Origin of the sequence: Streptomyces sp. NPDC006450 (genome assembly GCF_040612195.1) — a bacterium.
GTDB lineage: Bacteria > Actinomycetota > Actinomycetes > Streptomycetales > Streptomycetaceae > Streptomyces.
Genome location: NZ_JBEXPT010000047.1, coordinates 1 through 45,850, shown reverse-complemented (window position 1 = coordinate 45,850; position 45,850 = coordinate 1). Strand labels below are relative to the sequence as shown.

The 45,850-nt window shown below is 71.7% G+C and carries 42 protein-coding genes, 2 pseudogenes and 1 riboswitch; of the genes and pseudogenes, 18 read left to right on the top strand and 26 right to left on the bottom strand.

Annotation, left to right across the window (positions count from 1 at the left end; genetic code table 11):
• Nucleotides 1–87: 87 nt before the first annotated feature.
• The 8 genes from ABZY57_RS16800 to ABZY57_RS16765 all read right to left on the bottom strand — a co-directional run bounded on the left by ABZY57_RS16800 (nt 88) and on the right by ABZY57_RS16765 (nt 9,959).
• Nucleotides 88–1,314 carry a thymidine phosphorylase gene (locus ABZY57_RS16800; RefSeq protein ID WP_356512507.1) on the bottom strand — a complete coding sequence of 409 codons (1,227 nt, stop codon included), beginning with the start codon at nt 1,312–1,314 and terminating at the stop codon, nt 88–90.
• Between the two features lie 100 nt (nt 1,315–1,414).
• A complete protein-coding gene (locus ABZY57_RS16795; RefSeq protein ID WP_356512505.1) occupies nt 1,415–1,807 on the bottom strand; it encodes a cytidine deaminase in 393 nt (130 codons plus the stop codon).
• Nucleotides 1,804–3,069, bottom strand: coding sequence for an ABC transporter permease (locus ABZY57_RS16790; RefSeq protein ID WP_356512503.1), 1,266 nt, complete (start codon nt 3,067–3,069; stop codon nt 1,804–1,806). The genes ABZY57_RS16795 and ABZY57_RS16790 overlap by 4 nt, the downstream gene beginning before the upstream one ends.
• Nucleotides 3,066–4,181, bottom strand: a complete 1,116-nt coding sequence (locus ABZY57_RS16785; RefSeq protein ID WP_356512501.1) for an ABC transporter permease — start codon at nt 4,179–4,181, stop codon at nt 3,066–3,068. Before ABZY57_RS16785 ends, ABZY57_RS16790 begins: the two co-directional genes overlap by 4 nt.
• Nucleotides 4,178–5,857 (bottom strand): ABC transporter ATP-binding protein, encoded by a 1,680-nt coding sequence (locus ABZY57_RS16780; RefSeq protein WP_356512521.1) that lies wholly within the window; start codon nt 5,855–5,857, stop codon nt 4,178–4,180. The genes ABZY57_RS16785 and ABZY57_RS16780 overlap by 4 nt, the downstream gene beginning before the upstream one ends.
• Nucleotides 5,858–6,088: 231 nt before the next feature.
• Complete coding sequence (locus ABZY57_RS16775; RefSeq protein WP_356512499.1) at nt 6,089–7,147, bottom strand: BMP family ABC transporter substrate-binding protein; 1,059 nt, start codon at nt 7,145–7,147, stop codon at nt 6,089–6,091.
• Nucleotides 7,148–7,365: 218 nt separating this feature from the next.
• Nucleotides 7,366–8,643: an amidohydrolase gene (locus tag ABZY57_RS16770; RefSeq protein ID WP_356512519.1), complete on the bottom strand. Its 1,278-nt coding sequence runs from the start codon at nt 8,641–8,643 to the stop codon at nt 7,366–7,368.
• 149 nt (nt 8,644–8,792) lie between these two features.
• On the bottom strand, nt 8,793–9,959 hold the full coding sequence (locus tag ABZY57_RS16765) for a hypothetical protein (protein ID WP_356512497.1): 1,167 nt from the start codon (nt 9,957–9,959) through the stop codon (nt 8,793–8,795).
• 332 nt (nt 9,960–10,291) lie between these two features.
• On the opposite strand from ABZY57_RS16765, the pseudogene ABZY57_RS16760 reads away from it, so the two are divergent.
• Nucleotides 10,292–10,426, top strand: a pseudogene (locus ABZY57_RS16760) (RNA-guided endonuclease TnpB family protein); the annotation flags it as partial.
• A gap of 46 nt (nt 10,427–10,472) precedes the next feature.
• Here ABZY57_RS16760 and ABZY57_RS16755 read toward each other — a convergent pair.
• The 3 genes and pseudogenes from ABZY57_RS16755 to ABZY57_RS16745 form a co-directional block, all read right to left on the bottom strand.
• Nucleotides 10,473–11,381, bottom strand: a complete 909-nt coding sequence (locus tag ABZY57_RS16755; RefSeq protein WP_356512517.1) for an N-acetylneuraminate synthase family protein — start codon at nt 11,379–11,381, stop codon at nt 10,473–10,475.
• Between the two features lie 438 nt (nt 11,382–11,819).
• Nucleotides 11,820–12,173, bottom strand: a pseudogene (locus ABZY57_RS16750) (transferase); the annotation flags it as partial.
• Between the two features lie 266 nt (nt 12,174–12,439).
• A complete protein-coding gene (locus ABZY57_RS16745; RefSeq protein ID WP_356512495.1) occupies nt 12,440–13,816 on the bottom strand; it encodes a DUF6716 putative glycosyltransferase in 1,377 nt (458 codons plus the stop codon).
• A 176-nt stretch (nt 13,817–13,992) separates the two neighbouring features.
• Here ABZY57_RS16745 and ABZY57_RS16740 point away from each other — a divergent pair, with 176 nt between their 5' ends.
• Nucleotides 13,993–14,991 carry a glycosyltransferase family 2 protein gene (locus tag ABZY57_RS16740; protein ID WP_356512493.1) on the top strand — a complete coding sequence of 333 codons (999 nt, stop codon included), beginning with the start codon at nt 13,993–13,995 and terminating at the stop codon, nt 14,989–14,991.
• Nucleotides 14,988–16,349 (top strand): polysialyltransferase family glycosyltransferase, encoded by a 1,362-nt coding sequence (locus ABZY57_RS16735; protein WP_356512491.1) that lies wholly within the window; start codon nt 14,988–14,990, stop codon nt 16,347–16,349. The genes ABZY57_RS16740 and ABZY57_RS16735 overlap by 4 nt, the downstream gene beginning before the upstream one ends.
• Before the next feature lie 48 nt (nt 16,350–16,397).
• On the opposite strand, the gene leuE is transcribed toward ABZY57_RS16735, so the two are convergent.
• Complete coding sequence (gene leuE / locus ABZY57_RS16730) at nt 16,398–17,072, bottom strand: leucine efflux protein LeuE (protein WP_356512489.1); 675 nt, start codon at nt 17,070–17,072, stop codon at nt 16,398–16,400.
• Nucleotides 17,073–17,151: 79 nt separating this feature from the next.
• Nucleotides 17,152–18,735, bottom strand: a complete 1,584-nt coding sequence (locus tag ABZY57_RS16725; protein ID WP_356512487.1) for a methylmalonyl-CoA mutase family protein — start codon at nt 18,733–18,735, stop codon at nt 17,152–17,154.
• 167 nt (nt 18,736–18,902) lie between these two features.
• On the opposite strand from ABZY57_RS16725, the gene ABZY57_RS16720 reads away from it, so the two are divergent.
• Complete coding sequence (locus ABZY57_RS16720; RefSeq protein WP_356512485.1) at nt 18,903–19,787, top strand: L,D-transpeptidase family protein; 885 nt, start codon at nt 18,903–18,905, stop codon at nt 19,785–19,787.
• 255 nt (nt 19,788–20,042) lie between these two features.
• Here ABZY57_RS16720 and ABZY57_RS16715 read toward each other — a convergent pair whose 3' ends face one another.
• Entirely contained in the window at nt 20,043–21,101 is a 1,059-nt protein-coding gene (locus tag ABZY57_RS16715) for a hypothetical protein (RefSeq protein ID WP_356512483.1), read from the bottom strand.
• The gene (locus tag ABZY57_RS16710; protein ID WP_356512515.1) at nt 21,101–21,874 is read right to left on the bottom strand and encodes an RNA polymerase sigma factor; all 774 of its coding nucleotides are present in this window, start codon (nt 21,872–21,874) and stop codon (nt 21,101–21,103) included. The genes ABZY57_RS16715 and ABZY57_RS16710 overlap by 1 nt, the downstream gene beginning before the upstream one ends.
• Before the next feature lie 385 nt (nt 21,875–22,259).
• Here ABZY57_RS16710 and ABZY57_RS16705 point away from each other — a divergent pair, with 385 nt between their 5' ends.
• From ABZY57_RS16705 to ABZY57_RS16660, 10 genes are all read left to right on the top strand, one after another.
• Entirely contained in the window at nt 22,260–22,910 is a 651-nt protein-coding gene (locus ABZY57_RS16705) for a 2-oxo-4-hydroxy-4-carboxy-5-ureidoimidazoline decarboxylase (protein ID WP_356512481.1), read from the top strand.
• A 152-nt stretch (nt 22,911–23,062) separates the two neighbouring features.
• Nucleotides 23,063–23,443, top strand: coding sequence for a succinate dehydrogenase, cytochrome b556 subunit (sdhC, locus tag ABZY57_RS16700; RefSeq protein ID WP_266880720.1), 381 nt, complete (start codon nt 23,063–23,065; stop codon nt 23,441–23,443).
• 5 nt (nt 23,444–23,448) lie between these two features.
• Nucleotides 23,449–23,931, top strand: a complete 483-nt coding sequence (locus ABZY57_RS16695) for a succinate dehydrogenase hydrophobic membrane anchor subunit (protein ID WP_250744034.1) — start codon at nt 23,449–23,451, stop codon at nt 23,929–23,931.
• A gap of 23 nt (nt 23,932–23,954) precedes the next feature.
• Nucleotides 23,955–25,709 carry a succinate dehydrogenase flavoprotein subunit gene (sdhA, locus tag ABZY57_RS16690; protein ID WP_254382516.1) on the top strand — a complete coding sequence of 585 codons (1,755 nt, stop codon included), beginning with the start codon at nt 23,955–23,957 and terminating at the stop codon, nt 25,707–25,709.
• Nucleotides 25,709–26,476 (top strand): succinate dehydrogenase iron-sulfur subunit, encoded by a 768-nt coding sequence (locus tag ABZY57_RS16685; RefSeq protein WP_250744036.1) that lies wholly within the window; start codon nt 25,709–25,711, stop codon nt 26,474–26,476. The genes sdhA and ABZY57_RS16685 overlap by 1 nt, the downstream gene beginning before the upstream one ends.
• A 173-nt stretch (nt 26,477–26,649) precedes the next feature.
• The gene (locus tag ABZY57_RS16680) at nt 26,650–27,183 is read left to right on the top strand and encodes a hypothetical protein (RefSeq protein ID WP_356512478.1); all 534 of its coding nucleotides are present in this window, start codon (nt 26,650–26,652) and stop codon (nt 27,181–27,183) included.
• Between the two features lie 57 nt (nt 27,184–27,240).
• Nucleotides 27,241–28,014, top strand: a complete 774-nt coding sequence (locus ABZY57_RS16675; RefSeq protein ID WP_356512476.1) for an alpha/beta fold hydrolase — start codon at nt 27,241–27,243, stop codon at nt 28,012–28,014.
• A gap of 95 nt (nt 28,015–28,109) precedes the next feature.
• Complete coding sequence (locus ABZY57_RS16670; RefSeq protein WP_356512474.1) at nt 28,110–28,514, top strand: hypothetical protein; 405 nt, start codon at nt 28,110–28,112, stop codon at nt 28,512–28,514.
• Nucleotides 28,511–28,939 carry a DCC1-like thiol-disulfide oxidoreductase family protein gene (locus ABZY57_RS16665; RefSeq protein ID WP_356512513.1) on the top strand — a complete coding sequence of 143 codons (429 nt, stop codon included), beginning with the start codon at nt 28,511–28,513 and terminating at the stop codon, nt 28,937–28,939. Before ABZY57_RS16670 ends, ABZY57_RS16665 begins: the two co-directional genes overlap by 4 nt.
• A gap of 9 nt (nt 28,940–28,948) precedes the next feature.
• Complete coding sequence (locus ABZY57_RS16660) at nt 28,949–29,707, top strand: TetR family transcriptional regulator (RefSeq protein WP_356512472.1); 759 nt, start codon at nt 28,949–28,951, stop codon at nt 29,705–29,707.
• A gap of 37 nt (nt 29,708–29,744) precedes the next feature.
• On the opposite strand, the gene ABZY57_RS16655 is transcribed toward ABZY57_RS16660, so the two are convergent.
• The 3 genes from ABZY57_RS16655 to ABZY57_RS16645 all read right to left on the bottom strand — a co-directional run bounded on the left by ABZY57_RS16655 (nt 29,745) and on the right by ABZY57_RS16645 (nt 33,071).
• Nucleotides 29,745–31,301, bottom strand: coding sequence for an ABC transporter substrate-binding protein (locus ABZY57_RS16655; protein ID WP_356512511.1), 1,557 nt, complete (start codon nt 31,299–31,301; stop codon nt 29,745–29,747).
• Between the two features lie 133 nt (nt 31,302–31,434).
• Nucleotides 31,435–32,814 carry a metallophosphoesterase gene (locus ABZY57_RS16650; RefSeq protein WP_356512470.1) on the bottom strand — a complete coding sequence of 460 codons (1,380 nt, stop codon included), beginning with the start codon at nt 32,812–32,814 and terminating at the stop codon, nt 31,435–31,437.
• Nucleotides 32,811–33,071, bottom strand: coding sequence for a hypothetical protein (locus ABZY57_RS16645; RefSeq protein ID WP_356512468.1), 261 nt, complete (start codon nt 33,069–33,071; stop codon nt 32,811–32,813). The genes ABZY57_RS16650 and ABZY57_RS16645 overlap by 4 nt, the downstream gene beginning before the upstream one ends.
• Before the next feature lie 121 nt (nt 33,072–33,192).
• On the opposite strand from ABZY57_RS16645, the gene ABZY57_RS16640 reads away from it, so the two are divergent.
• A complete protein-coding gene (locus ABZY57_RS16640; protein WP_356512466.1) occupies nt 33,193–34,443 on the top strand; it encodes a D-alanyl-D-alanine carboxypeptidase in 1,251 nt (416 codons plus the stop codon).
• Here ABZY57_RS16640 and ABZY57_RS16635 read toward each other — a convergent pair.
• The 4 genes from ABZY57_RS16635 to glyA form a co-directional block, all read right to left on the bottom strand.
• Nucleotides 34,391–35,434: a YhjD/YihY/BrkB family envelope integrity protein gene (locus ABZY57_RS16635; RefSeq protein ID WP_356512464.1), complete on the bottom strand. Its 1,044-nt coding sequence runs from the start codon at nt 35,432–35,434 to the stop codon at nt 34,391–34,393. The genes ABZY57_RS16640 and ABZY57_RS16635 overlap by 53 nt on opposite strands.
• A 145-nt stretch (nt 35,435–35,579) precedes the next feature.
• Nucleotides 35,580–36,203 carry a 2'-5' RNA ligase family protein gene (locus ABZY57_RS16630; RefSeq protein WP_356512462.1) on the bottom strand — a complete coding sequence of 208 codons (624 nt, stop codon included), beginning with the start codon at nt 36,201–36,203 and terminating at the stop codon, nt 35,580–35,582.
• A gap of 128 nt (nt 36,204–36,331) precedes the next feature.
• Complete coding sequence (gene trpS / locus ABZY57_RS16625) at nt 36,332–37,345, bottom strand: tryptophan--tRNA ligase (protein WP_356512460.1); 1,014 nt, start codon at nt 37,343–37,345, stop codon at nt 36,332–36,334.
• Nucleotides 37,346–37,600: 255 nt separating this feature from the next.
• Nucleotides 37,601–38,884 carry a serine hydroxymethyltransferase gene (gene glyA / locus ABZY57_RS16620; RefSeq protein WP_356512458.1) on the bottom strand — a complete coding sequence of 428 codons (1,284 nt, stop codon included), beginning with the start codon at nt 38,882–38,884 and terminating at the stop codon, nt 37,601–37,603.
• 35 nt (nt 38,885–38,919) lie between these two features.
• A riboswitch (ZMP/ZTP riboswitch) is annotated at nt 38,920–39,010 on the bottom strand.
• Between the two features lie 109 nt (nt 39,011–39,119).
• Between glyA and rocD the strand changes: the two genes are divergently transcribed.
• Nucleotides 39,120–40,325, top strand: coding sequence for an ornithine--oxo-acid transaminase (rocD, locus tag ABZY57_RS16615; protein ID WP_356512456.1), 1,206 nt, complete (start codon nt 39,120–39,122; stop codon nt 40,323–40,325).
• Between the two features lie 9 nt (nt 40,326–40,334).
• On the opposite strand, the gene ABZY57_RS16610 is transcribed toward rocD, so the two are convergent.
• Together ABZY57_RS16610 and ABZY57_RS16605 are read right to left on the bottom strand one after the other, a co-directional pair.
• Nucleotides 40,335–41,528, bottom strand: a complete 1,194-nt coding sequence (locus tag ABZY57_RS16610; RefSeq protein ID WP_356512454.1) for a glutathionylspermidine synthase family protein — start codon at nt 41,526–41,528, stop codon at nt 40,335–40,337.
• A gap of 6 nt (nt 41,529–41,534) precedes the next feature.
• Nucleotides 41,535–41,846, bottom strand: coding sequence for a hypothetical protein (locus tag ABZY57_RS16605; protein ID WP_356512452.1), 312 nt, complete (start codon nt 41,844–41,846; stop codon nt 41,535–41,537).
• Between the two features lie 115 nt (nt 41,847–41,961).
• Here ABZY57_RS16605 and ABZY57_RS16600 point away from each other — a divergent pair, with 115 nt between their 5' ends.
• Nucleotides 41,962–42,816, top strand: a complete 855-nt coding sequence (locus ABZY57_RS16600) for a hypothetical protein (protein WP_356512509.1) — start codon at nt 41,962–41,964, stop codon at nt 42,814–42,816.
• Between the two features lie 144 nt (nt 42,817–42,960).
• Here the strand turns inward: ABZY57_RS16600 and ABZY57_RS16595 are convergent, their stop codons facing one another.
• On the bottom strand, nt 42,961–44,388 hold the full coding sequence (locus ABZY57_RS16595; protein WP_356512450.1) for a PLP-dependent aminotransferase family protein: 1,428 nt from the start codon (nt 44,386–44,388) through the stop codon (nt 42,961–42,963).
• Nucleotides 44,389–44,434: 46 nt separating this feature from the next.
• Between ABZY57_RS16595 and ABZY57_RS16590 the strand changes: the two genes are divergently transcribed.
• On the top strand, nt 44,435–44,968 hold the full coding sequence (locus ABZY57_RS16590; RefSeq protein WP_356512448.1) for a carboxymuconolactone decarboxylase family protein: 534 nt from the start codon (nt 44,435–44,437) through the stop codon (nt 44,966–44,968).
• Between the two features lie 14 nt (nt 44,969–44,982).
• Here the strand turns inward: ABZY57_RS16590 and ABZY57_RS16585 are convergent.
• On the bottom strand, nt 44,983–45,850 hold an 868-nt coding region (locus tag ABZY57_RS16585), incomplete at its 5' end, for a serine/arginine repetitive matrix protein 2 (protein WP_356512446.1).

The following is a 45,850-nucleotide window of genomic DNA, read 5'->3' as shown; positions in this document are numbered from 1 at the left end:
TCGTTGTTGATCCGGCCCCCGGTGGGCCTCCGGCTCAGACGCCCTCGACCTGCGTGGGCGCCTGGAGCTCGTCCGCGTGCTCACCCGTCACCAGGCGTCGAAGGTTCCGTCCAGCGCCGCCAGGGCGTAGTCGAACTTCTCCGGGGTGTCGGTGTGCAGGGTCATCAGCGGCTGGCCCGCCGTGACCGTGTCGCCCGGCTTCGCGTGCAGCTCGATGCCGGCGCCCGCCTGGACCGGGTCCTCCTTGCGCGCGCGGCCGGCGCCCAGGCGCCAGGCGCCCACGCCCACCCCGTACGCGTCCAGCCGCGTCAGCACGCCCGAGGACGGGGCCGTGACCACGTGCTGTTCCCGCGCGACGGGCAGCGCCGCGTCCGGGTCGCCGCCCTGGGCCGCGATCATCCGGCGCCACACGTCCATCGCGGAGCCGTCGGCCAGTGCCTTCGCCGGGTCGGCGTCCTTGATGCCCGCGGCGTCCAGCATCTCGCGGGCCAGGGCCAGGGTCAGCTCGACCACGTCCGAGGGGCCGCCGCCGGCCAGGACCTCGACCGACTCGCGGATCTCCAGGGCGTTGCCCGCGGTGAGGCCGAGCGGAGTGGACATGTCCGTCAGCAGGGCGACGGTCTTGACGCCCGAGTCGGTGCCCAGGCCCACCATGGTGCGCGCCAGCTCGCGCGCGTCCTCGATGTTCTTCATGAAGGCGCCGGTGCCGACCTTCACGTCCAGGACGAGGGAGCCCGTACCCTCGGCGATCTTCTTGGACATGATCGAGGAGGCGATCAGCGGGATCGCCTCGACGGTGCCCGTCACGTCGCGCAGCGCGTAGAGCTTCTTGTCGGCCGGGGCCAGGCCGTCGCCGGCCGCGCAGATGACGGCGCCGGTGGTGTCCAGGACGTGCAGCATCTCCTCGTTGGAGAGCAGGGCGCGCCAGCCGGGGATGGACTCCAGCTTGTCCAGGGTGCCGCCGGTGTGGCCGAGGCCGCGGCCCGAGAGCTGCGGTACCGCGGCGCCGCAGGCGGCGACGAGCGGGGCCAGCGGCAGGGTGATCTTGTCGCCGACGCCGCCCGTGGAGTGCTTGTCCGCGGTCGGGCGGGAGAGGGAGTCGAAGTTCATCCGCTCGCCGCTGGCGATCATCGCGGCGGTCCAGCGGGCGATCTCGGTGCGGTTCATGCCGTTGAGCAGGATGGCCATCGCCAGCGCCGACATCTGCTCGTCGGCGACCACGCCGCGCGTGTACGCGTCGATGACCCAGTCGATCTGCTCGGGGCTCAGTTCACCGCGGTCGCGCTTGGTGCGGATGACGGAGATGACGTCCATGGAAGTGCTTCCTTCTACGCGCATAGAGAGAGGAGAGGGGTGAGCGGCGGGGAAGGACGGCGGCCCCCCGCCCGGCAGGGGCGGAGGGCCGTCGCCTCGGCTATCTCAGATGGTCCGGCCCGAAGGCCTGCGGCAGCATCGCGGAGAGCGGCAGGACGCCTTCCGGCGTCTCGACCTGGAGCTCCGCGCCGCCGAACTCGAAGAGGAGCTGGCGGCAGCGGCCGCAGGGGACGAGGATCTCGCCCTTGCCGTCGACGCACGTGAAGTGCGTCAGGCGGCCGCCGCCCGTGGCCTGGAGGGAGGAGACCAGCCCGCATTCGGCGCACAGGCCGAGCCCGTAGCTGGCGTTCTCGACGTTGCAGCCGACGACGGTGCGGCCGTCGTCGACCAGCGCCGCGACGCCGACCGGAAAGCCCGAGTACGGGGCGTACGCCCGGGACATGGCCTTCCGGGCGGCCTCGCGCAGGGCCTCCCAGTCGGGAGCGGCCGTCACTTGCCCTGGCCCTTGCGGTACGGCATGCCGTCCGCCTTGGGCATCCGCAGGCGTTGCGCGGACAGCGCGAGCACCAGCAGCGTGGTCAGGTACGGGGCGGCGTCCACGAACTGGCTGGGCACCTGGTCCGTCAGCGCGTACCAGAGGAACAGCAGCACGGCGAAGACCGCCGAGATGCCGGCCGGGACGTAGCGCTTCTTGTAGAGCTGCCAGGCCACGACCAGGACGAGCAGGATCGCGATGAGCAGCAGCATGGCGTGGACGTTCTCGGCGCCGCCACGCAGCTTGAGGCTGTCGGTGAAGCCGAACAGGCCGGCGCCCAGCGCCATGCCGCCCGGCATCCAGTTGCCGAAGATCATCGCGGCGAGGCCGATGTAGCCGCGGCCGCCGGTCTGGCCCTCCTGGTAGATCGGGCTGGCCACGATCGACAGGAACGCGCCGCCCAGGCCCGCGAGGGCGCCCGAGACGATCACGGCGATGTACTTGTACTTGTAGACGTTGACGCCGAGCGATTCGGCGGCGATGGGGTTCTCGCCGCAGGAGCGCAGTCGCAGGCCGAAGGTGGTGCGCCACAGCACCCACCAGGTGCCGGGGATCAGCAGCAGGGCGACGACGGTCAGCAGCGACAGGCCGGTGACCAGGCCGCCGATGACGCCCGCGACGTCGGAGACGAAGAACCAGTGCTTGCCCTGGAGGGTGGCCATCCAGTCCGACAACCCCGGCACGGTGATCTCGTAGATCGGCTCGACGCGCGGGGACTGCTTGGAGGAGCCGCCGGGCGCCTCGGCGAACGTGAAGTTCGACAGGTACTGGGTGAAGCCCAGCGCCAGGATGTTGACGGCCACACCGGAGACGATGTGGTTCACGTTGAAGGTGACCGTGATGATCGCGTGCAGGAGGCCGCCGATGGCGCCGCCGATCAGGCCGGCGACGACGCCGGTCCAGGGGCCCCACTGGTAGCCGGCCCAGGCACCGAACCAGGTGCCGAGGATCATCATGCCTTCGAGGCCGATGTTGACGACGCCCGCGCGCTCGGCCCACAGGCCGCCGAGTCCGGCGAGGCCGATCGGCACGGCGAGGGAGAGCGCTCCGGAGACCTGGCCGATGGAGGTCAGGTCGTCCGCGCCGCTGATCACGCGGACCAGCGAGACGAGCGCGAGGCCGCCCGCGATGATCAGCATGATCCACGGGAGGGTGAGCTTGGTGCGGCCGCCCTGCTTCTTGGGCGCGGCGCTGGGCGCGGAAACGGTGCTGGTGCTCACGCCGAGACCTCCTTCTCGGTCGTGATGGCGTGGCCTGCGGCCAGCTCCTCGCCGACCTTCTGCTGCTGGCGTCGGATCCCGTAACGGCGGACGAGCTCGTAGGAGACGACGACCGCGATCACGATCAGGCCCTTCATGATCGTGCCGATCTCCTTCGCGTACCCGGCCGTGTCGAGCGAGGCCGAGGCCTTGTCGATGAAGGCCATCAGGAACGCGGCGAAGAAGATGCCGACCGGGTGGTTGCGGCCCAGCAGCGCGATGGTGATGCCGGTGAAGCCGATACCGACCGGGAAGGACAGGCTGTACGTGTGGCTCTCGCCCAGCAGCACCGGCATGCCGGCGAGACCGGCGACGGCCCCGGAGATGAGCATCGAGGTGATGATCATCTTCTTGGCGTCCACACCGGAGGCCTGCGCGGCGGACTCGCTGGCGCCGGTGGCGCGCAGGTCGAAGCCGAAGCGGGTGCGGCCCAGCACGAACCAGTAGACGATGCCCAGCGCGAAGGCGAGGAAGGTGAAGCCGTAGATCTCCAGGCCGTCACCGAGGGAGATCGCCGGGAACCAGCCCGAATTCGCGATCTCGCCGGTGGTCAGGTCGTTGGAGCCCTGCGGCTGGACGCCGAGGTTCTTCGGCAGGATCAGCCAGGCGATCAGGCTGGTGGCGATCGCGTTCAGCATGATCGTGGAGACGACCTCGCTGACTCCGCGCTTGGCCTTCAGGACGCCCGCGATACCGGCCCAGAAGGCGCCGACCAGCATGGCGACGATCACGATCAGCAGGATGTGCAGCGGTCCGGGCAGCGAGATCGCCGCGCCGACGACCGCCGACACCATCGCCGCGAGGCGGTACTGGCCGTCGACGCCGATGTTGAAGAGGTTCATCCGGAAGCCGATGGCCACGGCCAGGGCCGCCAGGTAGTACGTACCGGCCTGGTTGACGATGAGGACCTGGACGTCCTCGTAGCCCGCGTTCTCCACCATGAGCCGCAGCGGTTCGATCGGGTCCACACCCGTCGCCGCCAGGACGACCATGGTCAGCAGGAAGGCGGTGACCAGCGCGAGCGCGGGCCCGGCGAAGCCGAGGAGCAGCCGGTCCTTGTCGAGTTTCTTCATCGGGCCTCGTCCTCCGGGGAGTCGGTACGGGCATCCGTACCGGCGTCGGAGCGGTTGTCGGTGGCTTCGGTGGGCACTTCGATGTGCCCGGTCGCGGCGCCCGTCATGGCGGTGCCGAGTTCCTCGGGGGTCACGGTCGCGGGGTCGGCGTCGGCGACCAGGCGGCCGCGGTAGATGACGCGCAGGGTGTCGGACAGGCCGATGAGCTCGTCCAGGTCGGCCGAGATCAGCAGGACCGCCAGGCCTTCGCGGCGGGCCTCGCGGATCGCGTCCCAGATCTGCGCCTGCGCGCCGACGTCCACACCGCGGGTGGGGTGGGCGGCGATGAGGAACTTCGGGTTGTGGCTCATCTCGCGGCCGACGATCAGCTTCTGCTGGTTGCCGCCGGAGAGCGAGGCCGCGGTGACCTCGATGCCGGGCGTGCGGACGTCGTACTCGCGCACGATCCGCTCGGTGTCCTTGCGGGCGGCCTTCGGGTCGAGGATGCCGCGCTTGGAGTTGGGGGCTTCGGTGACGTGGCCGAGGATGCGGTTCTCCCAGAGGGAGGACTCGAGCAGCAGACCGTGCCGGTGGCGGTCCTCGGGGATGTAGCCGATGCCGCCCTCGCGGCGCTTGCGGACCGGGGACTTGGTGATGTCCCTGCCGTCGAGGGTGATGACGCCCGCGTCGGGGGTCATCATGCCCATGAGGGCCTCGATCAGCTCGGTCTGGCCGTTGCCCTCGACGCCCGCGATGCCGAGGATCTCGCCCTTGTGGATCGTGAAGCTGATCCCGTCGAGCAGCAGGCGTCCGGCGACCGGGTGCTCGCGCAGGTTGGCGTCCGACAGGCCCGGCGTGCGCGCGGTGTCCTCCATGAGGACGGGGACTCCGCCCTCGGCGACGGTCAGGTCCTGGACCTGGAGCATCGGGGTGGTGGTCACCGTGGACTCGCGGGTCTCCGGGGACGGCAGCTCGGAGCCGACCATCAGCTCGGCGAGCTGCTTGGTCGTGGTGGTGCGCGGGTCGGCGGTGCCGACCGTGGTGCCGCGCCGGATGACGGTGATGTCGTCGGCGACCTTCAGGACCTCGCCCAGCTTGTGCGAGATGAAGATGACGGTCAGGCCCTCGGACTTGAGCTCGCGCAGGTTGTCGAAGAGCGCGTCGACCTCCTGCGGCACGAGAACGGCCGTCGGCTCGTCGAGGATGAGGATCTTCGCGCCGCGGTAGAGGACCTTGAGGATCTCCACGCGCTGGCGGTCGGCGACCCCGAGGTCCTCGACCAGGGCGTCGGGACGTACGCCGAGGCCGTACGCGTCGGAGATCTCCCTGATCTTCTTACGGGCCTTCGCGCCGATGCCGTAGAGCTTCTCGCCGCCGAGGACAACGTTCTCCAGGACGGTGAGGTTGTCGGCGAGCATGAAGTGCTGGTGCACCATGCCGATGCCGCGGGCGATGGCATCGCCGGGGCTGCTGAAGGAGACCTGCTCCCCGTCGATGGCGATCGTGCCCTCGTCCGGCTTCTGCATGCCGTAGAGGATCTTCATCAGCGTCGACTTGCCGGCGCCGTTCTCGCCGACGAGGGCGTGGACCGTGCCCTTGCGGACGGTGATCGCGATGTCCTTGTTGGCGACGACGCCAGGGAAGCGCTTGGTGATGCCGTGCAGTTCTACGGCGGGGGGCGGGCTGGACGCGTTGATGACGCACTCTCCTTGGCGCGGAAGGAGCTGAAGGCAGGGCGGGGGACAGGGCGGGGGGAGAAAGTATCGCGTCCACGATGCTTCTACGCGCGTAGCACTGTCGAAAGTGAAAACTTGCGGCCAACCGGCCACAAGATCACATGAAACCACGTGACACGGGCCGGGGCCCGGGAGCGATGAGACCGCTTCCCGGACCCCGGGTATCACGTGTGCAGCGAGTCGGACGGCGCCTTACGGCGCGGTCTTGACCTCGATCTTCTTGGCGATGATGTCGGCCTTGGCCTTCTCGACCGCGGCGACGACGTCAGTCATCTCCTTGTACTTCGGGTTGGAGTCGGCCAGGCCGACGCCGTCCTTGTCCAGGCCGTAGCGGACCTCGCCGGACTCGGGCTTGCCGTCCTTGACCGACTTGATCAGGTTGTAGACGGAGTCGGCGACATCCTTGGTGACCGAGGTCAGGATGAAGTCCTTGTACTTCGCCAGACCGGCCTGGTTGTACTGGTCCGAGTCGACGCCGATGGACCACTTGCCCTTGGCGGAGGCAGCCTCGATGGCACCGGAACCGGCCAGACCGGCGGCCGAGTAGATCACGTCGGCGCCCTTGTCGAGCTGGCCCTCGGCCGCGGCCTTGCCCAGGTCGGGCTTGGCGAAGCCGTCGAAGTTCGGCGGCTGCGTCAGGTACTGGGTGAGCACCTTGGCGTTGGGGTTGGTGTCCTTGACGCCCTGGGTGAAGCCCGCCTCGAACTTCTTGATCAGCGGAACCTCGACACCGCCGATGAAGCCGACCGTGCCGGTCTTGGACGCCTTGGCGGCGGCGACGCCGGCCAGGTAGGAGCCCTGCTCCTCGTTGAAGACGAGGTTGGCGATGTTCTTGCCGGTCACCGAGGTGTCGTCGATGATGCCGAACGTGGTGTTCGGGAACTTCTCGGCGACCTTCTTGATGGCCGGCGCGTAGGCGAAGCCGACGCCGATGACCGGGTTGTTGCCCTTGCGGGCAAGCTCGGTGAGGCGCTGGACCTTGTCGGCCTCGCCCTCGCCATCGGTGGGCTCCGCCTCGGCGCCCTTGACCTTGAGGTCCGTCTCGGCCTTCGAGAGGCCCGCGTAGGCGGCGTCGTTGAACGACTGGTCGCCGCGGCCACCGATGTCGTACGCGATGGCGGCGGACCCCTCCGAGGAGGAGGAGGCGGACGAAGACGAGTCCGAGGACTTCTTACCGCCACAGGCGGTGGCCGAGAGGGCCAGCGCCGCGGACGCGATGCCCACGGTGGCGATCCTGGTGATCCGGCGCAAGGGGAGGCTCCTTCAAAACCTGACCGAAGCGCCACGACCGGCGCTGGTTTCGCCGCGATCGTAACGCGCGTAGATGTCAGTTAAAGGCCCGTTCATGAGTCGTTATCGGATCGTCGTGAACCAGACAGTGACCGATCGGTAACGCGCGACACGCCCAGCCCTTGCGTACCAAGGGCTGGACGCTCCCGCCGGATCATCCACCGATGTTGTAAGGATTCCTAGCCCACCGGCTCCACGGCCCCCGCGAGCCTGGCGCGTCGCGCTTCGCGGGGACGGCCGTCGAGCAGCGCCGCGGCCGTGAAGAACTCCACCCCGACCCCGATCGCGGCCTCGTCCACGTCGAAGTCGCCCCGGTGCAGATCCCGCTTCGCCGTCTCCCCGGGCGCACGGACACCCAGGCGCGCCATGGCTCCGGGGACGTGCTCCAGGTACCAGGAGAAGTCCTCGCCGCCCAGGCTCTGCTCGGTGTCCTCGACCGAGGCGGACCCGCACCGGGCGCTCATCGCCTCGCGCAGCAGTTCGGTGACCACCGGGTCGTTGACGACCGGGGGCACCCCGCGCACGTAGGTGATCTCCGACTTGGCCCGGTGCATCGAGGCGATCTCGTCGATGACCGCGTGGATCTGGTCGGGGGCCTCGTGCCAGGAGGCCAGGTCCAGGCAGCGAACGGTTCCGGACAGTTCCGCGTGCATCGGGATGACGTTGCACGCGTGCCCGGCCTCGATCCGGCCCCAGGTGATCGACATCCCCGAGCGGGCGTCCATCCGCTTGGTCAGCAGGGCGGGCAGGTCGAGGGCGAGCCGGGCGGCCGCCGTCACCAGGTCGGTGGTCAGGTGGGGACGGGCGGTGTGCCCGCCGGGACCCTCCAGGGTGACCTCCAGCCGGTCGCAGGCCGAGGTGATGGGCCCGGCGCGCAGGCCGATCCGGCCGGCGTCGACCCGGGGGTCGCAGTGCAGGGCGATGATCTTGCCCACGCCGTCCAGCACCCCGGAGTCGATGGCCTCGGTGGCACCGCCGGGCAGCACCTCCTCGGCGGGCTGGAAGAGCAGCCGCACCGGCCGGGGCAGCTCGCCGCGGCGGTCGAGCTCGGCGAGGACGAGGCCGGCGCCGAGCACCACGGCGGTGTGCACGTCGTGGCCGCAGGCGTGGGCGCGGTCCGGGACGGTCGAGCGGTACGAGACGTGCGTCTTGGCGTCCGGGATGGGCAGGGCGTCGATGTCCGCGCGCAGGGCCAGCATGGGGCGCACCCCGTCCCAGGTGCCCACGTCACAGATGAGCCCGGTGCCCGACTTGAGCACCCGCGGGCGCAGGCCCGCTTTCTCCAGCCGGGCCTTGATCGCCGCCGTGGTGCGGAACTCCTGGTGTCCTAGCTCGGGATGCATGTGCAAGTCCCGGCGGAAGGCGATCAGTTCGGCACGCAGGTGGTCCGGAAGCTTGCCGGGCAGCTCGGGCCGGTCGGGCGTGCCGGGCAGGGCGGTCTGGGACTCGCGGGACATCAACTGGTTCACCCGTTGAAGGGTAGGCCCACCCATGGGTCAACTGGCCGGAGATCACAAAAAGTTCATGCCGTTAGGGGAAAGAAACCCGGCCTCTGGACGCATGACCGGATGAAGGCGCGGGTAAACTCGCGCGCTCACTCAGGCCCTCATCCGGCCGCCGGAGCCGTCTGAGCAGGAAGTCTGTGCACATCACGGGCGGTTTCGGTGACTCCGGCGAGGAAACCGCGGGCCCGCTCCGAGGCCGACGCGGTGAGCCAGCTCGGATCGACATCGCATACCGCCACGGTCACGCCGGTGCCGATCAGGGCGTAGGGCAGGGTGTGGACCACCGTGGAAGGAAAACTGACGATGGTTCGGCCGACCGGTCCCCGCCGCGCGACCAGCTCCAGCGGCAGGTCCGGGCGTACGATCTCCAGCCCCGTGGCCTCGCTCAGGGTGCGCAGCTTCTCCGGGGACTCCCGGCGGTGGGCGAAGTAGCGGGTGGCCCCGTGCTCCAGGGTCAGGGCGCGCACCGCGTCCAGGTAGCGGTCCGGGTCGACCACGCCGGTCTCCACCAGCGAGGTCCCGACCAGGTCGGTGCCCTTGGTCAGGCGGGGCGGGCCGAAGCGGGCCCGGGTCCACGCGAAGTCGTTGAGCCGTACGGTCATCCCTCCGTGCGCGGTGACGGGCATCGAGCTGAACACCTCGACGCGACGGCGGCCGTCCGGGCCCGGGGTGAACCGCCGCCGGGCCGTGGCCGAGACCGGCGCGTACGCCAGCTCGCGCAGCCGGCCCGGGAGGCCTCCGCCGCCGACCCGGTGCCAGCGCACGAGGCGCTCGCCGCGGGCCGTCTGGGCGACGAACTCCATGGTCGCGGTGCCGTCGTCGACCACGACGAGTTCCTCGGCGCGGACGAGGGTGAGCAGGAGCTGTACGTAGCGGGAGAACGGGTCCCCTATGACCACCCGCTGGGCCGTCCGCAGGTCCCGCGCGAGCGCGGCGAAGGCCTTGAGCGGCGCGAACCGGCCGCCACGGGCCTCCTGCCACCACACCTCGTGCCCCTCGTCCCGGGCCAGCCCCGCCATCCGGCGCAGCTGCCCCCGGGACATGGGGTCGGTGGGCGGGAGCACCACGATCCGCAGACCCGGGACGGCAGCCGGCCCGGCCTCCCTGTCGTCCGCCCCGGGACCGGTACCGCCGCCGCGGGCCGGCTGGCGCGGGACGACTCCGAGGAGCCGCCCGCCGCCGTGGGCGTGCGCCCACTCCAGGACGTTGAGGAGCTGGACCGGGCTTTCGACGAAGGCCAGGGTCGGGGCGGGGGCTGAGGGGGTCACCGGATCTCTCCCAGGATGGACCGGGCTTCAGCCCGGAGAGGAATGGGTCCCGCCAGCGGGCGCGCGGAGCGTCGGAGTTCTCTTCGCATCTCTCGCGACCTGCGCCTTCTGGCGTTGTCAGTGGGCCGGTCCAGGTTGACCGCATGACGGCATCTCAGGAGGCGGAAGGGACCGGGCATGCCCGGTTCACCTACCGGCTTCGTGCGTCGTCGACCGCGGCACGTAGTCGCCATACCTGGTGGGGTGAGGGCAGCAGCGTTCCGCAGCAGCAGCTGATCAGGGACGGCCGTGTGCACCTTGCGGGCGGCATCGGCCCGACCGTGGTCTGGTCCCGAGACACCGGCCGCACGTGGGCCGCGACCGTGGTCCGCGACCACGACGCCCTCGCGGTGGAGGACTTCCCCCCGCGCTTCCTCGCCACGTCGACCACGGCCCGCAAGGCCGCTGACGCGGCGATCGGAGCGACCAGCGAAGGGAAACCGTGCGCGGCGCGGGGGCCCCGGTCCGGTGACGTCAGACGGCCGCGAGCTCCCCCTGGACGCGGCGCAGCTTCTTCATGGGGCCGAGCTCGGACGCGTAGACCCGCTTGATGCCGTCGCCCAGCGCGGTCTCGATGGTGCGGATGTCGCGGACCAGGCGGGTCAGGCCGCCCGGTTCCACGGAGGCGGCCTGGTCGGAGCCCCACATCGCGCGGTCGAGGGTGATGTGGCGCTCGACGAAGGTGGCGCCGAGGGCGACGGCGGCCAGGGTGGTCTGCAGGCCCGTCTCGTGGCCGGAGTAGCCGATGGGGACGTTCGGGTACTCCTCCTGGAGGGTGTTGATCACCCGCAGGTTGAGCTCCTCGGCCTTGGCCGGGTACGTCGAGGTGGCGTGGCAGAGCAGGATGGTGTCGCTGCCGAGCACCTCCACCGCGTGCCGGATCTGCTTCGGCGTGGACATGCCGGTGGAGAGGACGACCGTGCGGCCGGTGGAGCGCAGGGCGCGCAGCAGTTCGTCGTCGGTCAGCGAGGCGGAGGCGACCTTGTGGGCGGGGACGTCGAACTTCTCCAGGAAGGCGACGGCCTCGGTGTCCCACGGGGAGGCGAACCAGTCGATGCCGCGCTTGGCGCAGTGCTCGTCGATGGCGCGGTACTCGCTCTCGCCGAACTCCACGCGGTGGCGGTAGTCGATGTAGGTCATGCGGCCCCAGGGGGTGTCGCGCTCGATGTCCCACTGGTCGCGGGGGGTGCAGATCTCGGGAGTGCGCTTCTGGAACTTCACGGCGTCGCAGCCGGCTTCGGCGGCGGCGTCGATGAGGGCGAGGGCGTTGCCGAGGTCGCCGTTGTGGTTGATGCCGATCTCGCCGACGACGTAGACGGGATGGCCGGGGCCGGCGATGCGGGAGCCGAAGGTCCGGAGGCGGGGGGCGGGGGTGACCGTCATGGCAGGGCTGTCCTTCGGAGCGTGGGGTGTACGAGGAGGTACGGGTGCGGGCACTGGGGTGGGGAACGGGGTGTGGAGTGAGGGGCGGACCGAGGAGGAGACGGGCGCGGGGGCCGGTGCGGCGGCGGGAGTGAGTACGGGTACGAGGGCGCGGGCGCGGGCCAGGTCGTGGGGATCGTCGATCTCCAGCACCCGGGCCGGGTCGGTGGCGACCGGGACGGTCCGCCCGAAGAAGCGGTGGCGGGCGGTCCGGAAGCCGGCGGCGTCCATGGCGTAGGCGGCGCCGGTCTCCAGGAGGTCCTGGGGGCGGTCCTGACGGCGGGGGCGGTACGAGGTGTCGTGGTTGACCCCGGTGCCGGAGCCGTCGGGGGACGCCCGCCAGAGGAAGCCGTGGAAGGGGGCCGCGGTGAGCGCGGAGTCGGCGGCGCCGGACGCGACGGCGGCGGCGACGGACTCCACGTCGCAGGCGGTGACGAAGGGGCTGGTGCACTGCACGAGGAGGACGACGTCGACGGTGACGGAGTGCAGCTCCTCGAAGGAGTCGAGCGCGTGCAGCAGGGCGGCCTCGCTGGTGGCGGTGTCCCCGGAGATCCCGGCGGGCCGCCGCAGCACCACGGCCCCGGCCCCGCGGGCGGCGTCGCCGATGGCCTCGGAGTCGGTGGACACGAGGACGTCGGTGACGGTCGCGGCCCCCAGGCAGGCCCGGACGGCCCGGACCACGAGCGGCATCCCGCCGACGTCGGCCAGGTTCTTCCCGGGCACTCCCTTGGACCCCCCGCGTGCGGGGATCACGGCGAGCACCCTGGGCACGGCGCGGGCCTCGCGGAGGGATCCCGCGGTGGCCGCGGCGGGGACGGCGGCGGTCACGGCGGCAGCGGGGACGGCGGCGGTCACGGCGGCAGCGAGGACGGCGGCGGTCACGGCGGCAGCCGTGTCGGCGGCGGCAGCAGCAGCGGTGTCGAGCGCGGCGGCCGTCCCGCCTGCCGGCTTACGGGCGGCGCGCGCTCGGGCGGCGCGTGTACCGGCGGCGCGCGTAGCGGCTCCGGCCGCGCGGGGGCTCACAGCTCCCCCAGGCGGCGGATCACCGGCGCGACGCGCTGGACGCCGTGGCGGTAGGCCCCGCGGGCCGCTTCGCGCAGGTGGGCGCGGAGCCGGCGGCGCAGCCGGGACCCCCCGGCGGCGGTCCGGGCCGCACCGGGCAACGGGTGCCCGTCGGGGCCGAGATGGTGCCTGGCCAGGATCCCGGGCAGGTATCCCGGCGCGGAGTCCTGCGTGTAGTAGGGCGCCACGGGCGGGAGCGGGCCCCCGCCCAGCAGCTCCGTGAGGCGTGCCCGTGCGGCGGCGTAGGGGTCGTGCGCGCCGGCCGGTCCGGGCAGGGCCCCGGACGGGCTGCCCACGCCCTGGGCCGCCAGCCAGTCCGGATCGGCCTTCGGGAGCAGGCCCGCGTCGAGCTGGGTCCAGGAGGCCATGCAGCCGGAGCCCAGGAAGTGGTGGTTGCCGAGGGTCTCGCGGACGCCGAGGTCGGTCAGGACGGCCGTCGGGATGCCCCGGTGGAGGGATTCCAGGGCCGCCGTGGAGGAGACGGTGACCAGCAGGTCCGTGGTGTCCAGGACCTCGCCCATGTTCCCGTACACCAGACGGCAGTTGGAGGGGAGTCCGCCCGGGAGCTGCTCCGCGAGGCGCTGGTACGGGAGTTCCTCCAGGTGCGTGGTGTGCTCCCCGGGCCGGCTGCGCAGTTTGATCAGTACCTCGCGCCCGGGGTGCCGCCGGGCGTGTTCCGCGGCGCGGCGCAGCAGGTACGCGCGGTCCGCCCGGGTGTCCGGCACGGACGGCTGGACCGCGAAGACCACCCGGTGGGCGGTGTCACCCACGACCTCGTAGGACTGCCCGTCGGCCGGCGCGAGGAAGGGCAGGGCGCTCTCCACGACGGCCCCGGCTTCGGCGCCGACTCCCTCGTAGACCGCGCGGAACCGCCCTGCGTCGTGGCGGGAGTTGGCGAGGACCAGGTCGGCCCCGTGGCGCAGCAGCAGGCCGTCTGCGAGCTTCTCGTAGACGACTCCGACGTACCCGGTGACGAACACCGGCCGCGCGGCCGGCTCCGGCCACAGGGCCCGGGCCCCGTGCAGGACGGCCTGGACGGCGCCGCCGACCAGGGCGAGGACGACGACGTCGTAGGGGTCGCGGGACTCCCGCTCCGGCGCGCGGAGTTCGGCGAGGAACTGCGCGCAGGTGACCTCGGTGAGCCGGTCCGCCGTCACGCCGACCTCGCCGAGCTGGCGCGCGGTGGGCGTGGCCCGGCCGCGGAGCAGGTAGCCGGTCAGGTGGACGGCGTCCGGCTCCGGGGCGAGACGGCGCGCGGTGAGCGCTCCCCATTTCCAGCGGGTGTCGGAATCGGCGAGTACGGCCACACGGAGGGCGCGGTTGCTTGCTGGCACCCGGCAGAAGTTATTCCGGCTTTTCGGTGATCGGCCCAACGACCGCACAACAGCGGGTTAACAACCCGTCGACTCGACGCGACAGCGTGCGGGTTAACACTCCCGCCGTGCGTCGTTCACGTGGAATCCGCGTCCGGGCCACAGTCGATGACGAGCGGCGCCCTAATGTCTCGCGAGTGCTCAAGCTCTCTGTTGTCGTGCCGTTCTTCAACGTGCAGACGTATGCGCCGGATGCCCTGAAAAGCCTCGAACTCAATGCTCGCGACGATTTCGAGTTCCTGCTCGTCGACGACCGCTCCACGGACGGGACGCCCGCCCTCCTGGAGCGGGCGGCCCGCGAGCTGCCCGGCGCCGTGCACCTCAGACACGAGCGCAACGGCGGCCTGGCGACGGCGCGGAACACCGGTCTGGACGCGGCCCGCGGCGAGTACATCGCCTTCCTGGACGGCGACGACTGGCTGGCACCGGGCCATCTGGCCCGCACGCTGGCCGCCATCGAGGCCCTGAAATGCGATTTCGTCCGTACCGACCACGTCCAGTGCACGGGCAGGACGCGCACCGTGCAGCGCGTCCCCTACGGGCCCGAGTCGGTGGTGGCCGATCCGCGCGGCGCGATCCTGCCCGTCACCCGCGCGACCTCGGTGGACTATCCGTACGCCTGGGCGGGGATGTACCACCGGCGGCTGCTGGACCGCGGGCTGCTGCACTTCACGGACGGCCTGCGGACGGCCGAGGACCGGCCGTGGATCTGGCGGCTGCACCGCGAGGCGGATTCCTTCGCCCCGGTCGGTCTGCCCGGAACCTTCTACCGTCGAGGGGTTTCCACCTCGCTGACACAAATCGGCGACGAGCGGCAGCTCGATTTCATTCGGGCATTCGATCAGGTCCTTATCGAAACTGCCGCCGACCGGGAATCCGATCTCCTCCTCCCGAAGGCCGTCCGAACATATTGTGCAATTATCGCGCACCATGTCGGGTCCATCGAAAGGTTCGAACCAGCCGTGGCCAGAAAACTCCGCTCGATGAGCACGGCCGCACTCGGCAGAATGCCCCAGCAGGTCCTGGACCGGACCCTGGACACGATGGACGCCGATCGCGCGGCCCTGCTCCGCCGGCTGCGCCGGCGCGCCACGGCCGCATCCGCCCCCGCGGCGCCCGCCGGGGTGACGGCGTGAACGTCACCCAGATCTTCCTGGCCTCCACCCTCTACGGCACGGCCACCCTCGCCGCCGCCCTCGACGCGGGCCTCTTCCCGCCCGCCGGCCGCCGGATCCTGCTGACGAGCAACCACGCCGTCACCGCCGAGATCACCCCCGGTCTGACCGCCGCGCCCGGCTTCGCCGCCCTGAGCACCCGCTTCGACGAGGTCCTCGACTGGAACGCCGTCATCGCACCGCAGCACCCCAGCACCTGGAGCCCGCGCCCCGACGACGTCCCGCTGTGGGAACGCCAGTTGCGCTCCTCCTGGGGGCTGGGCACCGACCGCGTCGAGCTGATCGTGGAATCGCTCCAGGTGCCGCCCGCCCAGAGCCTGTGCCGGCTCTTCCCCGGGGCGGCCATGGAGGTCTACGCCGACGGGCTGATGAGCTACGGTCCCACCCGCTTGCGCCTCGACCCCGCGCTCGGGATGCGCGTACGGCGGGTGCTGCACCTGGACCTCGTACCGGGCCTGGAGCCGCTGCTGCTGACCGAGTTCGCAGTACGGGCCGAGGCGATCCCGGCCGCCGCCTTCCTCAAGGTCATCGGCGAGCTCGAAGCGGCGGCCCCGCCCCCGTTGCGGCTGCCGCCGGCGCCGGACGGCACGGGCGCCGAGGCCCCCGCGCTCCTGCTGGGCCAGTACCTCTCCGCCCTCGACCTGGTGCCGGCCGACGAGGAGGAGGAACTGCACGGGGAGATGGTCCGCGGCGCACACGCGCTGGGCCACCGCGAGATGGTCTTCAAACCGCACCCCAGCGCGCCCGCCGGCTACTCCCGCCGGGCGGAGGAGGAGGCCGAACGGCTCGGCGTGCGGCTCACCGTGCTGAACACCCCGGTGCTCGCCGAGACCCTCTACGAGGGCCTGCGCCCGGCGCTGGTCGTCGGCTGCTTCTCCACGGGACTGCTGACCGCCGCCACCCTGTACGGGATCCCGGTGGCCCGGACCGGCACGGGAGCCGTGCTGGCGCGCCTGTCCCCGTACCCGAACAGCAACCGGATCCCGCTCGTGCTGGCCGACGCCCTGCTGCCCGACCTCGCGGACCCCGCGGCCGTACGCTCCTGGACCCCGCCGGGACCCGAACGGGTCGCGGCCGAGCTGGCGGGCCTGGTCACGGCGGTCGGCTTCACCATGCAGCCCAAGATCCTGGCGGAGCACCGCACGGCGGCCGAGCGCTGGCTGGGCGCGCACCTGACCCCGGACACCTGGCGCTACTTCACCCGCGGCCGGCTGACCACCCTGGGCCTGCCCGGCGGCCTCCCGGCGCAACTGTCCTTCCTGCCCCGCAGCCGCGCGGCCCGCCGGGTGGCCCGGCTGCTGCGCAGGGCGGTCGGCTAGGCCGTCTCCTTCCGATCCTGCCCGGCCCGCGCCGGGCGCCCGGCCGGATCAGCTCACGGCGAGCTTCGCCGCGAAGCCCAGGAACAGCACGCCCGCCGCCGAGCTGGCCCCGGCCGCGAGCCGCTTGCGGCGCCGGAACGTGGCCGCCAGGCGGTTCCCGCCGAAGATGAGCGTGGTCAGGTAGAGGAAGCTGGCGATCTGCATCAGGCCGCCCAGCAGCAGGAAGGACAGTGCCGGGTAGGCGTATGCGGAGTCCACGAACTGCACGAAGAAGGACATCAGGAAGAGGATGGCCTTCGGGTTGAACACGCTGATCAGCAGCGCCCGCCGGTAGGGCCGCTCCGTCTCACCGGCCTTCACCTCGGCGGCGGCCACGGGCGCCTGAGGGCCGCCCCCGCCGGCCCCCGCGCGCTCGCGGCGGGCGCGCCACATGGTCCACGCGCCCCGCAGCATGCCGATGGCGAGCCAGGTCAGGTACCCGGCGCCGAGCAGTTTGACGATGCCGAACAGCATCGGGCTGGTCTGCAGCAGCGCCCCGGCGCCGACCGCGGCCAGGGTCATGAGCAGGGCGTCTCCGGTGAACACGCCGGCGGCGGCCCGGTACCCCTGGCGGACCCCGCCGCGCGCGGCGACGGAGAGCACGTAGAGCGAGTTCGGACCCGGCAGCAAAATGATCAGCACCAGGCCGGCGAGATACGTCGGAAGATCTGTGACACCCAGCATGTGCAGGAGTGTCCCATGAGGACACACCTGTCGCGCCAGTCGATTTCACGGACCGGGACGGAATCGGAATCAACCCTGGTCACCAGCCGGAATCAGCTGGCACGTACGTCCCCCACACCTCCCGCAGCGCCCCGCACACCTCCCCCACCGTGGCCCTGGCGCGCAGCGCCTCCCGCATCGGATAGAGCACGTTCTCCGTGCCCGCCGCCGCCTCCCGCAGCGCCGCCAGCGCCTCGTCCACGGCCGCCCCGTCGCGCCCCGCCCGCAGCGCGGCCAGCGCCGCCCGCTGCCGGTCCTCGATCGCCGGGTCCACCCATAGCGGTTCGTACGGCTCCTCCTCGTCCAGCGCGAAGCGGTTGACCCCGACCACCACCCGCTCGCCGCTCTCGGTCTCCCGGGCGATCCGGTACGCGTTCCGCTCGATCTCCTCCTTCTGGAAGCCCGCCTCGATCGCGGCCACCGCCCCGCCCATCGCCTCGACCCGCGCCATCAGGTCGAGGGCCGCCGCCTCCAGCTCGTCCGTCATCCGCTCCACCGCGTAGGACCCGGCGAAGGGGTCCACGGTGTGCGGCACGTCCGTCTCGTACGCCAGCACCTGCTGGGTCCGCAGCGCGAGGCGGGCCGACTTCTCGGTGGGCAGCGCGATCGCCTCGTCGAAGGAGTTGGTGTGCAGCGACTGGGTGCCGCCGAGCACGGCGGCCAGCCCCTGCACGGCGACGCGGACCAGGTTCAGCTCCGGCTGCTGCGCCGTCAGCTGCACCCCGGCGGTCTGGGTGTGGAAGCGCAGCATCAGCGACTTCGGGTCCCGGGCCCCGAACTCCTCGCGCATGACGCGGGCCCAGATCCGGCGGGCCGCGCGGAACTTCGCGACCTCCTCCAGGAGCGTGGTGCGGGCGACGAAGAAGAACGACAGCCGGGGTGCGAACGCGTCGACCTCCATCCCGGCGGCCAGCGCGGTCCGGACGTACGCGATCGCGTCGGCCAGCGTGAAGGCGATCTCCTGCGCGGGCGAGGCCCCCGCCTCGGCCATGTGGTAGCCGGAGATGGAGATGGTGTTCCACCTGGGGAGCTCGGCCCGGCAGTAGCGGAAGACGTCGGACGTCAACCTCAGGGAAGGGCCGGGCGGGAAGATGTAGGTCCCCCGTGCGATGTACTCCTTCAGCACGTCGTTCTGGACCGTGCCGGTCAGCAGGGCGGGCTCGATGCCCTGTTCCTCGGCGACCAGCTGGTAGAGCAGGAGCAGCAGCGCGGCCGGCGCGTTGATCGTCATCGACGTGGACACCCGGTCGAGCGGGATCCCGTCGAACAGCACCCGCATGTCCTCGACCGAGTCGATCGCGACGCCCACCTTCCCGACCTCGCCGTGCGCGAGCGGGGCGTCGGAGTCGTGACCCATCTGGGTGGGCAGGTCGAAGGCCACGGACAGCCCGGCCGCGCCACCCGCGATGAGTTGGCGGTAGCGGGCGTTGGACTCGGTGGCCGTACCGAAACCGGCGTACTGGCGCATGGTCCAGGGCCGTCCGGTGTACATGCTCGGGTAGACGCCCCGGGTGTACGGGTACTCACCCGGCTCCCCCAGCGCGGTCCCGGGGTCCCAGCCGGCGAGGTCGCCCGGACGGTAGACGGGCGCGATCGGGATCCCGCTCTCGGTGTGCCGCTCCATGTGACGCGCTCCTTCGTGGATCCGAGGGGCCCGGGGCTGATAAAACGTCCCCGCGGCTACCGTGCGGCAGCCGCTGGTCACAATGGCGCAACATCGCGGCAGTCCCTGCAACTGACCACGCCCGCGTCGCATCACCTAGATACACACGTAGAAATCGGGGGACCGCTATGCACCGCCAGAGAGTAATAGTCCGCGCACTGGGCCTGGCCACCGCCGTCGCGCTTGCCGCGACCGCCTGCGGGCCGCAGAAGACGGAGTCCACGGGCTCCGGTTCTTCCGCGCCCGCATCGCCCACGGCGGTCGCCTCTCCCGACGCCTCGCCGTCCACGGACGCAAAGCCGGGCGACGCCTCGCCGTCGGCTTCCGCGTCCGCGTCGCCGTCGCCCTCGGCCTCCGCCTCCGCCTCGCCCTCGCCGACCGTGAAGCAGGTCATGGCGAACGGCGACGACAGCGAGCTGGTCCGCGAACTGCAGGCCCGGCTGCGTCAGCTCAAGCTGATGACGGTCGCTCCGACCGGCTTCTACGGTTCGAAGACGACCGCGGCGGTCAAGTCCTTCCAGTCGAAGAACGGCCTGTCCGCCACCGGCGGTGTGGACGAGCCCACCTGGAAGAAGATCCAGAAGGCCACGAAGAAGCCGACCCCCGCCGAGCTGCGCCCGCCGACCGTCAACGAGCCGGACGCGCCCGACGCGCGCTGCATGACGGGCCGGGTGATGTGCATCAGCAAGGAGAGCCGCACCCTCGCCTGGATGATCGACGGGAAGGTCGTCTCCACGCTGGACGTGCGCTTCGGCTCGGAGAACACCCCGACCCGCGAGGGCGAGTTCAAGGTGGAGTGGAAGGCCAAGGACTGGACTTCGACGATCTACCACACGCCGATGCCGTACTCGATGTTCTTCAGCCGGGGCCAGGCCGTGCACTACTCGGCGGACTTCGCCGCCCGCGGATACGCCGGCGCCTCGCACGGCTGCGTGAACGTCCGGGACAAGGCCAAGCTGGCGACGCTGTTCGACGCGGTGAAGGTCGGCGACAAGGTCGTCGTCTACTGGTGATCCGCCGGAGGCCTGGCAGAGGGGCCCGGCGCAGGGGGCCCGGTCCGGGCGTCCACGGTCGGAAGTTGAGGGCGCGGGCGGGATCGGGGGAACGAATCCCGCCCGCGCCGGTTGCGCAGAGCCCAGGGGTACGGGGGGAACCCCGGCTCATGCGCGGCCGATGACCAGTCGGCTCGTTATGTACTGCGTCACCGGTTCGAAAAGTGTTACAGCGGGGGTCCGAACCGTTTCAGGCCAGTGTCCGGTACCCGCTCCTCAGCGCTGGGGGCCCGTGTCCGGAGGCTTCGGCGAGGCCGTCCCGGCCGGGGTCAGCTCCAGCGAGCGCGACGGGGAGTCCGAATCGGAGCCCCGGTCCGGCGGGGAGTCCGGCAGGTCTGCGCCCGATCCTCCGCCGGTGGCCACGTCGAGCACCATCTGGCAGTAGCGCGGAACCCGCAACAGCCCCTTGGCCAGCCGTACGAGCCGCTCGCGGCCGGCCTCGTCGATCTTCCCCGACCGGTAGTCCCGGCACAGCTCCTCGGCTCCGGTGCGGCTTCCCCGGTCCCGGTCCGAACCCTCGCCGGTGCCGGTCGTCGCTCCGTCCGTGCCGCCCTGGAGGGACCGGTCTCGGCCGTCCCTGCCGCCGGTCGAGCCGCTCGCGGACGGTTCACCGCCGGTGCCGCCGACGGCCCCGGTGACGCCGTCGGGTCCCGTCGTCGTACGTCCGTCCGTGCCCGGGGTGCCGCCCGGGCTCGGGCTGCCGCTCGGGCTCTCGCCGTCGCCCGGCTCGATGGTGCGCAAGGGCGCGAAGGGTGTCGCGTGCCCGTCGGCCGCCGAGCTCCCGGAGGAGGTGCCGGCCGACACCGAGACGGCCGGCACCCGGCCGGCGGTGTCCCGGGTGTCCCGGTCCAGCAGTCCGGTGCCCGCGGCGGCCGCAAGGCCGCCCACGGCGACGCTCGCCACCGCGGCCGCGAGAGTGAAGCGGACGGGCCGGCCGCGCCGGGACCGGTGTCCGGCCGGGCCGGCCGGCGGGCCGAGCTCGACCACCGTGTCCGCGGAGCCGAACAGCGCGGTGTCGGGAGCCCGCGTCTGGAGGTCCGCCTGGAGTACGGAGCCGCGCGCGCGGAACGCGGCCACGGCGTCGGCCTCTCCGCGCAGTTCCCCGGGCTGCCCTCCGGCGGCCGCGGGCGGCGGCTCGGCCAGTGCCTCCAGGGCGGCGCGCAGCCGCTCGGCCCGGGCCCGGGCCCGGGGGTCGGCGCCAGGTGCGGCCGGTTCTCCGCGCAGCAGTCTGTCCGCCGCGGCTCTGTCCAGCCACCTGTCGCGCTCGTCGGCCATCACATGTCCTTCTGCGTCCGCCAACGTGAATGCGTCACACCGGTTTGTTCTACGAGGCCCGCGGCGCGGGCCCGCTGCGCCGGTACCGCCTCGAGGTCCCGCCCGCCCCCGGCGCCCCGTGCGCGACTCCCGTCATTATCGCCGAGGCCGCGCCGGCGTCCGGAGCCGGCGCCCACGGCGGAGCCGATGCCGGCCTCGGGGTCGGAATCCGGGTCGAAGTCCTCGTCCGCTCCGAGCAGCTCGGCGAGCTTCTTCAAGCCCCGGTGCGCGGCCGTGCGTACCGCGCCGGGGCGCTTGCCCAGGGTCTCGGCGGCGCTCTTGGCGTCCAGGCCGACGACCACCCGCAGGACGACGGCCTCGGCCTGGTCCTGCGGGAGCTGGGCTATGAGTTCCATGGTGCGGCAGGTGGAGAGGGACTCCATGGCCTCGCCTGCGGTGTCGGACTCGGCGGCGTGGCCCGTCAGCTCGGTCTCGTCGCCGCCGACGGCGGGCCGGCGCCCGCGCATCCGTATGTGGTCGAGGGCGCGGTTGCGGGCGATGCGGGCCGCCCAGCCGCGGAAGCGGTCGGCGTCGCCGGTGAAGGAGTCGAGGTCGCGGGCGATCTGCAGCCAGGCTTCGGAGGTGACGTCCTCCGCGTCGCCGTCTCCGACGAGCGTGCGGACGTATCCGAGCAGGCGCGGGTGCACGGAGCGGTACACAGAACGGAACGCGAGCTCGTCGCCGTCTTGTGCCGCGAGCACCGCGGTGGTCAGCTCCGCGTCGTCCCCCAGCAAAATCCCCAACCCGTTCACAGTCCCGTTTGTGTGGCGCAAATCAGCACGTTACGGCTTTCAAGCACCTTCGTCCACGAGTTGTACAACGCGCAACCATCCCTGCGCGGAGCGAGGTGTGACACAAAACGCACCGAAGACGCTGACAGGGGTGCGGGCTTGTCGCACGAGCCCGCGACGGATGGCGGCCGGGGCCTCTCCTGTGGGGGGTGGCGGCCTCGGTCGCCCTCCCCTTTTCCTTCGCCCTCGCGGCCATCATGCCCCGGCTTCCTGTGGGCGCCCCGAGCGGCCCGGCACCCCGTCCGACATGCGCTCTCGTCATCCTTTCGGCTCACTTCCGAGTGAAAATCAAGAATGGGTACGACACACCCGGCTCCGCGTCGATAGCGTGGCGGGACACCCGCGCCACGCCACCAGGAGCCCCTCGCTGTCCAGCCACCTTCCGGCACAGGCCCGCGGAGGCTGCGACCCTTCCCACGGCTCCCACCTCCTCCACGGCGCCGATCCCTTCCGCGACGCCGCCGACGCCGGGCTCGAACGGTTCAACGCCCTGCCCCCCGAAGTCGCCCACTCCGCCCTGCTGCACTGCTGCGGCAGCCGGCGCTGGGCACACCGGGTCGCCGCCCACCGCCCATACCCCGACTTCGGCGCGCTACTCGCCGCAGCGGACGAAGCTTCGTACGACCTTTCCCAAGCGGACCTCTCCGAGGCACTGGCCTGCGAGTTCCCGCCGGAGCTGGAGCACGGGGCCTCCTACGCCGCGCTCCTCGCGCTCGACGCGGCGCACGCGGAGTACGAGCGGACGTACCGCCACGCCTTCGTGATCTGCCTCGACGGGACCACCCCGGAGGAGCAGGCGGACCAGCTGCTGGCCGCGATCCGGCGGCGGATGGAGCTGGACGTGGACGAGGAGCGCGCGATCTGCGCGGACGAGCTCCGTCGCGTCGCGCAGGTCCGGCTCGCCGACCTGACAGACTGGCTGACCTCGGCGGATGGGGTATCTGCTGCCGAATTCGGTCTATTCGCCCCTGTGGGATAGTCCGTCCGTGCCTGTTTGATCACACCGATGGCCCCCGCGCGAGGGAACCGACAAAGCGTCGCTACGATGTCCGGGGCCGGAGGACCGTACCCGGCCGGGCCCGACCGACAAAGAAGCCGGCTGGCCCCCGCCCCGCTTCCGGAGGGTTTTCCGTGCCGGCTGGAACGTTGTACCGCGGCCGGGAAGGAATGTGGTCCTGGGTGGCTCATCGAGTCACCGGCGTCCTCATTTTCTTCTTCCTGTTCGTACACGTCCTCGACACCGCTCTCGTCCGCGTCTCCCCCGAGGCGTACGACGATGTCGTGGCTACCTACAAGACTCCGATCGTCGCGCTGCTGGAGTACGGCCTCGTCGCCGCAATCCTGTTCCACGCGCTCAACGGTCTCCGTGTCATCGCCGTGGACTTCTGGTCCAAGGGCCCCCGCTACCAGAAGCAGATGCTCTGGACCGTGGTGGGCATCTGGGTCGTGCTGATGGTCGGGGCCCTTTACCCCGTCCTCGGACACGCTTACCTCGAACTCTTCGGGAAGTGACACGCATGTCTTCTGACACTTCTTTCGAAAAGGGCATCGGTGACGTGGAGGGCGTGTCCCTCTACGACGTCGACAACCCGGCGCCGTACATCGAGGCGCCGCGCAAGCGCACCAGCAAGACCCCGCGCTCGACCCGCGGCAACTTCGAGATGGTCGCGTGGCTCTTCATGCGCCTCTCGGGCATCGTGCTCGTCGTCCTGGTCCTCGGCCACCTGCTGATCCAGCTCGTGCTGGACGGCGGGGTCTCCAAGATCGGCTTCGCCTTCGTGGCGGGCCGCTGGGCCTCCCCGTTCTGGCAGGGCTGGGACCTGCTGATGCTGTGGCTCGCGATGCTGCACGGCGCGAACGGTCTGCGTACCGTCATCAACGACTACGCGGAGCGCGCCAACACGCGTCTGTGGCTCAAGGGCCTGCTCTACACCGCCACGGTGTTCACCATTCTTCTGGGCACGCTGGTGATCTTCACCTTCGACCCGAACATCCGCTAGGCAACGGGGCTGAGGCGAAACCAATGAAGATCCACAAGTACGACACCGTCATCGTCGGGGCGGGCGGCGCAGGCATGCGCGCCGCCATCGAGTCGACGAAGCGCAGCCGCACCGCCGTGCTGACCAAGCTCTACCCCACCCGCTCCCACACGGGCGCCGCGCAGGGCGGCATGGCCGCCGCGCTCGCCAACGTGGAGGACGACAACTGGGAGTGGCACACCTTCGACACGGTCAAGGGCGGTGACTACCTGGTCGACCAGGACGCCGCCGAGATCCTGGCGAAGGAGGCCATCGACGCGGTCCTCGACCTCGAGAAGATGGGCCTGCCGTTCAACCGCACCCCGGACGGCACCATCGACCAGCGCCGCTTCGGCGGCCACTCCCGCAACCACGGCGAGGCCCCGGTCCGCCGGTCCTGCTACGCCGCGGACCGCACCGGCCACATGATCCTTCAGACGCTGTACCAGAACTGCGTCAAGGAGGGCGTGGAGTTCTTCAACGAGTTCTACGTCCTGGACCAGCTCCTGGTCGAGGAGGACGGCGTCAAGAAGTCGGCCGGCGTGGTCGCGTACGAGCTCGCCACCGGCGAGATCCACGTGTTCCAGGCGAAGTCCGTCATCTACGCCTCCGGCGGCACCGGCAAGTTCTTCAAGGTGACCTCCAACGCGCACACCCTCACGGGTGACGGCCAGGCGGCCTGCTACCGCCGCGGCCTGCCGCTGGAGGACATGGAGTTCTTCCAGTTCCACCCGACGGGCATCTGGCGCATGGGCATCCTGCTGACGGAGGGCGCCCGCGGTGAGGGCGGCATCCTCCGCAACAAGGACGGCGAGCGCTTCATGGAGAAGTACGCGCCGGTCATGAAGGACCTCGCGTCCCGTGACGTCGTCTCGCGCTCCATCTACACCGAGATCCGTGAGGGCCGCGGCTGCGGTCCCGCCGGTGACCACGTGTACCTGGACCTGACGCACCTGCCGCCGGAGCAGCTCGACGCGAAGCTCCCGGACATCACCGAGTTCGCGCGCACCTACCTGGGCATCGAGCCGTACACGGACCCGATCCCGATCCAGCCCACCGCGCACTACGCCATGGGCGGCATCCCGACGAACGTCGAGGGTGAGGTCCTCGCGGACAACACCACCGTCGTCCCGGGTCTGTACGCGGCCGGCGAGGTCGCGTGCGTATCGGTGCACGGCGCGAACCGCCTGGGCACCAACTCGCTGCTGGACATCAACGTCTTCGGCAAGCGCTCGGGCATCGCGGCGGCCGCGTACGCCCACGCCAACGACTACGTCGAGCTGCCCGAGAACCCGGCGCAGCAGGTCATCGACCTGGTCGAGCACCTGCGGGCCTCCACGGGCAACGAGCGGGTCGCGGACCTGCGCCTGGAGCTCCAGGAGACGATGGACGCCTGCGTCATGGTGTTCCGCACCGAGCAGACGATCAAGACCGCGGTCGAGAAGATCGCGGAGCTGCGCGCGCGCTACAAGAACGTGTCCGTCCAGGACAAGGGCAAGCGCTTCAACACGGACCTGCTGGAAGCCATCGAGCTGGGCAACCTGCTCGACCTGGCCGAGGTCATGGCCGTGTCCGCGCTGGCGCGCAAGGAGTCCCGCGGCGGTCACTACCGCGAGGACTACCCGAACCGCGACGACGTCAACTTCATGCGCCACACCATGGCGTACCGCGAGGTGGACGACAACGGCCAGGACTCGGTCCGCCTGGACTACAAGCCGGTCGTCGTCACCCGCTACCAGCCGATGGAGCGTAAGTACTGATGGCCACCCCGACCCTCAGCAAGACGGACCAGATGGAGGCGGCCGCCGCTGCCTCGCCCTTCATCACGGTCACGTTCCGGATCCGCCGGTTCAACCCGGAGATCTCGGACGAGTCGACCTGGCAGGACTTCCAGATCGAGATCGACCCGAAGGAGCGCGTGCTCGACGGTCTCCACAAGATCAAGTGGGACCTCGACGGCACGCTGACCTTCCGCCGCTCGTGCGCGCACGGCATCTGCGGCTCCGACGCGATGCGGATCAACGGCAAGAACAGGCTCGCCTGCAAGACGCTGATCAAGGACATCAACCCGGAGAAGCCGATCACGGTCGAGGCCATCAAGGGCCTGACGGTGATGAAGGACCTCGTCGTCGACATGGAGCCCTTCTTCCAGGCGTACCGGGACGTCATGCCGTTCCTGGTCACCAAGGGCAACGAGCCGACGCGCGAGCGCCTGCAGTCCGCCGAGGACCGCGAGCGCTTCGACGACACCACCAAGTGCATCCTGTGCGCCGCATGCACGTCCTCGTGCCCGGTGTTCTGGAACGACGGCCAGTACTTCGGCCCGGCGGCGATCGTCAACGCGCACCGCTTCATCTTCGACTCGCGTGACGAGGCGGGCGAGCAGCGCCTGGAGATCCTGAACGACAAGGACGGCGTGTGGCGTTGCCGCACGACCTTCAACTGCACCGACGCGTGCCCGCGAGGCATCGAGGTCACGAAGGCGATCCAGGAAGTGAAGCGGGCCCTGATCACCCGCCGCTTCTGATTTCTTGACGCGCCCCTCGCGGCGCTCGGCCCTGGCGGGCCCGCCGCCCCGCGGCGGCCCGGGCCGTCGACCGCACGAAGGCCCCGCCCCCGGTGTTCGCACCGGGGGCGGGGCCTTGCGCGTACCGGCGATCGCCCTACTGGCCTGCCGAGGGCTGTGGAATCATCGGGCACATGAGTGAGCAGCAGCCGAACCCGAACCCTTACGCGAGCGACCCGGGCCAGGGCGACGAGTACAAGTGGGGGCCGGGGAGCCCGAGTTACGGCTACCCGCAGCCCTACCCGCAGCCCCCGGCCTACCAGCCGACCATCGGCGGAGCGGGCATTGCGGCCCAGATGCCGCCGATGGGTCCTGCGGGCTACCCGGCCGCCGGACTCTCCCTGGGCGACATCACGATCGCCGGGGACCAGATCATCACCCCCTCGGGCCCGATGCCGCTCAGGGGCGCGATCTGGAACGCCACCGACTTCTCCCGGACGGAGGAGAAGATCCCGGCGCACGCCATCGTGCTGGCCGTCATCTTCTTCCTGTTCTGCCTGCTCGGCCTGTTCTTCCTCCTGATGAAGGAGCGCCGCACGACGGGCTACATCCAGATCACCGTCAACAGCGCCGGCCGCCACCACTCCACGATGATCCCCGCGGTGGACCCGGGGACCTACATGTGGGTCATGAGCCAGATCAACCAGGCGCGCGCGCTGAGCATGTGAGTCCGGCCGGGCGGGAATCCGATGGCGGGGCGGGGGCAGGTCCACGAGGATCGGCGGATGATCCTTTCTCATGATGTGGACGGTCCCGCCGACGCTCCGGCCGTCGTCCTGCTGCACTCCTCCGTATGCGACCGGCGGATGTGGGAGCCGCAGTGGCAGCCGCTGCTCGCGGCCGGATACCGGGTGGTCCGGGCGGACTTCCGGACCTGCGGAGACTCTCCCGCCGCCGAGGCCCCGTACAGCGATCACGGGGACGTCCAGGCACTTCTGAACCATCTCGGCATCCGCCGGGCCGCCTTCGTCGGCAGCTCCTACGGCGGGCGGGTCGCGCTGACGCTGGCCGCGCTGCGTCCGGAGCTGGTGAGCGCGCTGGCGCTGCTCTGCCCCGCCCGGCCCGCGCAGCGGCGCGGTCCCGCGCTGCTCGCCTTCAATGCCGCCGAGGCCGCCCTGCTGGACGCCGGCGACCTGGAGGGCGCGGCCGAGCTCAACGCCCGCCAATGGCTGGGCCCGGAGGCCGGCGAGGCCGTGCACGCCCTCGTACGGACCATGCAGCTCGGGAACCTGCAGGGCGCCATGGCCGCCGACGGGGACCACGAGCTCCCCGAGCCCGCCTTCGAGCCTGCCGCCATCACCGCCGCCGTCCTCGCCGTCGGCGGTGCGCACGACATCCCCGACTTCCGGGACGTCCCCGCCGAGCTCCCCTCCCTCGTGCCCGGCGCCGTCCACGTCGAACTGCCCTGGGCCGGCCACCTCCCCTCCCTCGAACGCCCGGAGGAGATCAACCGGTTGCTGCTGCCCTTCCTCTTCGAGGCGGTCCTTTCGGGACGCTGACCCGGCCGGGCGCACCGATTCGCTTGAACCTGTTCAAAAAGAGGTCTACAGTCAGTGCCGTCAGCAGTTGAACACGTTCAAAGGGGCTGGGGACAATGGACCTCACCGTGGTCGCGTACGTCATCTACCTGCTCATCAGCATCGGACTCACCGTCTGGGTGGCCCGCACGCTCAGCCGCAACGGCCGCGTCTTCATCGGCGACGTCCTCCAGGGGAACGAGAAGCTCGCCGACGCGGTCAACCAGCTCCTGGTGGTCGGCTTCTACCTCGTCAACATCGGCTTCGTGACCCTCTACCTGCGGTCGGCCGAGGAGATCGTCGCGGCCCGCGGACTCTTCGAGGCCCTGTCGGTCAAGCTCGGAGTCGTGCTCCTGGTCCTCGGCTTCATGCACCTCGGCAACGTCTGGGTGCTGAACAAGATGCGCCGCCGGGGAATCATGGAGCGTCAGCAGACCCCGCCGGTCGCCCCGCAGGGGTGGACCGCGCCCGCCGGGGCCTGATCCCGGTGCCCGCCACCCCGACCCGGCACCTGACGGTGCTGTACGACGCGAACTGTCCGCTCTGCGTACACATCCGGCACTGGCTGCTCGGCCAACGATGGCTGGTACCGCTCCGGCTCATCCCCGCGGCCTCCTTCGAGGCGCAGCGGCGCTACCCGCAGCTCGACCACGCCTCGACGCTGAAGGAGATCACCGTCATCGGCGACTCCGGACAGGTGTGGACCGGGACGGACGCCTTCATCGTCTGCCTGTGGGCGCTGGCCGAGCACCGGCCGAAGGCGAACTGGCTGGCCACCCCGGCCGGCCGGCCCTTCGCCAGAGCGGCCATGTACACCGCCTCCACCTGGCGCGAGGCCGTGCGGGACAACTCCTCGGCGAACGGCGGGGAACCGGCCTGTGCCGACCAGTGTTCCGCGCCCCGATAGGCTCAGACCGTGACTGATCAGAAGGCTCCCAAGAGCGAGCAGACCCGCACGCTCATCCTCGAAACCGCGCTCCGCCTCTTCCAGGAGCGCGGCTTCGACAAGACGACGATGCGCGGTATCGCCAAGGAGGCCGGAGTATCGGTCGGCAACGCCTACTACTACTTCGAGTCCAAGGAGCACCTGGTCCAGGGCTTCTACGACCGGATCGGCGCCGCCCACCTGGCGGCGGTCCGGCCGATCCTGGACAACGAGACCGACCTGCAGAAGCGGCTCGCGGGCGTATTGACCAGCTGGCTGGACATCGCGGCGCCGTACCACGAGTTCGCCTCGCAGTTCTTCAAGAACGCCGCGGACCCGGAGAGCCCGCTCAGCCCGTTCTCCCCGGAGTCGGAGGCGGCCCGCAAGCAGGCCATCGACATGCACCGCGAGGTGCTGGCGGGGGCCAGGACCAAGGTGCCGGACGAGCTGGCCGACGTCCTGCCGGAGCTGATGTGGCTCTCGCAGATGGGCCTGGTCCTCTACTGGGTCTTCGACCGCTCCCCGGACAGCGAGAAGACCCGGCGGCTCGCCCAGCGCGGCGCGCAGCTCACGACCCGGGGCATCATCCTGGCCCGGTTCCGGGTGCTGCGGCCGCTGGTGCGGGAAGTGCACGAGCTGTTCACGGACTTCCTGCCGGGCATGGCCCAGACGGCCGTGTCCCGGCCGGGCCGCAAGCGGGCCTCCGACCCGGACGCGGGCCCGGAGGAGGGGCCGCAGGAGGGCCCGTGACGGAGCCCGCACACGGGCCCGGACCGCGGCCCCGGTCCTACAGCCAGTTGAGCTCCCACAGGCGCCATACGCCGGTGCCGTCCGAGAGGTACTGGGCGCCCGCGACGGCATCGCGGGACATCACGTAGTCCTTCTTCTGCCAGATCGGCATCATCGGGACCTGCTGCGCGACCAGCTTCTGCAGGTCGCGGAAGTCCTCGGCGGCGGCGCCGCGGTCCGAGTAGGACTGGGTGCGGGTGATGAGGGCGTCGACGTTCTTGTCGGAGTAGCCGTTGTTCATCGAGTTGTCGGCGCCGACGAGCGGGGCCAGGAAGTTGTCCGCGTCCGGGAAGTCGGCGATCCAGCCGATGGTGTAGGCGTCGAACTCGCCCGCCGCGTAGGCCTTCTGGAAGTCGCTCCACTTCTCGACGGGCTCGATGGTCAGCTGGAAGAGGCCGGTGGACTCCAGCTGCGCCTTCAGCTCCTCGGCCTCGGCGACGCTCGCGCCGCGCACGTTGACCCCGAGGGTGATCGCGACGGGGGTCGTGATCCCGGCGTCCTTGAGCAGCTTCTTCGCGTGGAGCCCGTTCGGTGAGGGCCAGGCGTCGAAGAACGGCGTGCTGTGCCCGGCGATGCCCGCCGGAACGAGCGAGTAGAGCGGGGTGACGGTGCCCTTGTAGACCTCGGTCGCGACCTTGGCCCGGTCCACGACGGCGGCGACGGCCTGGCGGACGGCGGGCTGGGCCACCGGGGAGCCCGGGCGGAGGTTGAAGACCATGCTGCGGATCTCCGTGCCGCCCGAGGCCTGGTACCGGGTGTCCTCCAGGCCCGGGTTCAGGTCGGCCAGGACCGCCGGGGGCATGTCGCGGTGGGCGACCTCGATCCCGCGGTCGGTCCAGGCCTGCTCCAGCTGCGCGGAGTCCTTGAAGTACTTCACGGTGACCGCGCTCTTGGAGACCTTGCCCTGGCCCTTGTACGAGGTGTTGGGCTTGAGCTCGGCGCTCGTGCCGGCCGTGTAGCCGGCGAGGGTGAAGGGGCCGGAGCCGTCGACCTTCTCCTCCGTGCGCAGGGCCTTGGCCGGGTACTTGTCCTTGTCCACGATCGAGGCGGCGCCCGTCGCGATCTTGAACGGGAAGGTGGCGTCCCCTGCGGAGAGTTCGAAGGTGACCGTGCGGCCCTCGGCCTTGACCGACTTCAGGGTGTTGAACAGCGGCGCCGGGCCCTGGTCGGAGTTGATCGCCTTGATCCGGTCGAAGGAGTGCTTGACGTCCTCGGCGGTGATCGCCCGGCCGGAGGAGAACTTCACGTCCGGGCGCAGCTCGCACTGGTAGGTGGTGAGCTTGTCGCCGATGAAGTCGCAGGAGGAGGCCGCGTCGGGCACCGGGGTGTCCGAGCCGCGGTCGATGGTCAGCAGCGACTGGTAGACGTTGCTGAACAGCGCCCAGGAGCCCGCGTCGTACGCCCCGGCGGGGTCGAGGGAGGAGACCACGTCACTCGTGCCGACGCGGATGGGCTCCCCGCCGCCGGCCGCCTGCGGCAGCAGCTGCCACGCGGCGACGGAGCCGACGCCGAGGACCAGCCCGGCCGCGATGACTTTCGAGCGGACAGACCGCAACATCCTTGACTCCACCCCACGTGGGCGCTGACCGGAGTCTGCGACCCGTTATCCGATTATCGGTCACATCCCATCATGGAATTTCGGCCTCGGGAAGGCCGATTCATGGCGTGGCGTTGGCGGTTCGGGCGGTTCAGGCCTGATATGAGGCGAGTTCGACGACTGTGATGTCCGACGGCGCGCCGACCCGGACCGGCGGCCCCCAGGCACCCGCACCGCGCGAGACGTACAGCTGGGTGTCGCCGTAGCGCTCCAGCCCGGCGACGGTGGGGTTGGCGAGCTCGGCGACGTACTCACCGGGCCACAGCTGGCCCCCGTGGGTGTGGCCGGAGAGCTGGAGGTCGGCCCCGTACCGGACGGCCTCGTCGATGACCACGGGCTGGTGGGCGAGGAGTACGGCGCTGCGGGCGCGGTCCCGGTCGCCGAGGGCCGCCTGGAAGTCCGGGCCGTGGCCCTCGCTCTCGCCCGCGATGTCATTGACCCCGGCGAGGTCGAAGTACGGGAGTTCGCGGCGCGCGTTCTCCAGCGGGGTGAGGCCGAGCTCGCGGACGTGGTCGACCCACTGCTGGGCGCCGGAGAAGTACTCGTGATTGCCGGTGACGAAGTACGAGCCGTGGCGCGCCCGGAGGCCGCGGAGCGGTTCGGCCGCGGGGGCGAGGTCGTGGACGCTGCCGTCGACGAGGTCGCCCACGATGGCGATGAGGTCGGGCTGCGTGCGGTTGATGGTGTCGACGATGCGGGTGGTGTGGGCGTGGCCCAGGATCGGGCCGAGGTGGATGTCGCTGACCACGGCGATGCGGAAGCCGTGGGCCGCGCGGGGGAGCTTGGCCAGCGGGACCCGGACCCGCTTGACGCGGGGGCCGCGGAGGACTCCGTACGTGCCGTAGCCGACCGTGCCGGCTGCGGCGGCGGCGGCCGTGCCGGCGGCGATCCGCGCGAAGCGCCTGCGACTGACGCCGGGTGCGGTGGGCTCCGCCGGGCCGGCCTGCGCCGGGTGCTGCCCGGCGGCGGCCGCGGGCTCGGCGGTGGCCGCGAGGGTGGCCTGCGGCGCTGCTCCCCTCTCCGCCCCTTCCCGGGAGCGGGACTCCGCCCCGGACCCCGTCGCGTCCGCGCCTGCGGCGGCCGGGGCGCTGCGGGGCCGCGCCCCGGGGCCCGCCTGGGCCGCGCCCGCGGAGGCTGCCTGGGGCGCGGCCCTGTCCCGGCGGCGGAGCCACAGGACGCGGACGGGCTCGGCCACCAGCATGGCCAGGGAGAGGTACATGAGGACGGCCAGCCACATGTAGCCCGGCCAGGCGACCGTGCGCTCCAGCCAGAAGGGGGCCCCCGCGCGGCCCGCCACCAGGGCGGCCAGGGACAGGAGCGGGAGCGCGAAGGCCAGGGCGGTGCCCGTGCGGCGGACGCGGCCGCCGGGGGCGGTGGTGTCGCGGACCAGGCGGATCCAGAGCCAGCGGTGCACCAGGACCAGGAGGGTCACGACCAGCAGGGCCACGACCGCGAAGAGAACGATCCTCATGCGCCCGCCTCCGTACGTGATTCACGCCGCAGCGCCCGCACCCCGCGCAACCCGATCACTCCGACGGCCGTCCCCAGGAGAAAGGACGCCACCGCCAGGAGAAGGTGGACCCAGAAGTACCCGGTCGGGTCCCCCGCGTCGTCGAAGGCCAGACCGCTGCCGTCCTTCCACAGGTTCCGGACGAAAGACACCCAGATGAACCAGCTCCACACGCCGAAGGCGAGCAGGAACCAGGAAGCGGCGCGGCTGAGTTTCATGAGCCCAGTATCGGTTTCGTCCCCAGGACGGACGCGCCGGGGTGGGCTGTCCCGGCGGTGGTTGCGGCGGGTTGGCCGGTCCATGACGCTAAGCACAGTATCGGGATGTACTTTCACCTGCGTGTCTGCCAAGAAGACCGCGTTGACGGTCCTATCCGCCGCGCTTCCCGCTCTGCTGGTCCCGGCGCTGCTGGCCCCGCCCGCGTCCGCCGCGCCGACGCCCACGCCACCGGTGGACGGGAAGGGGCAGCCGCGCAAGGCGCCCGCGCCGCCCGCGTCGATGTCCACGATCGGCGGCGCATCGCTCGGGCAGCCCGGTACGCAGGTCAACCTGCTGCCCGGTGCGCCCGCGCTGCCGACGAGCCTGACGGGCCGTTCGTGGATCGTGGCCGACGCCGAGACCGGCGAGGTCCTCGCCGCGCGCAACGCGCACTGGCGGCTCCCCCCGGCCTCGACCATGAAGATGCTCTTCGCCGACACCCTGCTGCCCGGTCTGCCCAAGGACCAGGTCCACAAGGTCAGTCAGGAGGAGCTGGACGGGGTCGGTTCCGGCTCCAGCCTGGTGGGCATCAAGGAGGACGCCGACTACAGCGTCCACGACCTGTGGCTCGGGGTGTTCCTGCGCTCCGGGAACGACGCCGTGCACGTGCTCTCGGCCATGAACGGCGGCGTCGAGAAGACCGTCAAGGACATGCAGGCGCACGCCGAGGAGCTCCAGGCCCTGGACACGCACGTCGTGTCCCCGGACGGGTACGACGCCCCGGGCCAGGTCTCCAGCGCCTACGACCTCACCCTCATCGCCCGCTCCGGCCTGCAGAAGCAGGACTTCCGGGAGTACTGCGGCACGGCCAGCGCGAAGTTCCCCGGCCGGCAGGAGTCGGGGAAGCCGCGCGAGACCTTCGAGATCCAGAACACCAACCGGCTGATGACCGGCGCAGGCGGCCTCCCCCCCTACAAGGGGATCGCCGGGGTGAAGAACGGCAACACCACGATGGCCGGCTCCACCTTCACCGGCGCCGCCCAGCGCGGCGACAAGAAGCTGCTGGTCACGGTGATGAACCCGGGCACCGGCGGCGCCAACTCCGTGTACGAGGAGACCGCCGACCTGCTCGACTGGGGCTTCGCGGCGAGCGGGAAGGTCAAGCCCGTGGGCGAGCTGGTGCCGCCGAAGAGCGCGGACACCACCTCCTACGGCTCCCCGGCCCAGTCCCACGAGAACAACCCGTCGGCGTCCGGTGCGGGCTCCGGCGGCGGGGTCGGTACCGCCTTCGGCGTGGCGGGCGGGGTGCTGGCCGTGGTGGCCGGCGGGGCCTACGCCGTCAACCGGCGCTGGCCGCGGGGGCTCGGCCGCCGGGCTCGCGGCCGGGCGTAGCGGAGCCGGCGGGCTTCTGGGCGGGCTCGCGGCCGCCCTGCTCCGCGGCGGGCTCGCGGCCCTGCTCCGGGGTGGGTTCGCCGTCCCGCTCCGGGGTGGGTTCGCCGCCCCGCTCCGGGTCCTGCGCTCCGTCCCCGTCGGCGTCGTCGCGGCTCGCGGTCCACGCCGCGCAGAACAGCAGCAGCTTCGCCGTGAGGTTGATCCAGATCAGCAGCGCGATCGGCACGCCGAAGGCCCCGTACATGCTCTTCGTGGCGACCTCCCTCATGTAGCCGCTGAGCAGCAGCTTCAGCAGCTCGAAGCCGGCCGCGCCGAGGAGGGCCGCCTCGATCAGGCGGCGGCGGGGCGGTTCGACGCCCGGGAGCAGGGTCAGGACGTAGAGCAGGACGAGGAAGGCGGCCAGCACTCCGACGAGGAAGGCCGCGCCCCGCAGCAGGCCGCCGCCCGCGCCGTCGCGCGGTACGTGCAGCCAGTCCCCGGCCTTGCCGACGGCGCTGGAGCCGAAGATCGAGGCCGCGGCCGAGCAGAGGCCGACGCCGCCGAGGCCGATGAGGACGAGCGCGTCCTTGCCCTTGCGGGCGAAGGGGTTGCCCTCGTCCTCGTCGTCCTTGTCCCACACCGCCCGCAGGCAGTCCCGCATCGAGCCGACCCAGCCGATGCCGGTGAAGAGCAGGACGGCGGCGGCGATCAGGCCGACGGTGCTCGCGTTCTCGACGAGGGCGTTGATGTCGAGCTGGTCGGAGATGCCGGGGACCTGCTCGGCGAGGGTCTTCTGGAGGCGGTCGAGCTGGTCCTGGGTGAGCAGCCCGGCGCCGATCGCGGCGGCCACGGTGATCAGCGGGAAGAGGGCCAGGAAGCTGATGAAGGTGATGGCCGCGGCGAGCCGGCTCCAGTGCACGCGGTCGAGCCGCTCGTACGAACGCCACAGGTGGGTGCGCATCAGGGCGGACACCAGGGACCCGATCACCGGGAGATTCTTCAGCCAGTCCATGCGGTCACCGTAAATGAGCTGTCGGAAATAGCCGGGATTGCCGCTTTTGGGGACTACGGTCGTCGATTGTGACTTTTCGCCCGACGGCTCGGCCGTTCCACGCCCTGGTCCTGCGAAGGATCGGTTTCCGGTTGCGGTTCCTGCGTCAGGAACGGCGTGCGGTCGCCTCACCCGCGGCTGCCGCCGCACTGCTGTCCGTCGCCGAGCCGATCTGCGCCGGAACGGCGCTCGCCCCACCGCTTGCCCCGTTGCCGAACGGATATTCCCGCAGCTTGCGCCAGACCCCGTCCGAGCCCTGCTCGTAGAGGGCGAACCCGGAGCAGACCCACTCCGCCGCGTAGTCGGCGAGGGTGCTGAACGCCAGGTCCATCGCCTCCTCGGAGATCCCGTGGGCGACCGTCACGTGCGGGTGGTACGGGAACGAGAGCTCCCGGTTGAGCGGCCCCTGCGGGTCGCGGACCTGGCCCTGGAGCCGGGTGCAGCCGGAGCCGCCCTCCACGACCTGGACGAAGACCACGGGCGAGAGGGGGCGGAAGGTGCCGGTGCCGGCCAGCCGCATCACGAAGGAGCGGCCGGCGGCGGCGACCTCGGCCAGGTGGGCGCGGATCTCGGGCAGCCGGTCCGAGGCCACCTCGGTCGGCGGTACGAGGGTGACGTGCGTGGGGATGCCGTACGCGGCGGCGTCCCCGAAGCCTGCGCGCAGCTCCTGAAGGCTGCTGCCGTACGGCTCCGGGACCGCGATCGAAACGCCGAGCGTTACGGTCCCCACGTAGCTCTCCTCCGCCTGTAGTCCTGTGCGTGGTCTGTGCTCCGCGTGTGCGTCGCACGAGTGCTGCCGCCCCAGTGTGGCGGCAGCACCCCCCAGATCGCCAGGGCCCTCTTTCCCTTCGGTCCCCGTCAGTGCTTCGCGGGGAGGAATCCGAGGTGGTCGTAGGCCTGCGCCAGGGTCTCGGCGGCGACCGCCCTGGCCTTCTCCGCGCCCTTGGCCAGCAAGGAATCCAGGGTCTCCGGATCGTCCAGGTACTCCTGGGTGCGCTGCTTGAAGGGTGTGACGAAATCGACCATCACGCCGGCCAGATCGGTCTTGAGCGCCCCGTAGCCCTTGCCCTCGTACGCGGCCTCCAGCGCGGCGACGGACTCGCCCGTGAGAGTGGAGTAGATCGTCAGCAGGTTGCTGACGCCGGGCTTGTTCTCCGCGTCGAAGCGGACCACGGCCTCGGTGTCGGTGACCGCGCTCTTGATCTTCTTCTCGGTGGCCTTGGGCTCGTCGAGGAGGTTGATCAGGCCCTTGGGCGAAGAAGCCGACTTCGACATCTTGATCGACGGGTCCTGGAGGTCGTAGATCTTCGCGACCTCCTTGACGATGTGCGCGGCGGGGAGGGTGAAGGTCTTCCCGAAGCGCTGGTTGAAGCGCTCGGCCAGGTCCCGGGTCAGCTCGATGTGCTGACGCTGGTCCTCGCCGACGGGGACGGAGTTCGCCTGGTAGAGCAGGATGTCGGCGACCTGCAGGATCGGGTACGTGAACAGGCCGACGGTGGCGTTGTTGGCACCCGACTTCGCGGACTTGTCCTTGAACTGGGTCATCCGGCTGGCCTCGCCGAAACCGGTGATGCAGTTCATGACCCAGCCGAGCTGCGCGTGCTCGGGCACGTGGCTCTGGATGAAGAGCGTGCAGCGCTCGGGGTCGAGACCGGCGGCGAGGAGCTGCGCGGCGGAGAGCCTGGTGTTCGCGCGGAGGTCCTTCGGATCCTGCGGCATGGTGATCGCGTGCAGGTCGACCACCATGTAGAAGGCGTCGTGCGTCTCCTGCAGGGCGACGTACTGCCGGATGGCTCCGAGGTAGTTCCCGAGGTGGAACGAACCGGAGGTGGGCTGGATGCCGGAGAGCGCGCGAGGACGATCAGAAGCCATGGCCCCATTCTCTCAGGTGCGACACCGGGCTCGGCCCCGCCGCTGGCCTGAACCCGGCGGTTCCCCCGGGCCCTGCCCGTCCCCCGCCCGGGTACCCGGCGGTAGCGGCCCGTCCGGATCTTGCCTCGGCCGAGCGACCGCTTTGAGCCGAGGTCAGGGGGTGTGCCGCTGCGCCGGGTCTGGGGCGGAGCCCCGGAGAACGGGGGAAGGGCGGGTAGGGGACAGCCCCGCAGGGACCGGCCCCCACCCGGGGGGTCAGGCGACGGGGAGGCCCGGGGCCGGGAAGGCGGCCATCAGGTCCGCGACCGACGCGCGGATCGCGCCGAGAGCCGCCTCGTCACCCTTGGCGGCCGCCGAGACGGCCCCCGCGATCCAGTCGGCGACCACCGGCATGTGGGCCTCCGACAGACCGCGGGAAGTCAGCGACGGGGTGCCGATCCGGATCCCCGACGGGTCGAAGGGCTTGCGCGGGTCGAACGGCACCGTGTTGTAGTTCACGACGATCCCCGCCCGGTCCAGCGCCTTCGCCGCGATCTTGCCGGAGACCTCCTTGCCGGTGAGGTCGATCAGGATCAGGTGGTTGTCCGTACCGCCCGAGACGAGGTCGAAGCCCCGCTCCAGCAGCGCGGCGGCCAGCGCCTTCGCGTTGGCCACGACCGCGTGCGCGTACGACACGAACGAAGGCTGGGCCGCCTCGTGGAGGGCCACGGCGATGCCGGCCGTCGTCTGGTTGTGCGGGCCGCCCTGGAGGCCGGGGAAGACCGCCTTGTCGATGGCCTTCGCGTGCTCCTCGCGGCACATCAGCATCGCGCCGCGCGGACCGCGCAGGGTCTTGTGGGTGGTCGTCGAGATCACGTCCACGTGACCCGCCGGGGAGGGGTGCGCCCCGCCCGCGATCAGGCCGGCGATGTGCGCCACGTCGGCGACCAGGACCGAGCCCGCCTCCTTCGCGATCGACGCGAACGCCTCGAAGTCGATCGTGCGCGGGAGCGCCGTACCGCCGCAGAAGATCAGCTTGGGCCGCTCCGCCAGCGCGAGGTCCCGTACCGCGTCGTAGTCGACGAGACCGGTGTCCGCACGGACCCCGTACTGCACGCCCCGGAACCAGGAGCCCGTCGCCGAGACGCCCCAGCCGTGCGTCAGGTGCCCGCCCATCGGCAGCGCCATGCCCATCACCGTGTCGCCGGGCTTCGCGAAGGCCAGGTAGACCGCGAGGTTGGCGGGCGAGCCGGAGTACGGCTGCACGTTGGCGTGGTCGACTCCGAAGAGGCCCTTCGCCCGCTCCACGGCCAGCGCCTCGATGCGGTCGATGTTCTGCTGGCCCTCGTAGTAGCGGCGGCCCGGGTAGCCCTCGCTGTACTTGTTCTGCAGCACGGTGCCGGAGGCCTCCAGCACGGCCGCGGACACGTAGTTCTCGCTCGGGATGAGGCGCAGGGTCTCCGCCTGGAGGGTCTCCTCGGCGGCGACGAAGGACGCCAGCTCGGGGTCGGTGGCGAGCAGAGCGGGGTGGCGGTACGGGGGGTGGTGGTTCGCGCTCATGGCGGCTCCTCCGGGGTCGATGTCAGATCTCGTCCCCGCGAGGCCCAGGCGAGCGGCCCTGTATGCGGTCGTGCGCGCACGGCTCCCCCGGAGTTGGTTCTCCGTGCGCCAGTCGCCGTGCGTACCCGACACCCTAGCGGGCACGCCGCAGGAAAGGTTTCTCCGTCCGCGATTCGAGCGAGGATGGACAGTGACGCCACCCTCGTCACCGGCTTGACGGACGATCGGAGACCCCGTGTCGACAACTGCTGATGCCATCCGCTCCGCCGACGCGCACAGCGCGCACAACTACCACCCCCTGCCCGTCGTCGTCGCCACCGCGGAGGGCGCGTGGATGACCGACGTGGAGGGCCGCCGCTACCTCGACATGCTCGCGGGCTATTCCGCCCTGAACTTCGGCCACGGCAACCGTCGTCTGCTCGACGCCGCCCGCGCCCAGCTGGAGCGGGTCACCCTCACCTCCCGCGCCTTCCACCACGACCGCTTCGCCGACTTCTGTACCGAGCTCGCGGCGCTGTGCGGCAAGGAGGCGGTCCTGCCCATGAACACGGGCGCGGAGGCCGTGGAGACGGCGGTGAAGACCGCCCGCAAGTGGGGGTACGAGGTCAAGGGGGTACCGGACGGCCACGCCAAGATCGTGGTGGCGGCCGACAACTTCCACGGCCGCACGACGACCATCGTGTCGTTCTCCACCGACCACGAGGCCCGCGACCACTTCGGCCCGTACACCCCCGGCTTCGAGATCGTTCCGTACGGGGACCTCACCGCGCTCGCCCACGCCGTCACCTCCAACACGGTCGCCGTGCTCCTGGAGCCGATCCAGGGCGAGGCCGGCGTGCTCGTACCGCCCGCCGGATACCTGCGGGGCGTACGGGAACTGACGCGCGAGCGGAACGTCCTGTTCATGGCCGACGAGATCCAGTCGGGCCTGGGCCGCACCGGCACGACCTTCGCGTGCGAGCACGAGGGGGTCGTCCCCGACGTGTACATCCTCGGCAAGGCGCTGGGCGGCGGGGTCGTGCCCGTGTCGGCGGTGGTGGCCGACCTGGACGTGCTCGGCGTGTTCAAGCCGGGCGAGCACGGCTCCACCTTCGGCGGCAACCCGCTGGCCTGCGCCGTCGCCCTGGAGGTCGTCGCGATGCTCCGCACCGGCGAGTACCAGCAGCGCGCCACCGAGCTCGGCGACCACCTGCACCGGGAGCTGAACCTGCTGGTCGGCGGCGGTGCGGTGACCGCCGTACGGGGCCGCGGGCTGTGGGCGGGCGTGGACATCGACCCGTCGCGCGGCACCGGCCGGGAGATCTCCGAGAAGCTGATGGAGCTCGGCGTGCTGGTCAAGGACACCCACGGGTCGACGATCCGGATCGCACCGCCGCTGGTGATCTCCAAGGAGGACCTGGACTGGGGGCTGGACCAGCTCAGGTCGGTCCTCGGCGCCTGACCGGCCGGCCTACAGGATGACGTGGGGCAGGAAGCGGGCGTACTCGTCCGTGACCGGCCCCGCCGATTCGCGGATGCCGAGGCCCGCCGACTCGTCCTCGACGACCCACGCGCCGAGCACCACCCGGTTGCCGTCGAAGTCGGGCAGCGGGGCGAGGCCCTGGAAGACGTACGTCTCGTCCTGCTCCGGTACGAACGGCTGCTCGCCGCCGGCCGGGTGCAGGGTGACGCCCGCGCCCTCGCGGCCCAGCAGCGGCTTCGCCGCGTAGCCGGTGGTCGTGGCGAGCTCGCGCGGGCCGTCCAGGTAGGCGGGCAGCAGGTTCGGGTGCTCGGGGAAGAGCTCCCACAGGATCGCCAGCAGGGCCTTGTTGGAGAGCAGCATCTTCCACAGCGGCTCGATCCAGGCGGTGGTGCCGGAGCCGCCGCCGTGGTCGTACGTGCCGAGGACCTGCGGGGCGAACTCGTCGGTGGCCAGCCACTCCCACGGGTAGAGCTTGAAGATCGCGCGGATGAAGCCGAGCTTCTCGTCCACGAACCGGCCGGACAGGGCGTCCCAGCCGATCCGCTCCACCGACAGCTCGCGCGTGTCGATGCCGGCCTGCTCGGCGGTCTCCTGGAGGTAGGCGACCGTCATCAGGTCCTCGCCGAGCTCGTCGGTCTCGGAGTGCGCGAAGTGCACCGGGCCGGGCGGCAGCAGCTCCGCCTGGCGCCGCCAGGCGTCGACGAGCCGCTCGTGGAGGGAGTTCCACTGGTCGGCGCCGGGGAAGCGCTCCTCCATCCAGAACCACTGCGGGCTGGCCGCCTCCACGAGGGAGGTCGGGGTGTCGGCGTTGTACTCCAGCATCTTGGCGGGGCTGCCGGTGCCGTCGTAGCGCAGGTCGAAGCGGCCGTAGAGCGAGGGCTGTTCGGCACGGCGCCGCCAGGACTCGGCGATCAGCGCGGCCAGCTTCGGGTCGGTGATGCCGAGGTCGGCGAAGCGGTCGTGGTCGACGATGTGCTGGGCCGCGGCCAGGCACATGGCGTGCAGCTCCTCGACGATGTTCTCCAGCGCCTCGACCTCGGGGAGGGTGAAGGAGTAGTACGCGCTCTCGTCCCAGTAGGGGCGCAGGGAGTCGTCGGGGTAGCGGGTCAGGGGGTAGATCAGCCCCTGTTCCTCGACGGTCTTCTGCCAGTCGGGGCGGGGCTCGATGGTGTGGCGCTTCACGCTGGATCAGCCGCCCGAGGAACTCTTGTGGCTGCCGCCGATGCCGCCGCGGGTGACGGCGGACTTGTCGAAGCTGCCGCCGCTGACCTTGTTCTTCGCGACGGTGCCGCCGTAGTAGTACGCGCCGCGGCCGCCGCTCTTGCACTCCTTGGAGTTCAGCTTCTCCAGGGTGGCGCGGTCCGCGCAGCGCTTGTCGGGCTCGTTGCTGCTGCCGCAGGCCACCAGGGCCGCGGCCAGCAGGCCCATGCCGCCGAGGGCGACGGTGCCGGAGCGCATGCGGCGCTTGGTGCGCGTGGTGTCGGTGCTGCTGCTGTCCATGGACTGTTCGCTCCCCCTGGGTGGCCGGCTGCGCACAGACTAGAACGGCCGCCCCGGCCGACGGAATCCGGCCGTCGCGGTATCCGTGACCTAGAGTCGGTTCGTGCTCATTGGGATGATTTGCGCGCTCGGTGCGGCGGTCTGCTTCGGCACGGCGTCGGTCCTGCAAGCCGTGGCGGCGCGCGCGGCGGAGCCTGGGACGGGCTCCGGGGTCGACACCGCCCTCTTCCTGCGGGCGCTGCGCCAGTGGCGCTATCTCGCCGGACTCGGTCTGGACGGGGTCGGGTTCGTCCTCCAGATCATCGCCCTGCGGCACATCCCCATCTACGCGGTGGGCGCGGCCCTCGCGGCCAGCCTCGCGGTGACCGCGGTGGTCGCGGCGCGGCTGCTGCGGGCGCGGCTGAGCCGGACGGAGTGGGGCGCGGTCGCCGTGGTGAGCGCGGGGCTGTTCATGCTCGGGCTGGCGGCCGGGGAAGAGGGCTCGGGCGAGGGCACGCTCGCGCTGAAGCTGGGGCTGCTGGCGGTGGCGGGGCTGGTGCTGGTGGTCGGGGCCGTGGCGGGCGGGCTGCCGGACCGCAGCCGGGCGCTGACGCTGGGTCTGGCCGCCGGGACGGGCTTCGGGGTGGTGGAGGTGGCGGTCCGGCTCATCGACGACATCTCGCTCTCCGCCCTGTCCAACCCGGCGTTCTACGCGCTGCTGCTCGGCGGCGGCGCCGCGTTCCTGCTGCTCACCTCGGCGCTCCAGCGCGGCTCCGTGACGGCGGCGACCGCCGGGCTGGTGCTGGGCGAGACGATCGGGCCGGCGCTGGTGGGCGTGGTCTGGCTGGGCGACCGCACCCGCGAGGGGCTGACCTGGCTGGCCGTCACGGGCTTCGTGGTGGCCGTGGCCGGATCCCTGGCCCTGGCCCGCTTCGGCGAACCCCAGGCGGAGCCGGCCCCGCCCCGGGGGCCCCTTGACCCTGCCCCTTGACCGGGCCCGGGCGGAGCCGAACCGGCCCGTCCGGCGTGCGAGGACCGGGGTCCTGGCCGAGCCCGGGGAACGGGGGAAGGGCGGGTAGGGGGCAGCCCCGCAGGGCCGCGTTCCCGCAGCCGCCACCGGAGCGTTCGGCCGCGCTCACCCCGCTCCGCGGCCCGCGCCCGGACCCCGTGGGGGGAGGGCTGCGACGAGAGCCTCCAGGGTCGGGGCCCAGGCGCTCCGGGACGGGGTTCCGAAGCCGACGACCAGGGCCTCGCGCGGGGGCGTCGCCGCCTGCGGGTGGCGGAAGAACGACAGCGGCAGCAGGCCCAGGTCCTGCCGGGCTGCCGAGCGCAGGGCCGCCCGTTCCCCGCCGGGCGGGAGGTCCAGCACGGCGTGCAGGCCCGCGGCGATGCCGGAGACCGCCGCGCGGTCCCCGACGGCCGTCACCAGCTCGTCGCGCCGCCGCCGGTAGCGCACCCGCATCTCCCGCACGTGCCGGTCGTACGCCCCCGACCGGATGAACTCCGCGAGGGTCAGCTGGTCCAGCGCGCTGGAGCTCCAGTCGGTCCGGCCCTTCACCGCGAGCACCTCGTCCAGAACCGGCCCGGGCAGCACCATCCAGCCCATGCGCAGCCCCGGCGCCAGGGACTTGCTCGCCGTGCCCAGGTACACCACCCGCTCCGGGTCCAGTCCCTGGAGAGCGCCCACCGGCTGGCGGTCGTAGCGGAACTCCCCGTCATAGTCGTCCTCCAGGACCAGCCCGCCCGTGGACCGGGCCCAGTCCACCGCCGCCGTCCGCCGTCCCGGCGTCAGTGCGGCGCCCGTCGGGAACTGGTGCGCCGGGGTCAGCAAGACAGCCCCCGCGCCCGAACCGGCCAGCTCGGCGGTGCGGGCCCCCGCCCCGTCCACCGCCAGCGGCCGCGTCCGCAGCCCGGCGCCGGTCAGCAGCTCCCGGTGCACGTCCAGCCCGTAGCCCTCCACCGCGATCTCCCGGACCCGGCGCGCCCTCAGCATCCTCGCGAGCAGCAGCAGGCCCTGGCCGAAGCCGGCGCACAGCACGATGTGTTCCGGGTCCGCGTACACCCCGCGGGCCCGCGCCAGGTACTCGGCGAGCGCCTCGCGCAGCTCCACGCGGCCGCGCGGGTCCGCGTATCCGAAGGCCTCGTTCGGAGCCTCGGTCAGCGCCCGCCGGGCCGCCGCCAGCCAGGCGGCGCGCGGGAAGCCGTCCAGGTCCGGGGAACCGGGCTTCAGGCTGTACGAGGTCTGCGCCCGCACGGGGCGCCGTACGGGCACGGCCGCCGCGGGACGCCGCACCGGGGCCCGCTCCGCGACCCGGGTGCCGGAGCCCCGGCGGGCCGTCAGCCAGCCTTCGGCGACGAGGTCGGCGTAGGCCTCGGCGACGGTGTTGCGGGCGATCCCGAGGTCCGCCGCGAGCGACCGCGAGGAGGGCAGCCGGGTCCCCGGCGCGAGCCGCCCGCTGCGCGCGGCCTCGCGCAGCGCCTCGGTGAGCCCGGCCCGGACACCGCGCCCTGGGACCGGTTCGAGATGCAGGTCGGCGCCGGAAGTGGCCCACGAATCCGTCATGGACATGGACCATATAGAGGGGCCGCCCGGATCGTAGGTTGGCCTCATGACCCACACGGACAGCACGGACAGCACGGACAGCACAGACGTCACGGGCGGTGCGAAGAAGGCGGCCGAGCACGCCCCCCGGATGCAGCTGGCGAAGCTCGCCCCGGAGTTCTACAGGGCCGCCGTCGCCCTGGACACGGCCGCCGCCAAGGGGCTGGACCCGGCTCTGGTCGAGCTCGTCAAACTGCGCGCCTCACAGATCAACCACTGCGCCTTCTGCATCGACATGCACTCCAAGGACGCCCTCGCGGCGGGCGAGGACGTGGAGCGGCTGCTGCTGCTCGGCGCCTGGGAGGAGTCGCGGCACTTCTACACGGAGAAGGAGCTCGCCGCGATCGAGCTGACGGAGGCCGTGACCGTCCTGACCGACGGCTTCGTTCCCGACGAGGTCTACGCGCGAGCCGCGCGGCACTTCGAGGAGAAGGAACTGGCCCAGGTGATCGCCCTGATCGCCGCGATCAACGTCTGGAACCGGATCGGCGTCACCACCCGCCTGACCCCGGGGCACTACACCCCGGGGATGTACGCGTAGCCCCCGGTCCCGCGTCAGCCGCCCGTCGGGCGGAAGGCGCTCAGCGCGGCCGCGTGGTGCGCCTGGGTGAGCGTCCACTCGCCCGCCGGGCCGGCCGTCAGGACGGCCCACTTCTTGCCGTCCTCGGCGACGAACACCCGTTCCACGCCGCGGCGCCGGCCGTGTGATTCCGCGCTGTCGTACTCGTAGACCAGCTCGCCTCCCTCGGGGGCGTCGGTGGCCGGGCCCACGCGGATCTCCTGGTAGCCGGTGGTCTGGGCGCGCAGGTAGGTGGAGGCGCCCTGGACGGCCGCGAGCGGGGTCAGTTCGGGCTCGCTCACCTGGAAGATCTGGAGCAGGGCGGCGCGGTCGGGAGAGCGGTAGAAGACTCCCGTTGCACCGTCCTCCCGCGCCCACCCGGCGGGGACGGCGATGGTGAACCCCTTCGCGTCGCGCACCGTCTCGTGTGCGGGGTCACTGCCGCTCGGGCTGGGGGTGGGGCTCGCGCTCGCCGTCGGCGACGCGGAGCGGGTGGCCGGGTCCGAGGGGGTCGGCGAGACCTCGCCGCTCGGCGGGGCGACGGACGCCGTCGGCCCCGCGTGCGCGGGCTCCTCGCCGGTGTCCCGCGCCACGAACCACACGGACGCCGCCCCGATCGCGAGCGCGGCCACCGCGACGGCCGCCGTGGTCGGCGTCAGCCACCGCCGGGGCGCAGCGGGCTGCACCGGCTGTCCGGTCTGCGGGTACGGATACGCGGGGTACGGGTACGGGTCCTGCGCGGGCGCGGCTCCGGGAGGAGAGGCCGGAGGCGGCCCGGGAAACGGCTCGTGGCCCGGCGCCGGGGCCGGCATCGCAGGCAGCGGCCGCGAGGCCGGGTCGTAGCCCGGCGCCGGGGTCGGCGGC

Coding starts and splice junctions, on each gene's coding strand:
- ABZY57_RS16785 (WP_356512501.1), bottom strand. CDS start 4,181: ATGAAGAAACTCGACAAGGACCGGCTGCTCCTCGGCTTCGCCGGGCCC.
- ABZY57_RS16650 (WP_356512470.1), bottom strand. CDS start 32,814: ATGAGGATCGTTCTCTTCGCGGTCGTGGCCCTGCTGGTCGTGACCCTC.
- ABZY57_RS16755 (WP_356512517.1), bottom strand. CDS start 11,381: ATGACGGTCACCCCCGCCCCCCGCCTCCGGACCTTCGGCTCCCGCATC.
- ABZY57_RS16800 (WP_356512507.1), bottom strand. CDS start 1,314: ATGGACGTCATCTCCGTCATCCGCACCAAGCGCGACCGCGGTGAACTG.
- ABZY57_RS16590 (WP_356512448.1), top strand. CDS start 44,435: ATGACCCACACGGACAGCACGGACAGCACGGACAGCACAGACGTCACG.
- ABZY57_RS16715 (WP_356512483.1), bottom strand. CDS start 21,101: ATGGCCGACGAGCGCGACAGGTGGCTGGACAGAGCCGCGGCGGACAGA.
- ABZY57_RS16685 (WP_250744036.1), top strand. CDS start 25,709: ATGGCCACCCCGACCCTCAGCAAGACGGACCAGATGGAGGCGGCCGCC.
- ABZY57_RS16635 (WP_356512464.1), bottom strand. CDS start 35,434: ATGGACTGGCTGAAGAATCTCCCGGTGATCGGGTCCCTGGTGTCCGCC.
- trpS (WP_356512460.1), bottom strand. CDS start 37,345: ATGGCTTCTGATCGTCCTCGCGCGCTCTCCGGCATCCAGCCCACCTCC.
- ABZY57_RS16725 (WP_356512487.1), bottom strand. CDS start 18,735: ATGGAGCGGCACACCGAGAGCGGGATCCCGATCGCGCCCGTCTACCGT.
- glyA (WP_356512458.1), bottom strand. CDS start 38,884: ATGAGCGCGAACCACCACCCCCCGTACCGCCACCCCGCTCTGCTCGCC.
- ABZY57_RS16675 (WP_356512476.1), top strand. CDS start 27,241: ATGATCCTTTCTCATGATGTGGACGGTCCCGCCGACGCTCCGGCCGTC.
- ABZY57_RS16680 (WP_356512478.1), top strand. CDS start 26,650: ATGAGTGAGCAGCAGCCGAACCCGAACCCTTACGCGAGCGACCCGGGC.
- ABZY57_RS16695 (WP_250744034.1), top strand. CDS start 23,449: ATGTCTTCTGACACTTCTTTCGAAAAGGGCATCGGTGACGTGGAGGGC.
- ABZY57_RS16595 (WP_356512450.1), bottom strand. CDS start 44,388: ATGACGGATTCGTGGGCCACTTCCGGCGCCGACCTGCATCTCGAACCG.
- ABZY57_RS16770 (WP_356512519.1), bottom strand. CDS start 8,643: ATGTCCCGCGAGTCCCAGACCGCCCTGCCCGGCACGCCCGACCGGCCC.
- ABZY57_RS16670 (WP_356512474.1), top strand. CDS start 28,110: ATGGACCTCACCGTGGTCGCGTACGTCATCTACCTGCTCATCAGCATC.
- ABZY57_RS16645 (WP_356512468.1), bottom strand. CDS start 33,071: ATGAAACTCAGCCGCGCCGCTTCCTGGTTCCTGCTCGCCTTCGGCGTG.
- leuE (WP_356512489.1), bottom strand. CDS start 17,072: ATGCTGGGTGTCACAGATCTTCCGACGTATCTCGCCGGCCTGGTGCTG.
- sdhA (WP_254382516.1), top strand. CDS start 23,955: ATGAAGATCCACAAGTACGACACCGTCATCGTCGGGGCGGGCGGCGCA.
- ABZY57_RS16720 (WP_356512485.1), top strand. CDS start 18,903: ATGCACCGCCAGAGAGTAATAGTCCGCGCACTGGGCCTGGCCACCGCC.
- ABZY57_RS16605 (WP_356512452.1), bottom strand. CDS start 41,846: ATGGACAGCAGCAGCACCGACACCACGCGCACCAAGCGCCGCATGCGC.
- ABZY57_RS16600 (WP_356512509.1), top strand. CDS start 41,962: ATGATTTGCGCGCTCGGTGCGGCGGTCTGCTTCGGCACGGCGTCGGTC.